At 70.8% G+C, this 57671-nt stretch carries 52 protein-coding genes; 18 read left to right on the top strand and 34 right to left on the bottom strand.

Annotation, left to right across the window (positions count from 1 at the left end; genetic code table 11):
• Positions 1-170: 170 nt before the first annotated feature.
• The 4 genes from Mth01_RS11405 (at position 171) to Mth01_RS11390 (ending at position 4275) form a co-directional block, all read left to right on the top strand.
• Positions 171-1082 carry an ABC transporter ATP-binding protein gene (locus Mth01_RS11405; RefSeq protein WP_204015649.1) on the top strand — a complete coding sequence of 304 codons (912 nt, stop codon included), beginning with the start codon at positions 171-173 and terminating at the stop codon, positions 1080-1082.
• A 71-nt stretch (positions 1083-1153) separates the two neighbouring features.
• On the top strand, positions 1154-1870 hold the full coding sequence (locus tag Mth01_RS11400; protein ID WP_204015793.1) for an ABC transporter permease: 717 nt from the start codon (positions 1154-1156) through the stop codon (positions 1868-1870).
• A gap of 78 nt (positions 1871-1948) precedes the next feature.
• Positions 1949-2857 carry an EamA family transporter gene (locus Mth01_RS11395; RefSeq protein WP_204015647.1) on the top strand — a complete coding sequence of 303 codons (909 nt, stop codon included), beginning with the start codon at positions 1949-1951 and terminating at the stop codon, positions 2855-2857.
• 413 nt (positions 2858-3270) lie between these two features.
• Positions 3271-4275 carry a COX15/CtaA family protein gene (locus tag Mth01_RS11390; RefSeq protein ID WP_239089580.1) on the top strand — a complete coding sequence of 335 codons (1005 nt, stop codon included), beginning with the start codon at positions 3271-3273 and terminating at the stop codon, positions 4273-4275.
• A gap of 39 nt (positions 4276-4314) precedes the next feature.
• Here the strand turns inward: Mth01_RS11390 and Mth01_RS11385 are convergent, their stop codons facing one another.
• Positions 4315-5580, bottom strand: a complete 1266-nt coding sequence (locus Mth01_RS11385; RefSeq protein WP_204015645.1) for a PrsW family intramembrane metalloprotease — start codon at positions 5578-5580, stop codon at positions 4315-4317.
• 136 nt (positions 5581-5716) lie between these two features.
• Between Mth01_RS11385 and Mth01_RS11380 the strand changes: the two genes are divergently transcribed.
• Positions 5717-7288 (top strand): N,N-dimethylformamidase beta subunit family domain-containing protein, encoded by a 1572-nt coding sequence (locus Mth01_RS11380; protein WP_204015643.1) that lies wholly within the window; start codon positions 5717-5719, stop codon positions 7286-7288.
• A gap of 21 nt (positions 7289-7309) precedes the next feature.
• Here Mth01_RS11380 and Mth01_RS11375 read toward each other — a convergent pair whose 3' ends face one another.
• A complete protein-coding gene (locus Mth01_RS11375; RefSeq protein WP_407695933.1) occupies positions 7310-8275 on the bottom strand; it encodes a heme o synthase in 966 nt (321 codons plus the stop codon).
• A 286-nt stretch (positions 8276-8561) separates the two neighbouring features.
• On the opposite strand from Mth01_RS11375, the gene tkt reads away from it, so the two are divergent.
• From tkt to pgl, 6 genes are read left to right on the top strand one after another with little or no spacing between them, the layout of a single operon-like run.
• Complete coding sequence (tkt, locus tag Mth01_RS11370) at positions 8562-10664, top strand: transketolase (RefSeq protein WP_204015641.1); 2103 nt, start codon at positions 8562-8564, stop codon at positions 10662-10664.
• 9 nt (positions 10665-10673) lie between these two features.
• Positions 10674-11777 (top strand): transaldolase, encoded by a 1104-nt coding sequence (gene tal / locus Mth01_RS11365; RefSeq protein ID WP_204015639.1) that lies wholly within the window; start codon positions 10674-10676, stop codon positions 11775-11777.
• A 6-nt stretch (positions 11778-11783) separates the two neighbouring features.
• Positions 11784-13409, top strand: a complete 1626-nt coding sequence (locus tag Mth01_RS11360) for a glucose-6-phosphate isomerase (protein ID WP_204015637.1) — start codon at positions 11784-11786, stop codon at positions 13407-13409.
• Positions 13406-15079 (top strand): glucose-6-phosphate dehydrogenase, encoded by a 1674-nt coding sequence (gene zwf / locus Mth01_RS11355; RefSeq protein WP_204015635.1) that lies wholly within the window; start codon positions 13406-13408, stop codon positions 15077-15079. Before Mth01_RS11360 ends, zwf begins: the two co-directional genes overlap by 4 nt.
• On the top strand, positions 15076-15993 hold the full coding sequence (locus Mth01_RS11350; RefSeq protein ID WP_239089579.1) for a glucose-6-phosphate dehydrogenase assembly protein OpcA: 918 nt from the start codon (positions 15076-15078) through the stop codon (positions 15991-15993). Before zwf ends, Mth01_RS11350 begins: the two co-directional genes overlap by 4 nt.
• A gap of 12 nt (positions 15994-16005) precedes the next feature.
• On the top strand, positions 16006-16782 hold the full coding sequence (gene pgl, locus Mth01_RS11345) for a 6-phosphogluconolactonase (protein ID WP_204015633.1): 777 nt from the start codon (positions 16006-16008) through the stop codon (positions 16780-16782).
• Positions 16783-16836: 54 nt separating this feature from the next.
• Here pgl and Mth01_RS11340 read toward each other — a convergent pair whose 3' ends face one another.
• The 3 genes from Mth01_RS11340 to Mth01_RS11330 form a co-directional block, all read right to left on the bottom strand.
• On the bottom strand, positions 16837-17091 hold the full coding sequence (locus tag Mth01_RS11340; protein WP_204015631.1) for a hypothetical protein: 255 nt from the start codon (positions 17089-17091) through the stop codon (positions 16837-16839).
• A gap of 223 nt (positions 17092-17314) precedes the next feature.
• Positions 17315-18133, bottom strand: coding sequence for a hypothetical protein (locus tag Mth01_RS11335; protein WP_204015629.1), 819 nt, complete (start codon positions 18131-18133; stop codon positions 17315-17317).
• 896 nt (positions 18134-19029) lie between these two features.
• Positions 19030-19665 carry a class I SAM-dependent methyltransferase gene (locus tag Mth01_RS11330; RefSeq protein ID WP_407695932.1) on the bottom strand — a complete coding sequence of 212 codons (636 nt, stop codon included), beginning with the start codon at positions 19663-19665 and terminating at the stop codon, positions 19030-19032.
• 99 nt (positions 19666-19764) lie between these two features.
• Between Mth01_RS11330 and Mth01_RS11325 the strand changes: the two genes are divergently transcribed.
• The 3 genes from Mth01_RS11325 to Mth01_RS11315 all read left to right on the top strand — a co-directional run bounded on the left by Mth01_RS11325 (position 19765) and on the right by Mth01_RS11315 (position 23326).
• Positions 19765-20109 carry an antibiotic biosynthesis monooxygenase family protein gene (locus tag Mth01_RS11325; protein WP_204015627.1) on the top strand — a complete coding sequence of 115 codons (345 nt, stop codon included), beginning with the start codon at positions 19765-19767 and terminating at the stop codon, positions 20107-20109.
• Positions 20110-20251: 142 nt separating this feature from the next.
• The gene (locus Mth01_RS11320; RefSeq protein ID WP_239089578.1) at positions 20252-21649 is read left to right on the top strand and encodes an NAD(P)/FAD-dependent oxidoreductase; all 1398 of its coding nucleotides are present in this window, start codon (positions 20252-20254) and stop codon (positions 21647-21649) included.
• A 15-nt stretch (positions 21650-21664) separates the two neighbouring features.
• A complete protein-coding gene (locus Mth01_RS11315) occupies positions 21665-23326 on the top strand; it encodes an amidohydrolase (protein WP_239089577.1) in 1662 nt (553 codons plus the stop codon).
• 100 nt (positions 23327-23426) lie between these two features.
• Here Mth01_RS11315 and Mth01_RS11310 read toward each other — a convergent pair whose 3' ends face one another.
• From Mth01_RS11310 to uvrA, 11 genes are all read right to left on the bottom strand, one after another.
• The gene (locus Mth01_RS11310; RefSeq protein ID WP_204015623.1) at positions 23427-23774 is read right to left on the bottom strand and encodes an RNA polymerase-binding protein RbpA; all 348 of its coding nucleotides are present in this window, start codon (positions 23772-23774) and stop codon (positions 23427-23429) included.
• Positions 23775-23861: 87 nt separating this feature from the next.
• A complete protein-coding gene (gene secG / locus Mth01_RS11305) occupies positions 23862-24092 on the bottom strand; it encodes a preprotein translocase subunit SecG (RefSeq protein ID WP_204015621.1) in 231 nt (76 codons plus the stop codon).
• 122 nt (positions 24093-24214) lie between these two features.
• Positions 24215-24994, bottom strand: coding sequence for a triose-phosphate isomerase (tpiA, locus tag Mth01_RS11300; protein WP_204015619.1), 780 nt, complete (start codon positions 24992-24994; stop codon positions 24215-24217).
• Positions 24995-25000: 6 nt separating this feature from the next.
• Entirely contained in the window at positions 25001-26188 is a 1188-nt protein-coding gene (locus Mth01_RS11295) for a phosphoglycerate kinase (protein WP_204015617.1), read from the bottom strand.
• The gene (gene gap / locus Mth01_RS11290; RefSeq protein WP_204015615.1) at positions 26185-27192 is read right to left on the bottom strand and encodes a type I glyceraldehyde-3-phosphate dehydrogenase; all 1008 of its coding nucleotides are present in this window, start codon (positions 27190-27192) and stop codon (positions 26185-26187) included. Before gap ends, Mth01_RS11295 begins: the two co-directional genes overlap by 4 nt.
• 109 nt (positions 27193-27301) lie before the next feature.
• The gene (gene whiA / locus Mth01_RS11285; protein ID WP_204015613.1) at positions 27302-28282 is read right to left on the bottom strand and encodes a DNA-binding protein WhiA; all 981 of its coding nucleotides are present in this window, start codon (positions 28280-28282) and stop codon (positions 27302-27304) included.
• Positions 28283-28344: 62 nt separating this feature from the next.
• Entirely contained in the window at positions 28345-29283 is a 939-nt protein-coding gene (locus Mth01_RS11280) for a gluconeogenesis factor YvcK family protein (RefSeq protein ID WP_239089576.1), read from the bottom strand.
• A 40-nt stretch (positions 29284-29323) separates the two neighbouring features.
• The gene (gene rapZ / locus Mth01_RS11275) at positions 29324-30193 is read right to left on the bottom strand and encodes an RNase adapter RapZ (protein ID WP_204015611.1); all 870 of its coding nucleotides are present in this window, start codon (positions 30191-30193) and stop codon (positions 29324-29326) included.
• Positions 30194-30289: 96 nt separating this feature from the next.
• On the bottom strand, positions 30290-32266 hold the full coding sequence (uvrC, locus tag Mth01_RS11270) for an excinuclease ABC subunit UvrC (protein WP_239089575.1): 1977 nt from the start codon (positions 32264-32266) through the stop codon (positions 30290-30292).
• Positions 32267-32336: 70 nt separating this feature from the next.
• Positions 32337-32771 (bottom strand): Rieske (2Fe-2S) protein, encoded by a 435-nt coding sequence (locus Mth01_RS11265; RefSeq protein ID WP_239089574.1) that lies wholly within the window; start codon positions 32769-32771, stop codon positions 32337-32339.
• A 107-nt stretch (positions 32772-32878) separates the two neighbouring features.
• Positions 32879-35719, bottom strand: a complete 2841-nt coding sequence (uvrA, locus tag Mth01_RS11260; RefSeq protein ID WP_204015606.1) for an excinuclease ABC subunit UvrA — start codon at positions 35717-35719, stop codon at positions 32879-32881.
• Between the two features lie 172 nt (positions 35720-35891).
• Here uvrA and Mth01_RS11255 point away from each other — a divergent pair, with 172 nt between their 5' ends.
• Positions 35892-36533 carry an MBL fold metallo-hydrolase gene (locus Mth01_RS11255; protein ID WP_204015605.1) on the top strand — a complete coding sequence of 214 codons (642 nt, stop codon included), beginning with the start codon at positions 35892-35894 and terminating at the stop codon, positions 36531-36533.
• A 42-nt stretch (positions 36534-36575) separates the two neighbouring features.
• Here Mth01_RS11255 and Mth01_RS11250 read toward each other — a convergent pair whose 3' ends face one another.
• From Mth01_RS11250 to Mth01_RS11190, 13 genes are all read right to left on the bottom strand, one after another.
• Positions 36576-36872: a hypothetical protein gene (locus Mth01_RS11250; protein WP_204015603.1), complete on the bottom strand. Its 297-nt coding sequence runs from the start codon at positions 36870-36872 to the stop codon at positions 36576-36578.
• 114 nt (positions 36873-36986) lie between these two features.
• Positions 36987-37859, bottom strand: coding sequence for a CDP-diacylglycerol--serine O-phosphatidyltransferase (gene pssA, locus Mth01_RS11245; RefSeq protein WP_239089573.1), 873 nt, complete (start codon positions 37857-37859; stop codon positions 36987-36989).
• On the bottom strand, positions 37846-38493 hold the full coding sequence (locus tag Mth01_RS11240) for a phosphatidylserine decarboxylase (protein ID WP_239089572.1): 648 nt from the start codon (positions 38491-38493) through the stop codon (positions 37846-37848). Before Mth01_RS11240 ends, pssA begins: the two co-directional genes overlap by 14 nt.
• A gap of 144 nt (positions 38494-38637) precedes the next feature.
• Positions 38638-39615, bottom strand: coding sequence for a TerC family protein (locus Mth01_RS11235; protein WP_204015599.1), 978 nt, complete (start codon positions 39613-39615; stop codon positions 38638-38640).
• A 174-nt stretch (positions 39616-39789) separates the two neighbouring features.
• On the bottom strand, positions 39790-40962 hold the full coding sequence (locus Mth01_RS11230; RefSeq protein ID WP_204015597.1) for a glycosyltransferase: 1173 nt from the start codon (positions 40960-40962) through the stop codon (positions 39790-39792).
• On the bottom strand, positions 40959-42653 hold the full coding sequence (gene murJ / locus Mth01_RS11225; protein ID WP_204015595.1) for a murein biosynthesis integral membrane protein MurJ: 1695 nt from the start codon (positions 42651-42653) through the stop codon (positions 40959-40961). Before murJ ends, Mth01_RS11230 begins: the two co-directional genes overlap by 4 nt.
• Entirely contained in the window at positions 42653-43585 is a 933-nt protein-coding gene (locus Mth01_RS11220; RefSeq protein WP_204015778.1) for a hypothetical protein, read from the bottom strand. The genes murJ and Mth01_RS11220 overlap by 1 nt, the downstream gene beginning before the upstream one ends.
• A 120-nt stretch (positions 43586-43705) precedes the next feature.
• On the bottom strand, positions 43706-44710 hold the full coding sequence (locus Mth01_RS11215) for a copper transporter (protein WP_204015593.1): 1005 nt from the start codon (positions 44708-44710) through the stop codon (positions 43706-43708).
• Positions 44707-45903 (bottom strand): putative cytokinetic ring protein SteA, encoded by a 1197-nt coding sequence (gene steA, locus Mth01_RS11210; protein ID WP_204015776.1) that lies wholly within the window; start codon positions 45901-45903, stop codon positions 44707-44709. Before steA ends, Mth01_RS11215 begins: the two co-directional genes overlap by 4 nt.
• An 83-nt stretch (positions 45904-45986) precedes the next feature.
• The gene (gene recN, locus Mth01_RS11205; protein ID WP_239089571.1) at positions 45987-47747 is read right to left on the bottom strand and encodes a DNA repair protein RecN; all 1761 of its coding nucleotides are present in this window, start codon (positions 47745-47747) and stop codon (positions 45987-45989) included.
• Between the two features lie 132 nt (positions 47748-47879).
• Entirely contained in the window at positions 47880-48806 is a 927-nt protein-coding gene (locus tag Mth01_RS11200; RefSeq protein WP_239089570.1) for an NAD kinase, read from the bottom strand.
• A 7-nt stretch (positions 48807-48813) separates the two neighbouring features.
• A complete protein-coding gene (locus Mth01_RS11195) occupies positions 48814-49626 on the bottom strand; it encodes a TlyA family RNA methyltransferase (protein WP_239089569.1) in 813 nt (270 codons plus the stop codon).
• A complete protein-coding gene (locus tag Mth01_RS11190) occupies positions 49623-49826 on the bottom strand; it encodes a hypothetical protein (RefSeq protein WP_204015589.1) in 204 nt (67 codons plus the stop codon). Before Mth01_RS11190 ends, Mth01_RS11195 begins: the two co-directional genes overlap by 4 nt.
• 253 nt (positions 49827-50079) lie before the next feature.
• On the opposite strand from Mth01_RS11190, the gene Mth01_RS11185 reads away from it, so the two are divergent.
• Positions 50080-50427, top strand: a complete 348-nt coding sequence (locus Mth01_RS11185; RefSeq protein WP_204015587.1) for an SCP2 sterol-binding domain-containing protein — start codon at positions 50080-50082, stop codon at positions 50425-50427.
• A 3-nt stretch (positions 50428-50430) separates the two neighbouring features.
• Here the strand turns inward: Mth01_RS11185 and Mth01_RS11180 are convergent, their stop codons facing one another.
• Both Mth01_RS11180 and Mth01_RS11175 read right to left on the bottom strand, forming a co-directional pair.
• Positions 50431-51486, bottom strand: coding sequence for an HAD-IIA family hydrolase (locus Mth01_RS11180; protein WP_239089568.1), 1056 nt, complete (start codon positions 51484-51486; stop codon positions 50431-50433).
• Positions 51487-51494: 8 nt separating this feature from the next.
• Complete coding sequence (locus Mth01_RS11175) at positions 51495-51920, bottom strand: tetratricopeptide repeat protein (RefSeq protein WP_204015585.1); 426 nt, start codon at positions 51918-51920, stop codon at positions 51495-51497.
• A gap of 91 nt (positions 51921-52011) precedes the next feature.
• Here Mth01_RS11175 and Mth01_RS11170 point away from each other — a divergent pair, with 91 nt between their 5' ends.
• On the top strand, positions 52012-53238 hold the full coding sequence (locus tag Mth01_RS11170) for a DUF1015 family protein (protein ID WP_239089567.1): 1227 nt from the start codon (positions 52012-52014) through the stop codon (positions 53236-53238).
• A gap of 25 nt (positions 53239-53263) precedes the next feature.
• Here Mth01_RS11170 and Mth01_RS11165 read toward each other — a convergent pair whose 3' ends face one another.
• Entirely contained in the window at positions 53264-53569 is a 306-nt protein-coding gene (locus Mth01_RS11165; RefSeq protein WP_204015581.1) for a single-stranded DNA-binding protein, read from the bottom strand.
• 89 nt (positions 53570-53658) lie between these two features.
• On the opposite strand from Mth01_RS11165, the gene Mth01_RS11160 reads away from it, so the two are divergent.
• Positions 53659-54588, top strand: coding sequence for an MBL fold metallo-hydrolase (locus tag Mth01_RS11160; protein WP_239089566.1), 930 nt, complete (start codon positions 53659-53661; stop codon positions 54586-54588).
• 126 nt (positions 54589-54714) lie between these two features.
• Here Mth01_RS11160 and Mth01_RS11155 read toward each other — a convergent pair whose 3' ends face one another.
• Positions 54715-55752 (bottom strand): tetratricopeptide repeat protein, encoded by a 1038-nt coding sequence (locus Mth01_RS11155; RefSeq protein ID WP_204015576.1) that lies wholly within the window; start codon positions 55750-55752, stop codon positions 54715-54717.
• Between the two features lie 800 nt (positions 55753-56552).
• Positions 56553-57065, bottom strand: a complete 513-nt coding sequence (locus Mth01_RS11150) for a hypothetical protein (protein WP_204015574.1) — start codon at positions 57063-57065, stop codon at positions 56553-56555.
• Positions 57066-57671 lie beyond the last annotated feature (606 nt).

Here is a 57671-nt window from a genome sequence, read left to right as displayed (position 1 = left end):
CGTATTTCACAACATCAGTGTGCCGTAATTCCTTCCCGCACGACAAACCCTACGCCACGCCGAGCCGAGTGCAATTTCTCACGCAGGAAAGCCTTACCTAACTGCGGTTGCCTCGCCGTGACGCGGCTCCGGATGCGGAGGCCCGCCACCCGATCCCTAGACTCGAGATCGTGAGCACACCGCACGCAGTGGAGATCCGGGAGCTGGTCAAACGGTACGGACGCAAGACCGCCGTCGACGGACTGAAGCTGACCTGCCGCACCGGCGAGGTCACCGCGATCCTCGGGCCGAACGGCGCGGGCAAGACCTCCACGATCGAGATCTGCGAGGGCTTCCGGCGTCCGGACGGAGGGACCGTCCGGGTGCTCGGCCTCGATCCGGCCGACCCCGCGCTGAAACCGCGCCTCGGGGTCATGCTCCAGGCCGGCGGCGTCCCGCCCGCCGTGCGGGCCGGTGAGTGGCTGCGGGTGGTCGCACGCTTCTACGCCCACCCGCTCGATCCGGACGCCCTGCTCGCCCTGCTGGGTCTGACCGAGCACGCGCGTACGCCGTACCGGCGGCTGTCGGGCGGGCAGCAGCAGCGCCTGTCGCTCGCGGCGGCCGTCATCGGACGGCCGGAGCTGGTCTTCCTGGACGAGCCGACGGCGGGTCTCGACCCGCAGGCGCGGCACGCCTGCTGGGACGTGGTCACCGGACTGCGGGACGCGGGCGTGTCCGTGGTGCTGACCACCCACCAGATGGACGAGGCCGAGAAACTGTCCGACCATGTGGTCGTCATCGACCATGGACGGGTGGTCGCCGAGGGCACCCCGCGGGAGCTCACCGGCGCCGAGCGCCAGCTCCGCTTCCGCGCCCGGCCCGGCCTGGACGTCGATCAGCTGCTCGGCGCGCTGCCGCCCGGCAGCGCCGCCAAGGAGTCACCGTCCGGCCACTACATCATCGAGGGACAGGTCGGCCCGCAGATGCTGGCGACCGTCACTGCGTGGTGCGCCGCCGAGAGCGTCACGACGGAGGACCTGCGCATCGAGCGGCGTACGCTGGAGGACGTGTTCTTGGAGCTGACCGGCCGGGAGCTGCGGTGACCGGTGCCACCCCTGTTTCCGTCCACGCGATCGACTTCTCCCCCAGGCCTGGGGCGGCGCCGCTGCCCCGGATGGTCCTCGCCCAGGCCGGCGCGGAGATCAGGGCGATGCTGCGCAACGGCGAGCAGCTCGTGCTCACGTTGATCATTCCCGTCCTGCTGCTGGTCGCCTTCTCGCTGGCGCCGCTGATCGACATCGGCGGCGGGTCCCGGGTCGCCTTCATCGCTCCCGGCGTGCTCGCGCTCGCGGTCATGTCCACCGCGTTCACCGGCCAGGCCATCGGCACCGGCTTCGAGCGGCGGTACGGCGTGTTGAAACGGCTCGGCGCCACCCCGCTGTCGCGGGCCGGGCTGCTGCTGGCCAAGACGGCGGCGGTCGTGGCCGTCGAGATACTCCAGGTCATCGTCATCGGCATGGTGGCGATCACGCTCGGCTGGTCGCCGCAGGGCGACCCGCTGTGGGTGGTGCTGCTGATCCTCTTCGGCACGGCGGCCTTCAGCGGGCTCGGCCTGCTCATGGCGGGCACCCTGCGCGCCGAGGCGACGCTGGCCGCGGGCAACCTCGTCTACCTGGTGCTGCTGGGGCTCGGCGGTGTGCTGTTCCCGATCGAGAAGTTCCCCGCCGGCGTGCAGCACGTGGTCGGGCTGCTGCCGATCACCGCGCTGTCCGACGGGCTGCGCGGGGTGCTGACGAACGGTGCGGGCCTGCCTGCCACACAGCTTCTCGTGCTGGCCGGCTGGGCGGCCGTCACGCTGGGCCTGGCCGCCCGGACGTTCCGCTGGGAATGACCGGAACCGTGGAAATGGCGTGGTCCATGGGAATGACGGGGGCCATGGGAATGACGTGGGAATGACGGGGCCGACCGCGTGACCTCCGAGTCTCTGCCCGGTCCGGCCGAGCCGTACCGGGCGCGGTTCCGGCCAGGTGTGGTGCTGCGGGCGGCGTCCGGGGCCGTGCCGCCCTCCGGGCTGGTGCTGCTCGCCGTTCTGTCCGTCCAGCTCGGGGCGGGGCTGGCCAAGAACCTGTTCGCCCAGTTGCCGCCGAGCGCCGTGGTCTTCCTGCGGATCGCGATCGGCACGGCCATCCTCGTCCCGTTCGCCCGGCCCCGGCTGAGAGGGCTCGGCCGGCGGGATCTGGCCGTCGGCGCGGCCTTCGGGCTGAGCCTCGCGCTGATGAACCTGTCGTTCTACGAGGCGCTGGCCCGGCTGCCGCTCGGAATCGCCGTCGCGATCGAGTTCATCGGACCGCTCGGCGTCGCGGTCGCCGCGTCCCGGCGGCGGCTCGACCTGCTGTGGGTCGCGCTGGCCGGCGCCGGGGTGATCCTGCTCGCCCCCTGGGGTTCGGCGGGCGGCGCGAACTGGGTGGGCATCGGCTTCGCCGCGCTGGCCGGACTCTGCTGGGCCGCCTACATAGTGCTGTCGGCGGCGACCGGGGCCCGGTTCCCCGGCGCGAGCGGGCTGTCCTTCGCCATGATCGTGGCGAGTGCCGTGATCGCGCCCGTCGGCGTGGCGTCGGGCGGGACCGATCTGCTGCGGCCGGAGATCCTGCTCGTCGGCGTGGGCGTCGGCCTGCTCTCGTCGGTCATTCCGTACTCGCTGGAGCTGGAGGCGCTGCGCCGCATGCCCACGCGGGTCTTCGGCATCCTGATGAGCCTCGAACCCGCCGTCGCCGCGCTGGTCGGGCTCTTCGTTCTCGGGGAGTTCCTCCAGATCCGCGAGTGGGCCGCGATCGGCTGCGTCGTCATCGCCTCCATCGGCGCCACCCGCTCCGGCTGAAGGTTCGCCTATTCCTCCGGTTGGTCGGCCCAGATGCCGCGGACGTGAGGCCGAGATGCTCGACCTGATCCGCCGCGTCCGCGAACTGGGCGTGGCGATCGCCTTGATCGAGCACGACATGGGGCTGGTGATGGACGTGTCGCAGCGAGTGGTCGTGCTCACGTAGTAGAACGAGACCGGCCCGCCGGTCAGGCCGGGGATGCCGTAGATCCCCGAGGGTCCCCCGGTGACGTCGAGGTTGGTCGTGTGGAATGTCACATTGCTTCGGGGGGAAGGCCGGGTCAAGGCGTGATATCGGACCGTTAGCGGCCTGCGAGACAGTAACGTGTCATATTTTACTGACCTCCGCAATACCTACGTTCCCGTCGTGGGGCGGAGGCGGGACCGCCCCCTGCGCCGCCTACCATTTGAGCGTGACCAGCCTTCCCACCCAGATCCGTGATCGCGTGGCCGGTTTCCACCGGTCGTACTGGCTGCCCAGTGCCCTCTCGATGCGGCGCTGGGCGTTCGCGAGCATCGTCGTCAACGCGGGTATCACGGTCACGGGCGCGGGAGTGCGCGTGACCGAGTCGGGACTTGGCTGCCCGACCTGGCCGAGGTGCACGCCGGACAGTTTCGTCCCGGCCCAGCACGACGACCACTCGCCGTTCAACATGGCGATCGAGTTCGGCAACCGACTGATCACCTTCCTGGTCCTCGCCGTGGGGATCGCCTGCGTCGTCGCCGCGATCCGGCTGCTCAGGTCGGGCGACGGCCGGGCCCGGGGCCGCCGCGACCTGGTACGGCTCGCCTGGCTGCAGCCGATCGGCGTGCTCGCCCAGGCGCTGTGGGGTGGCATCGTGGTGACGACCATGCTCAACCCGTACACGGTGAGCGTCCACTTCCTGCTGTCCATCGCCATGATCTGGGCGGCGTACGCGCTGTTCGCCCGAGCCGGGGAGGGCGACGAGCCGCCGCGCGCACTCGTCCACCGGCACATCCGCACGCTCGGCTACGTCCTGGTGGCCGCGGTCGGCGTGCTGCTCGTCGCCGGCGTCGTGGTCACCGGCACCGGTCCGCACTCGGGCGACGCCGCCGCCTCGCGGTTCGACTTCGACATCCGGGACGTGACCCAGCTGCACGCCGACATCGTCTGGATCGTCGTCGGTCTCACGTTCGCGCTGCTGTTCGCGCTCCACCTGACCGAGTCCCCGGCCCGGGCCCGGCGTGCCGTACTGGTGCTGTTCGCCGTCGAACTCGCCCAGGGCGCGATCGGTTACACGCAGTACTTCCTGGCCATCCCGGCCGGGCTCGTCCTGCTGCACGTGCTCGGCTCGACCCTGGTGTGGATCTGCGCGCTGCGTGTGGTGTTCGCGATGCGCAGCCGCGATCCGGTCCCGGCCGACGCCGAACCCCTCGCCGCCCCCGCCTCGGCCTAGCGTGAACACGGAGGTGCCGGCCTCGGCGCAGCGCGCCGGTCAACCGGGGTGCGGCGGCTCCTGCTCATGGGGGTGCGGCGGCCGGCCGGGGGGAGGCGGCTGAGGACCGGCCCATCTGTTCGGCGCTCCGTAGCCCGAGGCGTACCCGGGCGGCGGCACCCCCCTCGCCGCGCTGTCCCGGTGCCGGTCCGGAAGCGGGAAGGACATGCGGGCGTAGGCCATCAGTTCCACCAGCGACCGCTGTGCGGTCCGGAACGCAGGCTCCTCCACCCCGCCCCGGGCGGCGCGGGCGTGCAGCAGCCCCAGCTCGGTGGCGGCGAGCTGGTAGTCGGCCATCGCCCGGACTCCGGCGCGGCCGCCGTGCGCCTTGGCCCACACCCGGGCCTGCCGCCGGCCTCTGAGGGACGAGAGCATGAAGATGTCCGCCTGGTTGATCAGGCCGTGGGCCTCGTACGGCGGCAGATAGCGATTGATCAGCCCGACGATCCGCCTCCGGTCCCGGATGATCACGATCAGTTCGATGATCAGCAGGATCATCAGCAGCAGGTAGGCGACCGCCAGCCCGCCCAGCCCGCCGAACAGGGCGAAGCCGTTCCAGATGCCATGCATGATCATGGCGCCGACCCAGCCGAATATGATCATCACTACGCCGCTCGCGTTCCGCCGCTGAGCGGCCGCGTACGCGACCGACATGCCGATCAGGGACGTGAACAGCGGATGCGCGAACGGGGAGAGCACGCCGCGCAGCACGACGGTCGCGGCCAGCACCTCCGGCCCGTTCTCGCTCAGGGCCGAGATGTAGTAGCTGACGTTCTCCGACATCGCGAACCCGAGGCCGACCATGCCGGCGTAGATGATCCCGTCGGTCGGCCCGTCCAGTTCCTGCCTGCGGAACCACAGCAGCCCGAGCAGCACCAGCCCCTTCATCGTCTCCTCGACAGGGGGCGCCCCGAACGTCGCGACGAGGTCGTGCGCGCTGCGGCCCAGCCAGCGCTCCAGCAGCAGGAGGTTGAGCGAGTTGAGGATGCCCGCCACGAGGACGGCGACGCCCGCCCCCCAGGCGAAGGCGAAGACCAGGTTGGCGCGCGGCTCGGGCTCCATCCGGTCCAGGGCGAGCACCCCCGCGAGCAGCAGCGGCACCGGCGCCACGGCCAGCACGAGCGCGATGGAGAACTGGACGGGGTCGCCGTCCAGGACGTCGAAGGATAACGACACCAGCGCGCACAGCCCCGCGACGACCAGACCACTGATCAGGCCGATCGACGGCCGCTCCTTCAGCACCGCACGCGGATCAAGGCTCGCCATGCCGCGAATGTAACCGACTGCCCACGTCCTGTCCTCCCCCGCCCGGAGTCCTTCACCGTAGAACGCACGTCCACGCGGTACGGCATCCGCCCGATAGGATCGGATCGGCGCCACCCACCCGGAAACATGGACGGCCATGAACGATACACCCGGCGGCGATCTGGGTCGACGCCGCTTCCTGTACGCCGCGGGCGCGGCCGCGGCGGCCGCCATCGGGACCGCCGGATGCGGCGCCTCGGGGCGGACGGCGTCCGAGACCGGCCCGTCACCCGCGAGCCCGTCACCCGGTGGCCCGTCTCCCGCCGTGGCCGCCCGCCCGTCCCCCACACCCGAGCGGCTGCTTCCCGGCGACACCGACTGGCGGATCCGGCGGTACGGCCCGGACGACGCGGTGGAGGGCTACTGCGACAGGGCGAGCGTGCTGCCCGGCGAGCCGGTCGGGCTGTGCGTCTCCACCACGGCCGACCGTTTCCGCGTCACCGCGTACCGGATGGGCTGGTACGGCGGCGCCCTGGCGCGCCGGGTGTGGCGGTCGGCCTGGATCAGCGGCCGGCGGCAGCGACCCGGTGACCTGGTGGCCACGACCCGCACCGTGCACGCCGACTGGCGGCGTTCGCTCACGGTGCCGACGGACGGCTGGCCGGAGGGGGTCTATCTCCTGCGCCTCGACGCCGACCGGGGGCACCAGCGGTACGTGCCGCTGGTCGTCCGCTCGGCATCGGGAGCCGGGAAGACGGTGCTCGTGCACGCGACCGGAACGTGGCAGGCATACAACAGGTGGGGCGGCCACAGCCTCTACTTCGGCGGCGACGGCCGCTACGAGAGTCGCTCTCTGGCGGTGAGCTTCGACCGGCCCTACGACCGTACGGGGATGGAGAAGTTCCTCGTCCACGAGCGGGCGGTGGTGGCGCTGGCCGAACGGCTCGGGCTGCCTCTCGCCTACACGACCAGCGGCGACCTCGACGCCGGAGGCGGCGTGCTGAAGGACGCCGCGGCGGTGTTCTTCCTCGGGCACGACGAGTACTGGACGCCGGGCATGCGCGCCCGCGCGACCGACGCCCGGGACGCGGGCGTCAACCTGGCCTTCCTCGGGGCCAACACCTGCTATCGGCGGATCCGGCTGGAACGGGGCGGCCGGCTGGTGGTGTGCTACAAGACCGACGTCGCCAGGGACCCGATGTACGGCGGGCGCCCGGCACTGGCGACCGCCGACTACCGGTCGGGCCCGGCCGCCGACCCCGAGTCCTCGCTGACCGGCGTCTTCTACGACGGCTATCCCGTGGACGCGCCGTACGTGGTGACCCGGCCCGGTCACTGGATCTTCGCGGGCACCGGGGTCCGGCGGGGCGAGCAGTTTCCCCACCTGGTCGGCGTGGAGTACGACAGGGTGGTCCCGGCCGTCCCGACACCCCGGCCGCTGGAGATCATCTCCCACTCGCCGGTGACGTGCGCGGGGCGGGCGAGCTTCGCCGACTCGGCGTACTACACCGTGCCCGGCGGGGCGGGCGTCTTCGCCTCGGGGACCATGCGGTGGGCGGAGGCGCTGATGGCGCGAACCCGGGATCTCCCCCGTGCGCACGGCATCGACGTCCGGACCCGGCGGTTCGTCACGAAGGCGACGGTCAACCTGCTGCGGGCCTTCGCCGAAGGCCCGGCGGGCAGGCTCCAACCGCCGCCGCGCGACAACGTCCGCGCCACATACGGCTGACGCCGCCGTGGCAGGCGATGCTCAGGCGATCAGGGAGTCGACCGCGACGGCGAGGAAGAGGATCGCGAGATAGACGTTCGACCAGTGGAAGAAGCGCATTGGCCGCAGGTCGAGGCCGGTCTTCCCGGCGTTGAGCCGGGCCAGCATGGCGTACACCTCGAACAGGCACACCGCGCCGAGGACGGCGGCGACGGCCGGGTAGAGAAGCGAGGTGCCGGCGACCGGCCACAGCAGCAGCGAGCACAGCACGGTCGCCCAGGTGTAGACGATGATCTGCCGCAGCACCCGCCGCTCGGTGGCGATGACCGGCAGCATGGGCACCTCGACGGACGCGTAGTCCTCGCGGTAACGCATGGCGAGGGTCCAGGTGTGCGGCGGCGTCCAGAAGAAGACCACGCCGAACAGCACCACGGGTGCCCACGACACGCCGCCGGTGATCCCGGCCCAGCCGATCATCACGGGCATGCAGCCGGCGATCCCGCCCCACACGATGTTCTGCGCGGTCCGCCGCTTCAGCACCATCGAGTAGACCAGGACATAGAACAGGATCGCGGCCAGCGAGAGGGCCGCCGCGAGCACATTGACCGACAGCGCGAGGCCGAGGGTGGACAGCGTGCCCAAAATCACGCCGAAGAGCAGTGCGCCCTTGGGCGAGACCTCGTGCTTGGGCAGCGGCCGACGGCGGGTGCGCCGCATCGTCTGGTCGATGTCCCGATCGATGTAGCAGTTCAGGACGTTCGCACTGCCCGCCGAGAGGGTGCCGAAGAGCATGGTCGCGATGGCCGTCCACGCATCGGGCAGGCCTCGTGCCGCGAGGAACATCGTCGGCAGGGTCGTGATCAGCAGCAGTTCGATGATCCGCGGCTTGGTGAGCGCCACGTAGGCCTTCACGAGCGCCCCGACGGAGCGGGGAGCCGCGGCCGAAGCGGCGGCCCCTCGGGCGGTCCCGAGAGTGGTCATCGTCTGCTTGTTCGTGAGCACCGTCAAGGCGCTTCCAGCAAGGGCGGGGTCAACGCGTAACCTCTGATTGCGACAGGGATCTCCGGGTGTTCCGTCCGGGTTTCACTCCCGGCAGGCACACGGTGGGCACTTGCGCAATCACTGTAGTCGCAGGTTCCGGTGGTCCATCAATCGGGGCCGGACGCTCCGGTTCATCACGGTCCGTGTCCGCATGGCGAACGGCCTACCAAACGGTACAACCGGGAAACCGTTAGGGTCCAGGGTGGGCGGGAATTGCCAAATCGGCGCGAAGAATTCAGAGGGGATCGAGTAGTTGAGCAGCGCAAGCCTTGAGTGGAGTGACCTCGATCGGCAGGCGGTCGACGTGGTGCGGGCCCTGGCGATGGACGCGGTCGAGAAGGCGGGCTCGGGTCACCCGGGCACCGCGATGAGCCTCGCTCCCGCCGCCTACCTTCTCTTCCAGCGCGTCCTGTGCCACGATCCTTCGGATCCGAAGTGGGCGGGGCGCGACAGGTTCGTGCTGTCCTGCGGGCACACCAGCCTGACGCTCTACATCCAGCTCTACCTTTCCGGGTACGGCCTCACCCTTGACGACATCAAGGGCCTGCGCCAGTGGGACAGCCTCACCCCGGGCCATCCGGAGTACGGCCACACGGCGGGTGTGGAGACGACCACGGGCCCGCTGGGCCAGGGTCTGGGCAACGCCGTGGGGATGGCCATGGCCGCCCGCCGCGAGCGCGGCCTGTTCGACCCCGACGCCGAGCCGGGGACCTCCCCGTTCGACCACATGATCTGGTGCTTCGCCTCCGAGGGCGACATCGAGGAGGGCATCAGCCACGAGGTCAGCGCGATCGCGGGCCACCAGAAGCTCGGCAACCTCGTCGTCGTCTTCGACTCCAACCAGATCTCGATCGAGGACGACACCCAGATCGCGCTGTCGGAGGACATCGCCAAGCGGTACGAGGCGTACGGCTGGCAGGTCCTGGAGGTCGACTGGACCGCTTCTGGAAAGTACGTCGAGGACGTCGAGGCGCTGCACGCGGCGATGGAGGCGGCCCGCGCCGAGACCGAGCGGCCGACCTTCATCAAGCTGCGCACGATCATCGGCTGGCCCGCGCCGAACAAGCAGAACACCGGCAAGATCCACGGCTCGGCGCTCGGCCCCGACGAGGTCGCCGCGACCAAGCAGGTCCTCGGCATGGACCCGTCCAAGCACTTCGACGTCCCCGACGAGGTCCTCGCGCACGCCCGCGAGGTCGTGGCGCGCAACCGGGAGGCGCGTGCCGAGTGGGACAAGCGGTTCGCGAGCTGGCGGGCGGCCGACCCCGAGCGTGCCGAGCTGTTCGACCGGATCTCACGGCACAAGCTCCCCGAGGGCTGGCACAAGGCGCTGCCCTCCTACGAGATCGGGTCGTCGGTCGCCACCCGCAAGGCCTCCGGCGAGGTGCTGAGCGCGCTCGCGCCGGTCCTGCCCGAGCTGTGGGGCGGCTCGGCCGACCTGGCCGACTCCAACAACACCACGATGAAGGGCGAGCCGTCCTTCATCCCGGAGGAGTTCCAGACCGGGGAGTTCCCCGGCAACCGGTACGGCAGGACGCTGCACTTCGGCATCCGCGAGCACGGCATGGGCGCCATCCTGAACGGCATCGCCCTGCACAACGGCACCCGCCCGTACGGCGGCACGTTCCTGGTGTTCAGCGACTACATGCGCCCGTCGGTGCGGCTGGCCGCGCTGATGAAGCTCCCGGTGACCTACGTGTGGACGCACGACTCGATCGGTCTCGGCGAGGACGGCCCGACCCACCAGCCGATCGAGCACCTGTGGTCGCTGCGCGCCATCCCGGGCCTGGACGTGGTCCGCCCGGCCGACGCCAACGAGACCTCGGCCGCGTGGAAGGCGATCCTGGAGCACACCGACCGTCCCGCCGGGCTGTGCCTCAGCCGGCAGAACCTGCCGGTCCTGGACGGCACCGGCGACCCCGACTGCGTGGCGCGCGGCGGTTACGTGCTGCAGGAGGCGTCCAACTGCCAGCCGGCCGTGGTGATCATCGGGACCGGCAGCGAGGTCCAGCTCGCGGTGGAGGCACGTAAGACCCTGGAGGCGCAGGGCATCCCGACCCGGGTGGTGTCGATGCCGTGCGTCGAGTGGTTCAGGGCGCAGGAGCCCGCCTACCGGCAGACCGTGCTGCCGCACTCGGTCCGCGCCCGGGTGGCCGTGGAGGCGGGAGTCGCGCTGGGCTGGCGGGAGTTCGTCGGCGAAGCGGGGGAAGTGCTGAGCCTGGAGCACTTCGGTGCCTCCGCCCCGTACAAGACCGTCTACGAGCAGTTCGGCCTCACCGCCGACCGCGTCGTCGCCGCCGCCAAGGCCAGCCTGGCCAGGATCGGCGCCGACAAGGGCGAGACGACCGGAAACTGAGGGATCAAGATGAGTGAGAATCTGAAGCGCCTTGTCGAGGCCGGAGTCTCCATCTGGCTCGACGACATCAGCCGGGACCGGCTGCGTGGCGGCGGCCTGGCCGCCCTGGTCAAGGACAAGAACGTGAGCGGCGTCACGTCCAACCCGACGATCTTCGCCAACGCCCTCAGCAAGGGCGACGCGTACGACACGCAGCTCCGCGACCTCGCGGTGCGCGGCGTCTCGGTCGAGGAGGCCGTGCGGGCCATCACGACCTTCGACATCCGCTGGGCGGCCGACGTGCTGCGGCCGGTCTACGACGCGACCCACGGGGTGGACGGCCGGGTCTCCATCGAGGTCGATCCCCGGCTGGCCCGTAAGACCGAGCCGACCATCGCCGAGGCACGCGCGCTGTGGTGGCTGGTCGACCGGCCCAACGTGCACATCAAGATCCCGGCGACCGTCGAGGGCCTTCCCGCGATCACGCAGGCCATCTCCGAGGGCATCAGCGTCAACGTCACGCTGATCTTCTCTCTGGGGCGGTACCGCCAGGTCATGGACGCCTGGCTGAGCGGCCTGGAGAAGGCCGCGGCGGCCGGGGTGAACCTCGCCTCCATCGAGTCGGTGGCGTCGTTCTTCGTCAGCCGCCTCGACACCGAGATCGACGGCCGGCTGGAGAAGATCGGCACCCCGGAGGCACTCGGGCTGCGGGGCAAGGCCGGCGTCGCCAACGCCCGCCTCGCCTACGCCGCGTTCGAGGAGGTCATGAACTCGCCGCGCTGGCAGGCCCTGCGCGCCGCCGGCGCCCGCCCGCAGCGGCCGCTGTGGGCCTCCACCGGAGTGAAGAACCCGGACTACCCCGACACCCTCTACGTCGAGCAGCTCGTGACCGGCGGGGTGGTCAACACCATGCCGGAGAAGACGCTGGAGGCGGCCGCCGACCACGGCAGGATCTCGGGTGACACCGTCCGCCCCTTCTACCAGCAGGCGTGGGACGTCATGGCGTCGCTCAAGAACGCCGGCATCGACTACGACGACGTGGTGCGAGTCCTGGAGGAGGAGGGCGTCGAGAAGTTCGAGACGTCGTGGAACGAGCTGCTCGAGACCGTCAAGGCCGAGCTCGGGAAGGCCTGAGGCGACATGACAGTTGAGGTGAACCTCGGCGACGGGGGGAAGGCGGTCGAGGCGGTCAGGAACGAGCTGGTCGCCGACGGGGCGCCGGCCGCGCTGGCCGCGGGCGACCCCGGGCTGTGGGGGCCGAAGGCCCGCTCCGAGGCGGAGATCCGGCTCGGCTGGCTCAACCTGCCGCTCACGAGCCGGGAGCTGCTGCCCGAGATCACCAAGCTCGTCGAGAAGGCTCAGGCCGAAGGCCTCGACCACGTGGTGCTGGCCGGGATGGGCGGGTCCTCGCTCGCCCCCGAGGTCATCTGCGCCACCCAGGACGTGCCGCTGACCGTCCTCGACACGACCGATCCGCACCAGGTGCGGCGCGCGCTGGCCGCCCCGATCGAGCGGACGCTCGTGGTGGTGTCCAGCAAGAGCGGCGGCACGATCGAGACCGACAGCCACCGCCGGATCTACGAGAAGGCGTTCCGCGACGCCGGGCTCGACCCCGCCGAGCACATGGTCATCGTGACCGACCCCGGCTCCCCGCTGGAGCAGGCCGCTATCGAGGCCGGCTACCAGGTCGTCCTGGCCGACCCGAACGTGGGCGGCCGCTACAGCGCGCTCAGCGCGTTCGGCCTGGTGCCGAGCGCGCTGGCCGGCGCCGATGTGCGCAGCCTTCTCGACGAGGCGGCCGCCGTACAGCCGCTGCTGGAAGGAGCCGAGGGCAACCCCGGCCTGGACCTCGGCGTGCTGCTCGGCGCCCACGCGCTGCACGGCCGCGACAAGCTGGTCCTGCGTGACGCGGCGTCGGACATCATCGGGCTGCCCGACTGGATCGAGCAGCTCATCGCCGAGTCGACCGGCAAGGAGGGCAAGGGCATCCTGCCGGTGGTCGGTGCCGATGCGGCCGAGGCCGACGACCAGTACGTGGTGTCGATCGGGCCGGACGGCGCCGCCGCGGTGGACGGCCCGCTGGGCGCGCAGTTCCTCGTCTGGGAGTACGCGACGGCGGTCGCCGGCCGGGTCCTCGGGATCAACCCGTTCGACCAGCCGAACGTGGCCGAGTCGAAGGAGAACACCACCGCGATCCTGGAGGAGTCCGGCGACGGGCCGCTGCCCGCCGGGACGCCGATCCTGACCGACGGGCCCGTCGAGGTGTACGGCGAGGTGCCGGGGGACCCGAAGAACCTGGCCGACGTGCTGACCTGGCTGCTGCGCGCGATCTCGGAGCGGGGCTACCTGGCGATCATGGCGTATCTCGACCGGGAGGCGGCGTTCGACGCCGCCCCCGTCGGCGAGTCCTCCTTCGAGGAGATGACCGAGACCTGGGCGGGCGCCGACGTGGCCACGCTCCGGGCACTGCTCGACTACCGGACCGACCACGCGGTCACGTTCGGATGGGGACCGCGGTTCCTGCACTCGACCGGGCAGTACCACAAGGGCGGCCCCGCCGCCGGGGTGTTCCTGCAGATCACCGGGGCCGTCACCGACGACGTCGAGGTGCCGGGCAGGCCGTACACGCTGGGCAGGCTGCAGCTCGCGCAGGCGCTGGGCGACCTGCGGGCCCTGGCCTCCCGGGGCAGGCCGGCGGTCCGCCTGCACCTCACCGACCGGGTCGCGGGCGTACGGCACCTGCTCTCGGTGGCGGAGGAGCTATGACCGAGCCGCGGACACGGGCGGAGGAGACGGCACCGGCCACCGCAGCGACCGGGACGGTCGCCGAAACGGTGACGCAGGCGGCGGCACAGGCCGCGGCACAGGCCGCGACGCAGGCGACCTCCGAGCAGGTGGCCGCCGCCAACCCCCTCAGCCTGCCCAACCCGCTGCGCGATCCCCGGGACAGGCGGCTGCCGCGGGTGGCCGAGCCGTGCGTGCTCGTGCTGTTCGGCGTCACGGGCGACCTGGCCAAGCGGAAGCTGCTGCCGGCGATCTACGACCTGGGCAACCGGGGGCTGCTGCCCCCGGGCTTCTCCCTGGTCGGGTTCGCCCGGCGCGACTGGGCGCACGAGGACTTCGCGCAGGTCACCTACGAGGCGGTCAAGGAGCACGCGCGCACGCCGTTCCGCGAGGAGGTCTGGAAGCAGATCAGCGAGGGCATCCACTTCTGCCCCGGCACCTTCGACGACGACGGCGCGTTCGACGTGCTGGCGATGATGCTCAAGGAGATCGACGAGACCCGGGGCACCGGCGGCAACTACGCCTTCTACCTGTCGGTGCCGCCGAAGTACTTCCCCGTGGTGATCGAGCAGCTCAAGCGGACGAACCTCGCGCAGGGCCCGAGCGGGTCCTGGCGGCGGGTCGTGGTGGAGAAGCCCTTCGGGCACGACCTGAACAGCGCCCGCGAGCTGAACGCGCTGACCAACGCGGTGTTCCCGGAGGAGTCGGTCTTCCGGATCGACCACTACCTGGGCAAGGAGACGGTCCAGAACATCCTGGCCCTGCGGTTCGCCAACACGCTGTACGAGCCGATCTGGAACCGCCGCTACGTCGACCACATCCAGATCACGATGGCCGAGGACATCGGCATCGGCGGCCGGGCCGGCTACTACGACGGCATCGGCGCGGCCCGTGACGTGATCCAGAACCACCTGCTCCAGCTTCTGGCGCTGGTCGCCATGGAGGACCCGACCTTCTTCGACGCCGACTCGCTGCGCCGGGAGAAGGAGAAGGTGCTCAGCGCGGTCCAGCTCCCGGCCGATCTGGCCGCCGGCACCGCGCGCGGCCAGTACACCCGGGGCTGGCAGGGCGGCGAGCCCGTCGTCGGCTACCTGGAGGAGGACGGCATCCCGGCGGACTCGATCACCGAGACCTATGCCGCGGTCCGCCTCGAGGTCGCCAACCGCCGCTGGGCGGGGGTGCCGTTCTATCTGCGTACGGGCAAGCGGCTCAGCGGCCGGATGACGGAGGTCGCGGTCGTCTTCCAGCGGGCGCCGCACCTGCCGTTCAGCAAGACCGACACCGAGATCCTCGGGCAGAACGCACTGGTCATCCGGGTCCAGCCGGACGAGGGCATCACCGTGCGCTTCGGCTCCAAGGTGCCGGGCACGGCCATGGAGGTCAGGGACGTCCTCATGGACTTCGCCTACGGCGAGTCGTTCATGGAGTCGTCTCCGGAGGCGTACGAGCGGCTGCTCCTCGACGTGCTCATCGGCGACCCGCCGCTGTTCCCGCACCAGCGGGAGGTGGAGCTCTCCTGGATGATCATGGATCCGATCGAGGAGTTCTGGGCCTCCCAGGGCAGGCCCGAGGGCTACCCGGCGGGCACCTGGGGTCCCGCCTCGGCCGACGAGATGCTGGCCAGGGACGGGCGAGCCTGGAGGCGACTGTGACGACGTTCAACCTGACCGAGACCACCGCGTCGAAGATCTCCTCGACGCTCACCCGGCTGCGGCACCAGATGGGCGCGCCGGCGGTCGGCATGGTGCTGACGCTGGTCGCCGTCGTCGACGAGGCCGGGCAGTACGACGCGGTACGCGCGGCGACCGAGGCCGCCCGCGAGCACCCCTCGCGGATCCTGGTGATCATCAATCGCAGTCCGAACGAGCACAACCGGCTCGACGCGGAGATCCGGGTCGGCGAGTCGGCGCCGGGCGAGGTCGTACTGCTGCGCCTGTACGGCGAGCTGACCGAACACGCCCACTCGGTGATCACCCCGCTGCTGCTCCCCGACACGCCCGTCGTGGCGTGGTGGCCGTGCCAGGGCCCGGACGTGCCGGCCAAGGACCCCGTCGGCCGGCTCGCCGGCCGGCGGATCACCGACGCGCAGGCGGCGCGGGACACGGTCGCGGCGATCAGCGGCCGGGCCGACGTGTACGTCCCCGGGGACACCGACATGGCCTGGACCCGGCTGACGCCGTGGCGCAGCCTGCTGGCCGCGGCCTTCGACCAGCCGATCGGGAAGGTCGAGCGGGGCGTGGTGGAAGGGGCGGCGGGCAACCCCAGCGCGCCGCTGCTGGCGGCCTGGCTGTCCGATCGCCTGGCGGCGCCGATCGAGGTGGCCGACTCCTCCGGGCCCGGCCTCACCGGGGTGCGCCTGGCCGTCGCGGGCGGCGGCGAGCTCGTGGTGACCAGGACGGACGCCCGGCTGGCCACGCTGTCGCGGCCCGGCCATCCGGATCGGCGGGTCGCGCTGGCCCGGCGGCCCACCTCGGAACTGCTCGCCGAAGAGCTGCGGCGGCTCGACCCCGACGAGGTCTACGCCTCGGCCATTCAGCGCCTGGCGCAACTGTCGAAGTCTCGGTAGAAGGACAGGCCCGTGAGCGTTCCCACAGTCATCGTCCACCGCGACGCCGAGGTGCTGGCCCAGGCCGTGGCCGCCCGCCTGATCACCCGGCTGGCCGACACCCAGGCAGCGCGCGGGACGGCCCACCTGGTGCTGACCGGCGGCAGCGTCGGCATCGCGACCCTCGCCGCGGTGGCCGGGACCGCCGCCCGCGACGCGATCGACTGGCGGGCGCTCGACATCTGGTGGGGCGACGAGCGCTTCCTCCCCGACGGCGACCCCGAACGGAACGAGACCGGGGCGCGTGCCGCCCTGCTCGACCGCGTCGACGTGGATCCGGACCGGGTCCACGTCATGCCGGGCCCTGACTCCGGCATGACCGCCGAGGAGGCCGCGGAGGCCTACGCGGCCGAGCTCGCCAAGGCGACCAGGCCGGAGGACCACGGCCAGGTGCCGTCCTTCGACGTGCTGCTGCTCGGCATGGGGCCGGACACCCACGTCGCGTCGCTCTTCCCCGGCCAGCCGGCCGTCTACGAGGAAGAGCGGTCGGTCGTGGCGGTGCACGGCTCCCCCAAGCCGCCGCCGACCCGGCTGTCGCTGACGTTCCCGGCGATCCGGACCGCCCGGGAGGTCTGGATCGTCGCGGCGGGCGAGGAGAAGGCCCAGGCCGTGCACATGGCGCTGTCGGAGGCCGGGCCGTTCCAGGTGCCGGCCGCCGGGGCACGCGGGCGCCAGCGCACGCTCTTCCTGCTCGACCGCGCCGCCGCCGCCAAGATCCCCCCCTCTCTCAGCCGCATCGCCTCCCCCTGACTCGCGGCCAGGCCAGGTTGCCGCCGTCACAGCGTCAGGGTTACGTAAAGATGATCATGACAGAAGCCCGGTCTCCGGGTCGTAAAGGGAGTCGGTGGAAAGCTCCACCCCACCAACTCTCGAGCGGATCTTCACGGCGAGCCCGAGAAGGTCGTCCACCAGCATGGCGTCCTCGGTCTGCCGGAACTGCGCAAGCAACCGCCCATGCCACTCCTGAGGGGTGGAAATGTTGGTGACGGTCCTGCTCTCACGGGTGAGTGTGCCGATCTCAGCCGCCCGTCGCTGGGCTTCGGAATTTTCGATGTTCAAGATCGGCAGCCTCCATCCTTTCTAGCTGTTTCAGTTTCTCGATATCGACGAACCCGGTCCCCATCGGCGTCGTGACCACATGCACCTGCCATCCGGCCTCCCGAGCCAGCCCCACCAGGGTATGAACGTCGGCAGCCGCCGGCGCGGCACACGCGACCACGTACAGAACACCACGCGTACAAGCGGAGGCCTCCATACCGCGTGATCCTAATCCCGGCCGTTGTCACTGCCCGGCGGCCTGGTCGAGAGCCGACCGCGCCTGGTCCGCTCGGTGGCGGGCGGACAGCGACACCTCGCTCGCGACGATCTCTTCTCGTTCGGCGACTTCCACCCGGTGCTCGGCGGCGGTGAGCCTCTCCCTGGCCTCGGCCAGCTCAGCGGTCAGCTCGGCGACCTTCCCCGCCCGGCGGTCTCGGTCCCGTACGGCTTCCGCCAGCTCGGCCGCCCGGGCGGCATGGCTCTGCTCCGCCTCGGCGACGGTGCGTTCCGCCTCGGCGAGGACCGTCCTCAGCTCACCGACGCGGCGCTCGCGCTCCGCCCTTTCGCGTTCGCGCACCGCCGCCCGTCGCTTGTCCTCCTGCCGCCGTTTCTCTGCCTCGGGCCGCGGCGCAGGGGCGTTCCGCCGCGGGGTGGTCCGTACCACCGGCGCGGGGGCGAATCCGCTGTAGCTGAGAGGGCGGACCAGCCTCCCCCGACGGACCTCGCCCGCCGCTTCCTCGTCGACCACGGCGGCGTCGAGAGTCCGCTCGATCTCGGCTACGGCCGCCGGCGGCAGCGGGCGCCCGTCCGCCTCGGCGTCCTGCCTGATCACGCGGATGAGGCCGGCCGTGATCCGCGTCCTACGTCGGCCGAGGGCGGCCAGCGCGTCCGCGTCCTGCCGCCGCCAGGCCTCCCGCAGCCGTTCGCCCACCTCAAGGAGGCCCGCCAGGTCGTCCGGATGCCGCCGGGCCAGCTGGTTGACCGCCCAGGCCGCCGTGGTCGGCCTGCGCAGCCTGCCGATCTCCCGCGCCAGCCGGGTCTCCCCCGCGACCTTGGCCTCCATTGCGAGAGCATCGCGTGCCGCCGTGAACTCACCCAGCGCCAGGCCGTACAGCCGCTCCGCCGCCTCTTCGAGATCTACAACCGAGCTTGTACCCCGCCATGAGAGTCGGCATATGGGCAGATGGCCTCAGCGGAACCGTTCACCGCGACACCGGTGTCCGCGATCCCGCCTCCAGGATCCGATGGCCATGCTCGCGCTCGATGGCGGGAGCGGGCTCTCCTGCGCGCACCGCGAGTGACATCCGAAACGCGAGGCCCGCGGCTCGGCTGCTGTGGCCGTGACCGGGTATGCGAACCGCCCGCGGAACACGCCTCCACACGAGGGTGTGCCGCTGCTTCTGCCTGCTCCTCCTCCTGCATCCGGGCCCACTCCTCCTCGCTCAGCAGGGACGGAGCAGAGGGCGGAGCCTGGGAAGGCGGCGCATTCGGATCGGACATCCCCTGGAGCATGTCCAGTTCCGCCGGCTTGATCGGCCTCAGCTCCGCCAAACGCAGCGCCATCCGCCTCGGCCGTCCCGGCGTCACGAGTTCCTCGTTCTCCACGGACTGCTCCACGGAATTCCCTCCCAGCCAACCCTCATTCGAACATCTATCTGAATAGTCTCATGCTCGACATCGAAATGGCAAGATTTTTCGCTGACTAATTCAATGAAAATACGAGAAGTAAATGCCAATCGCCCGAGATGTCCATGAAGTTCAAATATGGAGAAACCCGCGGTCGGGACTGGACACAAAGCGGTGACCGCATGACCATGGCGGCGGAGAGTGTGGGACACGACGCAGTGGTGCTGGGCGTCGGGTACGCGAGCCCGCCGACGGCGAAGCGGATCGCACGTCGCCCGAGCGCGCGGCCGGGCCACGTCCTCTGGCTTGTGCCCCGCTACGGAACTCGGCGCATCAGCAGGCGGCCCTGGCGGAATCGTTCCACATCCCGGGGCTCGCGCAGCATTCGGCCGACTTCGGCGAACCGAGACTCGCGGGCGACCACCGCGAGGTCGTCGATCGGCCATCGGTAGGCCGTCGGTAGGCCGTCGTCACCCTGTGGTCGAAGGCGGCCACCTCTCCACCCTCTGACTCGAAGAAGCCGAGCAGGAGGTGGCCGCCCGGGGCCAGCACGCGGCGGAACTCGGCGAAGTAGGACGCCAGTTCCTCCGGAGGGGTATGGATGATCGAGTACCAGCAGACGATGCCGGCCAGTTCGCCGTCGGCCAGGTCCAGGGCGTCCATCGAGCCGACCTCGAAGCGCAGGTCCGGGTAGGCGCCGCGGGCAAGATCGATCATCACCGGCGACAGGTCGACCCCGAAGACGTCCAGTCCCAGACCCCGCAGGTGCGCCGTCACACGACCCGGGCCACAGCCGAGCTCGGCGACGGTCCCGCCCCCGGCCTGCCGTACGAAGTCGGCGAACGCGGCGAGCATGGCGCGATCCAGCGGCACATGGTCGAGCTCGTCCCGGACTAATTCGGCGTATTGGACGGCGACGGCGTCGTAGGCCTCCGCTGTCGCACTCAGGTGGGAGGATCTTCCGGTCATGAGAAGCGACGATAGACCCTCAGTCCCGCGCCGTCGCGGCTCGCGACGAGTGCGTGAGATCATGCGGCGAGTGTCGATCCAGTGTCTCTGGAGGTGCTCATGACCGACCTGGCCCCGGCCGCGCCGCCTGAGCCGCCCTACTACGCCGTGGTGTTCACCTCGGTCCGTACCGACGGTGACAACGGCTACGGAGAGCGTGCCGCGGAGATGGTCCGGCTCGCCGCCGAGCAGCCGGGGTTCCTCGGCGTCGACTCGGCGCGCGGGTCCGACGGGCTGGGGATCACGGTGTCGTACTGGCGCGACGAAGAGTCGATCCGGGCCTGGCGTGACCACGTCGCGCATGCCGTGACCCGTGCCGAGGGCCGCGCACGCTGGTACCAGTCGTTCGCCGTGCACGTGGCCAAGGTCGAACGGGCCTACGACTTCCAGCGCCAGGCGGACTAGGGAGCAAGGGAGCACTCGAAGCCGACCGTCCCGTCGGAGCTTATTCGACCAGGACTACCGTTATCCGCATGTCTGTCCAGATCTACCGATGGCTTCGGTTGCGACTTGGTGTAGCTGACGCGGATACAGCAGGATGTGCGGCATGAGCGCTCCGCTGACGCCGGACTTCGCCAACGGCGAGGTGTCCTTCTGGTATCGGTCCCTCGGCGTCCCCGAGCCCGGCGAGCCGCTCGACGGCGACCTCAAGGCCGATGTGGCCATCGTCGGCGCCGGATACACGGGCCTGTGGACCGCCTACTACCTGAAGAAGGCCGAGCCTCACCTGCGGGTCGTCGTCCTGGAGAAGGAGTTCGCCGGGTTCGGCGCCTCCGGCCGCAACGGCGGCTGGCTGACCGGGGCGCTCGCCGGGTCGCCGGAGCGGTACGCGAAGACGCACAGCCCGGACGCCGCCAAGCGGCTCCAGCGTGCCATGTTCGAGACGATCGACGAGGTCATCCGGGTCGCCGCCGCCGAGGGCATCGAGGCCGACGTCGTCAAGGGCGGCCTGCTCACGGTCGCGAGAAGCACCGCCCAGGACGTCCGGCTCCGCGAGGAACTGAACTACCAGCGGCAGTGGGGGTGGACCGAGGCGGACGTCCGCCTGCTCACCAGGGGTGAGATGGAGTCCCGGCTGCGGGTGTCGGGCGCGACCGGGGCCACCTGGAGCCCGCACTGCGCGCGGATCCAGCCCGCGAAGCTCGCCCGCGGCCTGGCCCGGGCCGTACGGAACCTCGGGGTGGAGGTCTACGAGCGGACCCCGGTCACCGAGATCTCCCGCGGCAGGGCGGTCACCCCGTACGGCACGGTGACCGCCCCCTACGTGCTGCGCTGCACCGAGGGGTTCACCGCGGCCATCCCCGGCCACCACCGCGACTGGCTGCCGATGAACAGCTCGATGATCGTCACCGAGCCGCTGCCGGAGGACGTGTGGGCGGAGATCGGGTGGAACGGCCGCGAACTGCTCGGGGACATGGCGCACTACTACATGTACGCCCAGCGGACGGCCGACGACCGGATCGCCTTCGGCGGCCGCGGCAAGCCGTACCTCTACGGGTCGAGGATCGACGACCGCGGGCACACCCCGACCTGGACGATCGACGCGCTGTGGGGCCTGCTCACCTCGTTCTTCCCGGCCGTGGCCGGGTTCCGGGTGGCGCACGCGTGGTCGGGTGTGCTCGGCGTGCCGCGCGACTGGTGTTCGACCGTGCACCTGGACCGGGAGACCGGTCTGGGCTGGGCGGGCGGCTACACCGGGCACGGCGTGACCACCACCAACCTGGCCGGCCGTACGCTCCGGGACCTCGTGCTCCGGCGTGAGAGCGAGTTGAGCGTGCTGCCGTGGGTGGACCGGCGGGTCCGCGCATGGGAGCCCGAGCCACTACGCTGGCTGGGCGTGCACTCGATGTACCGCCTCTACCGCATGGCCGACGCCCGCGAGAGCCGGGGGGCGGAACGGACCTCCGCACTCGCCAAGATCGCCGACCTCATCACCGGTCACTGAGCGGAAGACGGCACTGTGAGCTCAGACATCCTGTTCCGCGGCGGCCGCGCCTTCACTCCGCACGCCGTCAACTCCCGTGACTCCGGCGGCTCCGGCTCCGGTTCCGGCGGCTTCGCCGAGGCGGTCCTCGTCCGCGACGGCGTCATCGCCGCCGTGGGCGCCGAGGCCGATCTCGTACGGCTCTCGCCCGGGGCCGAGCCGGTCGACCTGGACGGTGGCCTGCTCACTCCGGGCTTCACCGACGCGCACATGCACCCGGTGCAGGCCGGGCTGGAGCGGGCCAGGTGTGATCTGGCCCAGGTGTACGGCCTCGACGCCTACCTCAGCGCTATATCCGACTATGCCGCGAAAAATCCATCCAAGGAGTGGATCGACGGCGGCGGGTGGGACATGTCGGCCTTCCCGGGCGGCCTCCCCCATCGGTCCCAGCTCGACTTCCTCGACCGCCCGGCGTACCTGATCCAGCGCGACCACCACGCCGCCTGGGTCAACACCCGGGCGCTGGAGCTGGCCGGGATCACCCGGGACACCCTCGACCCCGCGGACGGCCGCATCGAGCGGGATCCCGACGGCACGCCCAGCGGGGTGCTGCACGAGGGCGCGATGGACCTGGTCGGCCTGCTCACCCCGCGTCCGACCCCCGGCGACCTGGTGGCGGCCCTGCTCGACGCGCAGGCACACCTGTTCTCCCTGGGCGTCACCGGGTGGCAGGACGCGATCGTGGGGTCGTACGCCGGCTCGGACGACCAGCTTCCCGCGTATCTGTCCGCCGCCTCGTCCGGCCGCCTCACCGCTCGGGTGGTCGGCGCGCTGTGGTGGGACCGCGCGCGGGGGGCCGAGCAGGTTCCCGGCCTGGTCGAGCGGCGGGCCAGGGCCGAGGGCCTGGACCGGTTCCGGGCCACCGCCGTGAAGATCATGCAGGACGGCATCGCGGAGAACTTCACCGCCGCCGTCATCGAGCCCTACTGCCGCTGCGGCGGTCCCGAACTGGGCCGTGGCCTCTCCTACGTGGACCCCGCGCTGCTCAAGGTGTACGTCAAGGAGCTCGACGCTCTGGGGTTCCAGGTCCACTTCCACGCCATCGGCGAACGTGCCGTACGAGAGGCCCTGGACGCCCTGACCGGGACCGACCCGGGCAACCGCCACCACATCGCCCACCTGCAGATCATCACGCCGCAGGACGTGCCGCGCTTCGCCGAGCTCGGCGTGACCGCGAACCTGCAGCCGCTGTGGGCCACCCACCACGCGCAGATGGACGAGCTGTGCATTCCGTACCTCGGCACGGAGCGCTCGTCCTGGCAGTATCCCTTCGCCGATCTCGTACGGCACGGCACCCGCCTCGCGGCGGGCTCCGACTGGCCGGTGTCGTCGGCCGACCCGCTGCAGGGCATGCACGTCGCGGTCAACCGCACCGAGCCGGGAGGGTCGGTTCACGCGTCCTATCCCACCGCGCAGACTCCGTTCCTGCCCGGCCAGAGCATCGACCTCAGGACGGTCATGACCGCTTACACGGCGGGATCGGCCCGGCTGAACGGCTCACCGGCCGGGACGATCGAGGAGGGCAGGCCCGCCGACCTCGTGGTGCTCGACCGGGATCCGTTCACGCTCGACCCCAAGGAGATCTGGACGACTCGGGTGCGGATGACCTTCGTCGACGGGCGGCTCGTCCACGGCTGAGCCCTGCCCTCGATGCCTCGGGGCCTCGATCCGGACACGCCGAAGGCCCTCTCCGCATCGGCGGGGAGGGCCTTCGTTGGACCGAAAACCGGATGACCGGTCAGTAGATCGGGCGCGAGGAGGAGCGCAGCCGCTCCAGGGCCTCGGCGAGGATCTGCGCGCCGTCCTTGTCGCTGCGGCGCTCCTTCACGTACGCGAGGTGCGTCTTGTACGGCTCGTTCCTCGGCGGAGCCGGCGGATTCGCACTGTCCTGGCCCGCCGGAAGACCGCAACGCGGGCAGTCCCACAGCTCGGGAACCGCAGCGTCGCTGGCGAAACTCGGGCGCGTCTCGTGCATGTTCGCGCACCAGAACGAGACCCGTACCCGGGGGGCCGCCTCGCCGCGCTCGGCCTCTCCCATCGGGCCCGCGCCGACTCGGCTGCCACGGATCGCGTTGCCACTACCCACCGAAGAACTCCTTGCCTTGTTCCCCCCGCCCACGGGGGTGGTGAATCTCACTCATGCGCTGCCGCCGTACAGCGGGGGGCATCAGACCTAAGGCTTGAGCATCAGGCCCAGCGCGATGATGCAGACGAACCAGATGATGCCGGTGATGACGGTGAGCCGGTCCAGGTTGCGCTCCACCACGGAGGACCCGCCGAAGGACGACGAGAAACCGCCGCCGAACATGTCCGACAGACCGCCGCCCTTGCCTTTGTGAAGCAGGACGAGCAGCACCATCAGAGCGCTCGACAGGATGAGAGCGATGGAGATTCCGAGTTCCACTAGACCTGTTCCTATGTCCGGGCGTGCGCACGGTCCGTGTGCACGATCATCGGGCGTGATGGTTCAATCTTGCCTTATGAGGGTACGACCTGCTGTCAAGTCGCACCCCCATAATCACTCACCTAGCCGGAGATTTCACCAAAGCGGCAAATCTTTACGAACTCCCCTTGATCGAGGCTGGCCCCGCCGACGAGGGCGCCATCGATGTCGGGTTGCGCCATGATACCGGCGATGTTGTCCGACTTCACCGAGCCGCCGTAGAGGACACGCACCTCACCGGCCACGTCGCCGCCGTACAGGTCGGCGAGGCGGGTGCGGATGGCCCCGCACACCTCCTGGGCGTCCGCCGGGGTGGCGACCTCACCGGTGCCGATCGCCCAGACCGGCTCGTACGCCACGACGATCGACCTGGCCTGCTCGGCGGGGACACCGTCGAGCGCCCCGGCCAACTGGGCGAGCGTGTGCTCGACGTGGCGGCCCTCCTGCCGGATCGGCAGGCCCTCGCCGACGCACAGGATCGGCGTCAGCGAATGCCGGTAGGCCGCCTTGACCTTGGCGTTGCAGAGCGCCTCGTCCTCGGCGTGGTACTGCCGCCGCTCCGAGTGGCCGACCAGGGTGAACGTGCAGCCGAGCTTGGCGAGCATCGCGCCGGAGATCTCCCCGGTGTAGGCCCCGGAGTCGTGCCGCGACACGTCCTGCGCGCCGTACACGATGCGCAGCCTGTCGCCGTCGACCAGCGTCTGCACGCTGCGCAGGTCGGTGAACGGCGGGAGCACCGCGACGTCGACGGCGTCGTAGTCGCGGTCGGTGAGCGAGAACGCCAGCTTCTGAACCAGGTTGATGGCCTCGAGGTGGTTGAGGTTCATCTTCCAGTTGCCGGCGATGAGCGGCTTGCGGGCCATCTTGTCTTACTCCTCCAGCGCCGCGAGTCCGGGCAGCGTCTTGCCCTCGAGGTATTCGAGGCTGGCGCCGCCACCGGTAGAGATGTGCGAGAAACCGTCTTCGGGCAGGCCGAGGCGTCGCACGGCCGCGGCCGAGTCGCCGCCGCCGACCACGGTGAACGCCTCCGAGCCGACCAGCGCCTCCGCCACGGCCCGGGTGCCGCCCGAGAACGCGTCGAACTCGAACACGCCCATCGGGCCGTTCCAGAACACCGTGCGGGCGTCGGCCAGCTTGGCGGCGAACAGCTCACGCGTGCGCGGACCGATGTCCAGGCCCTGCCGGTCGGCCGGGATCGCGGTCGCGTCGACGACGTCACGCGGTGCGTCGGCGGCGAAGTGGGTGGCGGCCAGCACGTCCACCGGGAGCAGCAGCTCCACCCCGCGGGCCGCGGCCTCGTCCAGGAAGCCGCGCACCGTGTCGAGCTGGTCCTCCTGCAGCAGCGAGCCGCCGACCTCGTGGCCCTGCGCCTTGAGGAAGGTGTAGGCCATGCCGCCGCCCACCAGCAGCCGGTCGACCTTGGCCAGCAGGTTGGCGATCACGCCGAGCTTGTCGGAGACCTTCGCGCCGCCCAGGACCACGACGTACGGCCTGGCCGGGTCCTCGGTCAGCCGCCTGAGCACCTCGACCTCGGCGAGGATCAGGTCACCGGCGGCGTGCGGCAGCCGCTTGGGCACGTCGTAGACGCTGGCATGCTTGCGGTGGACCGCGCCGAAGCCGTCGCCGACGTACAGCTCGGCCAGCGCGGCGAGGCGGTCGGCGAACTCGCCCCTGGCCGCGTCGTCCTTGGACTCCTCGCCCGGCTCGAAGCGCAGGTTCTCCAGCAGGGCGACCTGACCGTCCTGCAGGGCCTCCACCGTGCTCCTGGCCGACTCGCCGACCACGTCGGCGGCGAACGCGACGTCCTCGCCGAGCAGCTCGGCCAGGCGCCGGGAGACCGGCGCCAGCGAGTACTTCGGGGTGGGCGTGCCCTTCGGACGGCCGAGGTGGGCGCCCACGATCACGCGGGCGCCGCGCTCCAGCAGCTTCCTGATCGTGGGCACCGACGCGCGGATCCGGCCGTCGTCGGTGATCGTCTCCCCGTCCAGGGGGACGTTGAGGTCGGCGCGCACGAACACGCGCCGGCCCTTCACGTCGAGCTCGTCGATTCCGATCATCGCAGGGAGGCGCCCACGTACTCGATCAGGTCGACGAGGCGGTTGGAGTAGCCCCACTCGTTGTCGTACCAGCCGACGGTCTTGACCTGGTTGCCGATCACCTTGGTCAGGCCCGCGTCGAAGATGCATGACGCCGGGTCGGTCACGATGTCGGAGGAGACGATCGGGTCCTCGGTGTAGGTGAGGACGCCCTTCAGCGCGCCCTCGGCGGCGGCCTTCAGCGCGGCGTTGACCTCCTCGACGTTGGTCTCGCGCTTGACCTCGACCGTCAGGTCGGTGGCCGAGCCGGTGGGGATCGGCACGCGCAGCGCGAAGCCGTCCAGCCTGCCCTTCAGCTCCGGCAGGACCAGGCCGATGGCCTTGGCGGCGCCGGTCGAGGTGGGGACGATGTTCAGCGCGGCGGCCCGGGCGCGACGCAGGTCCTTGTGCGGGCCGTCCTGCAGGTTCTGGTCCTGGGTGTAGGCGTGGATTGTGGTCATCAGGCCCTTCTCGATGCCGAAGGTGTCGTTGATGACCTTGGCCATCGGGGCCAGGCAGTTCGTCGTGCAGGACGCGTTGGAGATGATCGTGTGCGCGGCGGGGTCGTACCTGTCGTGGTTGACGCCCATGACGATGGTCACGTCTTCGTTCTTCGCGGGCGCGGAGATGATGACCTTCTTCGCCCCGTTGTCGGCGTGCACCTTCGCCTTGGTGGCGTCGGTGAACAGGCCGGTCGACTCCACGACGACGTCGACGCCCAGGTCGCCCCAGGGCAGCTTCGCCGGGTCGCGCTCGGCGAAGGCCTTGATCGCCTTGCCGTCGACGGTGATCTCGTCGGCGGACGCCTTCACCTCGTACGGCAGGCGGCCCAGGATGCTGTCGTACTTCAGCAGGTGGGCGAGCGTGGCGTTGTCGGTAAGGTCATTGACCGCGACGATCTCGATGTCCTTGCCGCTGGCCGCCACAGCGCGCCAGAAATTGCGGCCGATACGGCCGAAGCCGTTGACGCCTACGCGGATGCTCACGGAACAGATCTCCTCGTACGTCTTGCGCCGGCGAGTCCGGCGACGAACTCTTGAACCTCAATCACAGACCCTATCGCGCCCCAAATTGGTGTAGACCACGGGGCCTCCATCACTGGGTCAGCATGTCGGCGGTGAGGTTCGCCTCGGTGTTGGCGATGCCGAGATCCTGCGCTCTCTTGTCCGCCATGGCGAGCAGGCGGCGGATCCGGCCGGCGATCGCGTCCTTGGTCAGCGGCGGGTCGGCGATCTGGCCCAGCTCCTCCAGGGACGCCTGTTTGTGCTCCACCCGTAGCCGCCCGGCGATCACCAGATGCTCGGGCGCCTCGTCGCCGAGGATCTCCAGGGCCCGCTGCACACGCGCCCCGGCGGCGACCGCGGCGCGGGCCGATCTGCGCAGATTGGCGTCGTCGAAGTTGGCCAGGCGGTTGGCGGTGGCCCGCACCTCGCGGCGCATCCGCCGCTCCTCCCAGGCCAGCACGCTGTCATGGGCGCCCATGCGGGTGAGCAGCGCGCTGATCGCGTCGCCGTCGCGGACCACGACCCGGTCGACGCCCCGCACCTCCCGGGCCTTGGCGTGGATTTTCAGCCGCCGGGCCGAGCCGACCAGCGCCAGCGCCGCCTCGGGACCGGGGCAGGTCACCTCCAGGGACATCGAGCGGCCGGGCTCGGTGAGCGAGCCGTGCGCGAGGAAGGCCCCGCGCCAGGCCGCCTCGGCGTCGCAGGTGGCCCCGGAGACCACCTGCCGAGGCAGCCCCCGTACGGGTCTGCCGTGGTTGTCGATGAGGCCGGTCTGCCTGGCCAGCGCGTCGCCGTCCCGGTAGACGCGCACCAGGTAGCGCGAACCCTTGCGCAGCCCGGCCGGGGCCAGCACGAGCACCTCGGCCTTGTGGCCGAACACCTCGCCGATGTCCTTGATCAGCCGTCGTGCGGTGACGTTGGTGTCGAGCTCCGCTTCGATCACGATCCGCCCGCCGACGAGGTGCAGGCCGCTCGCGAATCGCAGCAGCGTCGAGACCTCGGCCTTGCGGCAACAGGGCTTGAGCACCGTAAGACGGCTCAGCTCATCCTTCACCACACCCGTCATGGCCATCTGCGCGTGCCTCCCCCAAAACAGACTCTGCCGTCAGTCTCTCGCAGGTTCGGAGGAGGCAATCACCGCTTTCCATGGAAAATCTCGTCCAGGACCGCGGCAAGACGTGGTCCATCGTGCCGCGCAGATCCGTCAGAAGCCCCCACATCGGCCAAAACCAAGCGGCCCCCCATCGACGCCGCCGCCTTCTCGAGCGCCAGCTGATCACCCACCACGCCACAGTCGGCGATGACCGCGTCGACGGACAGATCGGGGGCGTGCTCCCGGAGCACCTCCAGGTGCTTCTCAGGGGAGAAGCCGTCGGTCTCCCCCGGCTGCGGGGCCAGATTCAGGATCACCAGCCGTTTCGCCCGCGTCGTGTGCAGCGCGCGGGCCAGCGCCGGCACCTTGAGGTGCGGCAGCACGCTGGTGAACCACGAACCCGGCCCGAAGACCACCCAGTCGGCCTCCTCGATCGCCGTTACGGCCTGCGGGCAGGCGGGGGGGTCGGAAGGCAGCAGCGAGATCGACCGGACCCGGCCCGGGGTGAGCGCGCACGCCACCTGCCCCCGGATGGTCGTGATCCGCCCGTCCAGCTCGACCTCGGCCTGGATGTCGAGCGGCACCGAGGCCATCGGCAGCACTCTGCCGTGCGCGCCCAGCAGCCGCCCCACCCACTCCAGACCCTTCACCGGGTCGCCGAGCAACTCCCAGAGGGCGACGATGAGGAGGTTGCCGACGGCGTGGCCGTGCAGCTCCCCCTCACTGCGGAACCGGTGCTGGACGACCTCGCTCCAGGTTTTCCCCCACTCGTCGTCACCGCACAGCGCGGCGAGGGCCATCCGCAGGTCGCCGGGCGGCAACACGCCCAGTTCACGCCTGAGACGGCCGCTGGAGCCCCCGTCGTCGGCGACGGTCACCACGGCGGTGAGATCGTCGGTCACGGTCCTGAGCGCGGACAGGGAGGCGTAGAGGCCGTGGCCGCCGCCGAGGGCGACGACCTTGGGGTGCAGGGGGATCACTTAACCGAATCGTTCCGAATCGCTGCGGCCGGGCCGGGCATCACTCGCGGCCCACGTCCCGATGACTGACCTGCACGTCCATGCCGCGATCGCGCAGCCGGGCGGCGAGCTGCTCGGTCATGGCGACGCTGCGGTGCTTGCCGCCGGTGCATCCGACGGCCAGCGTGGCGTAGCCCTTGCCCTCGCGGGCGTAGCCGGCGGCCACGATCCCGAAGACCTCCTCGTAGCCGTCGAGGAACTCCTTGGCTCCCGGCTGGCCGAGCACGTAGTCCCGGACCGGGGTGTCGAGTCCGTTCATCGGCCGCAGCTCCGGCACCCAATGGGGATTGGGCAGGAACCGGCAGTCGACGACGAGGTCGGCGTCCACCGGCAGGCCGTACTTGTAGCCGAACGAGACGACGTTGACCTTCAGGCCCGGCCGGTCCTCTCCACCGAAGAACGAGACGATCTTCTTGCGCAGCTCGTGGACGTTGAGCAGGGAGGTGTCGATCACCAGGTCGGCGTTGGCCCGCACCTCGCGCAGGATGCCGCGCTCGCGGTCGATCCCGTCGACGAGCCGCCCGTCGCCCTGGAGGGGATGCGGGCGGCGCACGTTCTCGAACCTGCGGACCAGTTCCTCGTCGCTGGCCTCCAGGAACACCGTGCGTACGGCGACGCCCCGGGCGTCCAGCTCCTTGATCGCGGCGTTGAGGTCGGTGGTGAAGGCGAGGCTGCGCACATCGACGACCGCCGCCACCCGATCGGTGGCCATGTTGGCCTTGCCGGCCTCCTCCGCCACGGAGAACAGCAGGCCCGGCGGCAGGTTGTCGATGACGAACCAACCGAGATCCTCCAGCGCCTTCGCGGCGGTGCTCCGCCCGGCGCCGGACATGCCGGTCACCACCACGACCGCCGAATCAGTCGTGCCCATGCTCCCTCACCACCCTCCCACCAGGAGAAATTCAGCGCCTCTACCGGAGCTTGCCACCATACCCGGCGGCGCCGTCGTCGGCACGCCGCGGCCCTGTCACGCCCTGTCATCGCCAGCCGGCCCGTCATCACCGGCCGGCCGGTCGCCGCGCAGCGCCGCGACGATCGCCTCGGCGGTGGCCGGACCGATGCCCGGCACCTGGCAGATCTCCTGCGGCCCCGCGTCCCGTAACCGCTTCACCGACCCGAAGTGGCGCAGCAGCGCCTGCCGGCGCGCCGGGCCCAGGCCGGGGACGCCGTCCAGCGCGCTCTCCTTCAGGCCCTTGGACCGTTTGGACCGGTGGTAGGCGATGGCGAACCGGTGCGCCTCGTCGCGGACCCGCTGCAGCAGGTAGAGGCCCTCACTGGTCCGGGGCAGGATCACCGGCTGGTCGTCGCCCGGGAGCCACACCTCCTCCAGCCGCTTGGCCAGGCCGCAGACGGCCACGTCGTCGACGCCGAGCTCGTCGAGCGCGCGCTGCGCGGCCGCCGCCTGCGCCGGGCCGCCGTCCACCACGACCAGGTTCGGCGGATAGGCGAACTTGCGCGGGCGGCCGGTCTCCGGGTCGATCGGCATCCCCGCGCCCGGCTCGCGGCCGTCCTGGTCGACGCCGCCCTCGCCATCCGCCGCGTCCAGCTCGCCGGTGACCGCCCGCTCCTCCAGGTACCGCTTGAACCGGCGGCGGATGACCTCATGGATCGAGGCGACGTCGCCGTCGGCGCTCCTGATCGAGAACCGCCGATATTCGCTCTTGCGCGCCAGGCCGTCCTCGAAGACCACCATGGAGGCCACCACGTCGGAACCCTGCATGTGCGACACGTCGTAGCACTCGACGCGCAGCGGGGCCTGGTCGAGGCCGAGCGCGTCGGCGATCTCCTGCAGGGCCAGGCTGCGCGTGGTGAGATCGCTCGCGCGCCGCAGCCTGTGCTGGGCCAGCGCCTCCTTGGCGTTGCGCTCGACGGTCTCCATCAGGCTCTTCTTGTCGCCCCGCTGGGGGACGCGCAGGTCGACGCGGGCGCCGCGCTGCTCGCTCAGCAGCTCGACCACCGCCTCGCCGTCCGGCGGCGCCGCCGGGACGAGGATCTCCTTGGGGATGGCGGCCTCGCCGTAGATCTGCAGCAGGAACAGCTCGACGAGCTGACCCGTCGTGGCATCCTCGACCTTGTCGACCACCCAGCCACGCCGGCCGCGGATTCGTCCGCCACGCACGTAGAAGACCTGGACGGCGGCCTCCAGCGCGTCCTCCGCCAGGGCGATCACATCGCAGTCGATGCTCTCGCCGAGGACGACCGCCTGCTTCTCCAGGGCCCGCTGGAGAGCCTGGACGTCGTCGCGGAGCCGGGCGGCCCGCTCGAACTCCTCGGCCGCGGCGGCCTCGCGCATCTCACGCTCCAGCCGCTTGATGAACCGGCCGCTGTTGCCGGCCATGAAGTCGCAGAAGTCCTCGGCGATCGCCCGGTGCTCCTCGGGCGTGACCCGCCCGACGCAGGGGGCCGAGCACTTGTCGATGTAGCCCAGCAGGCAGGGCCGTCCGATCTGACCTGCTCGCTTGAACACCCCGGCCGAGCAGGTGCGCACCGGGAACACCCGCAGCAGCAGGTCGACGGTCTCCCTGATCGCCCAGGCGTGCGAGTAGGGGCCGAAATACCGCGTGCCCTTGCGCTTGGCGCCCCGCAGCACCTGCACGCGCGGGAAATCCTCCCCCATCGTCACGGCGAGGTACGGATACGACTTGTCGTCCCGGTACTTCACGTTGAACCTGGGGTCGTACTCCTTGATCCAGGAGTACTCCAGTTGGAGTGCCTCGACCTCGGTGCCGACCACCGTCCAGTCCACCGAGGCCGCGGTCGTCAGCATCGTCTGGGTGCGCGGGTGCAGGCCGGCGAAGTCGGTGAAGTAGGAGCCCAGCCGCTGCCGCAGGCTCTTCGCCTTGCCGACGTAGATCACCCGGCCGCCCGGGTCGCGGAAACGATAGACGCCGGGCGATTCGGGGATCGAGCCGGGCGCCGGTCGGTAGGTTGCCGGATCCGCCACACCGCAAAGCCTACTTGTCCCGACCGACAACGCCGCCGGGCCGCGATCGGCCGGCCCGGCGGCCTTCATGTCAGGTGAGGCTGATGGTGCCGTCGGTCACGTTGATCTTCTGCTCGGGCAGGGGCGTCTCGGCGGGACCCTCCCTGACCGATCCGTCCTTGATGTCGAACTTGCTGCCGTGGCAGGGACAGTTGATCGTGCCGTTCGCGACGGTGCCGACCAGGCAGTGCTTGTGGGTGCAGACCGCGCTGAACGCCTTGAACTCCCCCTGGACGGGCTGGGTGATGACGACCTTCTGCTCCCGGAAGATCTTCCCCCCGCCCTCGGGGATGTCCGCGACCTGGGCGACCGGCCCGGTGGCGGTGGGCTCCGACGCGACGGAGCCGCCCGTGTCGCCGTTGCCCCCGCACGCGGTGAGCGCCACGGCGAGCCCGGCTCCCCCGGCCCCGAAGATCACTGCACGGCGCGTCGCGGTCGCATCCGCCATGTTCTCTTTCCTGTTCATCGTCCCTCCCCAGGGGGTGTCCCGTGGATCTCTGCCGAGCGAGGACCCACGAGACACGTCCCTCCGCTGCACCCTATGCCGCCGCTGCCGCGGTGGGGGAATCCGCGTCAAACGTCAAGGATCTTGCGGAGGAACATCCCGGTGTGGCTCTCCTCGACTCGGGCCACCTCTTCGGGGGTCCCGGTGGCGACGACCCGGCCTCCTCGGGAGCCGCCCTCCGGCCCCATGTCGATGATCCAGTCAGCCGTCTTGATCACGTCGAGGTTGTGCTCGATGACGATGACCGTGTTGCCGTTGTCCACGAGGCGGTTGAGCACGCCGAGCAGCCGGCGGATGTCCTCGAAGTGCAGGCCGGTCGTCGGCTCGTCCAGCACGTAGACCGTGCGGCCGGTGGACCGCCGCTGCAGTTCGGAGGCGAGCTTGACCCGCTGGGCCTCACCGCCCGACAGCGTGGTGGCGGGCTGGCCGAGCCGTACGTAACCGAGGCCGACGTCGTTCAGCGTCTGCAGGTGGCGGCGGATCGCCGGGATCGCGTCGAAGAACTCCAGCGCCTCCTCGATCGGCATGTCGAGCACCTCGGCGATCGTCTTGCCCTTGTAGTGGACCTCCAGGGTCTCCCGGTTGTACCGCGCGCCGTGGCAGACCTCGCAGGGCACGTAGACGTCCGGCAGGAAGTTCATCTCGATCTTGATGGTGCCGTCGCCGGAGCAGGCCTCGCACCGGCCGCCCTTGACGTTGAAGCTGAACCGTCCGGGCAGGTAGCCGCGGACCTTCGCCTCGGTCGTCGAGGCGAACAGCTTGCGCACGTGGTCGAAGACGCCCGTGTAGGTCGCCGGGTTGGACCGGGGCGTACGGCCGATCGGCGACTGGTCGACGTGCACGACCTTGTCGAGCAGGTCAGTGCCGGTCACCCGCGAGTGCCGTCCGGGCACGGTGCGTGCGCCGTTCAGCTCCTTCGCCAGCGCGCTGTAGAGGATGTCGTTGACCAGCGTGGACTTGCCCGAGCCCGAAACCCCGGTCACGGCCGTGAAGACGCCCAGCGGGAACTCCACGTCGACGCCGGTCAGGTTGTGCTCGCGGGCGCCCTTGACGACGAGCTGCCGCTTCCTGTCGCGCTTGCGCCTTTCGGCCGGCACGGCGATCGCCTTGCGTCCGGAAAGGTAGGCCCCGGTGAGCGACTGTTCGCAGGCCAGCAACTCCTGCACGGTGCCGGACACGACGACCTGGCCGCCGTGCTCGCCAGCGCCGGGGCCGATGTCCACCACCCAGTCGGCGGCGGCGATCGTGTCCTCGTCGTGCTCGACCACGATCAGCGTGTTGCCCATGTCGCGCAGCCGGATCAGCGTCTCCAGCAGCCGGTGGTTGTCCCGCTGGTGCAGGCCGATCGACGGCTCGTCCAGGACGTACAGCACGCCGACGAGACCGGAGCCGATCTGGGTGGCGAGCCGGATCCGCTGCGCCTCACCGCCCGCCAGCGTCCCGGCGGCGCGGTCCAGCGTGAGGTAGTCGAGGCCGACGTCCAGCAGGAAGCCGAGCCGGGCGTTGATCTCCTTGACCACCCGTTCGGCGATGTGCCGGTCACGCTCGGACAGCGACAGCCCCGACAGGAACGCGGCGCACTCGCCGATCGACATCCCGGCGACCTCGGCGATCGAGGCGTCGCCGACGGTGACCGCCAGCGACACCGGCTTGAGACGGCGTCCCCGGCAGGCGGGGCAGGGGATCTCCCGCATGAAGCCCTCGAACCGCTCCCTGCCGGAGTCGCTCTCCGACTCGGCGTGCCTGCGTTGCACCCAGGGGATGACGCCCTCGAACGCCGTGTAGTAGGACCGCTGCCGGCCGAACCGGTTGGTGTAGCGGATGTGGACCTGCTCGTCGTGCCCCTGCAGGATCGCCTTCTGCGCCTTCTTGGGCAGGCGCTCCCACGGCGTGTCCAGGTCGAAGCCCAGCATGTTGCCGAGCCCCTCCAGCAGCCGGACGAAGTAGTCGCTGGTGTGGCCGTTCGACCAGGGACCGACGGCGCCGTCGCCGAGCGTCCGCTCGGGGTCGGGGACCACCAGCTCGGGGTCGACCTCCATGCGGGTGCCGAGACCGGTGCACTCGGGACAGGCGCCGAACGGCGAGTTGAACGAGAACGACCGGGGCTCCAGCTCCTCGAACGACAGGTCGTCGTAGGGGCAGTAGAGGTGTTCGGAGTAGAACCGCTCCCGGTTGGGGTCGTCCTCGGGCAGGTCGACGAAGTCGAGGGTGATCGTGCCACCGGACAGGCGCAGCGCGGTCTCCACCGAGTCGGTCAGCCGCCGCCGCGCGCCGTCCTTGACCGCGAGCCGGTCGACGATCACCTCGATGTCGTGCTTCTCGTACTTCTTGAGCGTCGGCGGCTCCTCCAGCCTGATCACCGTGCCGTCGACCCTGGCCCGCGCGTAGCCCTTGGTCTGCAGCTCGCGGAACAGCTCGCCGTACTCTCCCTTGCGACCCCGCACGACCGGCGCGAGCACCTGGAAGCGGGTGCCCTCGGGCAGCTCCAGCACCCGGTCGACGATCTGCTGCGGGGTCTGCCTGGCGATCGGCCGGGCGCACCGCGGACAGTGCGGCCTGCCGATCCGCGCCCAGAGCAGACGGAGGTAGTCGTAGACCTCGGTGATGGTGCCGACGGTCGAACGGGGGTTGCGGCTGGTCGACTTCTGGTCGATCGACACGGCCGGGGACAGTCCCTCGATGAAGTCCACGTCGGGCTTGTCCATCTGGCCCAGGAACTGGCGGGCATAGGCGGACAGCGACTCGACATAGCGGCGCTGACCCTCGGCGAAGATCGTGTCGAAGGCCAGGCTGGACTTTCCGGATCCGGACAGTCCGGTGAAGACGATCAGAGCGTCCCGCGGCAGGTCCAGCGAGACGTCCTTCAAGTTGTGCTCACGTGCGCCACGCACGATCAGGCGGTCAGCCACGGCGGTCCCGAAAGGTCGAAGAAGTCAACAGAGGTGCCCGGGGAGGCTATCCGGAGCCACCGACATTTTCCGGCGACCTCTCAATCCAGGGTATGCATCCCGGCAAACCCGCGTCCCCCGTTCCGCCATGGGGTGGCTAGCGTGGCCGTACGGAAGCACGAAGGGAAGACAGATGAGCTACACGGGCGACGTCGTCAAGAACGGGCCGGCGGACGTGCGGGAACTGCCCGCGCTGGTCATTTCGAAGATCGAGGTGGGCGACTTCGGCAACAACGCCTACCTGCTGCGGTGCGCGGAGACGGGCGACGGACTGCTCATCGACGCCGCCGCCCAACCCGGCCGGCTGCTCGATCTCATCGGAGACCACCCCATCAGCTCGATCGTGACCACCCATCGGCACATGGACCACTGGCTGGCGCTGGAGGACGTGGCCCGGGCGACCGGCGCCCAGATCGTCGCGCACCCGCTCGACGCGCCCGAACTGCCGGTACGGGTCACCCAGGAGGTCGAGCACGGGGACAGGGTGACCGTCGGCGTGATCACCCTGGAGGTCGTCCACCTGCGCGGCCACACGCCCGGCTCGATCGCGCTGCACTACCCGGGGCACCTGTTCACCGGCGACTCGCTCTTCCCCGGCGGCGTCGGCAACACCGAGAAGGATCCGGCGAGGTTCGAGCGGCTCTACACCGACGTGGTGGAGCGGCTGTTCGACCGGCTACCGGACGAGACGTGGGTCTACCCCGGCCATGGCAAGGACACGACGCTCGGGGCCGAGCGCCCGCACCTGGCGGAGTGGAAGGCACGCGGCTGGTGAGCCGTATCCATCTGTGAGCCGTACCGGTCGCCGAGCCGCCGCTCAGACGCCCTCCAGGCCCGGATGGGGGCGTGGATCGCCGGTCGTGAAGACCCTGACGATCCGGTCCGCGGCGGCGGCCGGCTCGTCCGCGCTCTCCACCACGTCACCCCAGGACCAGCGGTAGAACCAGCCGTCCGACATCGCCACGCAGTCGACCGTCTCGCTGAAGATCGCCGCGTCGGGGTCGCGGACCTTCAGCGACGGCGGATCGGGCCGCAGGGAGGCCTCCAGCCCCCGCAGCTCCAGCTCACGTGCCAGCTTGCCGAGGAAATACGTCAGGGTGTGCTCGCGAGGCATGGCGACCAGGGCTCCATTGGCTAGACGATCAATCTGGATGTGGTTGCCAGGACCCGTGGAAAAGGGGCCCTCATGGCTGATTGGCCGGGGCCCCTGTCCGTGTGACGGCTTCAGTCAGCCCGCGCTCTCCGAGCGTCGTTCCCTGCGCTGCTGCTGTTTGAACATCAGGACTCGCAGCGGGATGGCCGAGACGATGGCGATCTGCATGGTCGCGCCCACGGTGATCAGCCGATCACCGCCGTCCAGCCCGGCAGCCCAGATCGTCAGGCACGCCACGTTGATCAACATCCAGCCGAGGACGACCGCGGCGAGATTGCCCTTCGGCTTGGGATACTCGATCCGGCTCACCATCAGCCAGGCCACCGCGACGATGCCCGCGATCGTGAAGTAGTTGGGCTGGAACAGCAGCACGATCGAGACCACGGTCATCGCGCCCATCGGGATCGGCAACCCCATGAAGTCGCCGCTCTTCGTCTTGACGCAGGCGAACCGGGCCAGCCGTACGACCCCGGCGAGCAGGACCGAGGCCGCCGCCGACAGCACGAGCCACAGCGGGAGGCTGCCGGAGAAGCCCGCCCAGATCACCACCATGAACGCGGGCGCGAAACCGAAGCTGATCACGTCGGCGAGGTTGTCCAGCTCGGCGCCCATGGCGGAGGCGCGGAACTTCCGGGCGACGAGGCCGTCGAACAGGTCGCAGGTCGCCCCGATCAGCAGCAGGACCACGGCGGTGCCGAAGAACCGGGGATCGGGCTCGAACTTGCCGCTGGACTGCATCAGGTCGCTGATCGCCGACCAGGCGAGCACGCACACGGCGAGGAAGCCGCTGAGCGCGTTGCCGAGCGAGAGAGAGTCGGCGGCCGACAGGCGGAACGCCTTGCCTACGGGACCTCGCGGTTCATCGGCCGGCACTCCATCGACCGGCACTTCGTCGGCCAGGCCCTCCACCGGCCAGTTCGCGCCGGCGCCGAGATCAGGCGTGGTCAAGGCGCGTCACCCCCGCCGTCGTCTTCTGGCCCACCGTGACGGCGGGCGCCACTCCCTCGGGGAGGTAGACGTCCACCCGGGAGCCGAAGCGGATCAGCCCGATTCGCTCGCCCTGGGCCACCTTGGCGCCGGCGGTGAGGTACGGCACGATGCGGCGGGCGACGGCACCGGCGATCTGCACGACCTCGAGATCGCCGAGCGCGGTGTCGAAATGCCAGACCACCCGCTCGTTCTTGTCGCTGTCCTTGTCGAAGGCGGGCACGAACCCGCCGTGGACATGCTCGACCGCGGTGACGGCGCCGGCGGCGGGAGCCCGGTTGACGTGGACGTTCAGGGGGCTCATGAAGATCGCGACCCTGGTGCGGCCGTCCGGCCAGGGGTCGATGCTCTGCACGACGCCGTCGGCGGGCGAGATGAGCCGCCCCACGCCCGGAACGCGCTCAGGATCGCGGAAGAACCACAGCATCCCGCCGGTGAGCGCGGCGAGCGGGACGGCCGCCAGGGCCCATCTGGGAGACCTGCGGGTGAGCAGAGTGGTGACGGCCGCAGCCGCGATGGTCGGCGCCAGCCAGGGGGACACCCCTCGCGCTAGCCGGACTCGACCCCGGGAGCCGGGCAACGATTCGTTGGACACAGGGAACCTTTGAACTCTTTCACGATATGGACCGGTCTGCGAGTTAACGAGCGATAGTACCGATCCGACCGTCATCGCATGGCACAACGAGACAAGCAAACATCGTCGGTGCCCGTTTCGCTAGGGGGTGTCCATACTCACTCCCTACCCCTGAGGCGCTTCCGCCGGGGTGACCGCCTTGTCGTTCCTCGCTTTGATCAGGCTGGCGACCGCCGTCACGGACATCACGACCCCGATAACTCCCAACGACACCCAGATCGGAACCTCCGGGGCCCAGGAGACCTTGCTATCGTGCAACGCCTGCAGGATCAGCTTGATTCCGATGAAGCCGAGGATGACCGCGAGCCCGTAGCTGAGATAGACCAGCCGCTGCAGCAGCCCGCCCAGCAGGAAGTAGAGCTGGCGCAGCCCCATCAGGGCGAAGGCGTTGGCGGAGAAGACGATGAACGGATCCTTGGTCAGGCCGAAGATCGCCGGAATCGAGTCGAGCGCGAACAGCAGGTCGGTGCTGCCGATCGCGATCATGACGATGAGCATCGGGGTGACCATCCGCCTGCCGTCCACCCGCACGGTGACGCGGGCGCCGACGAAGCCCGGCGTGGTCGGGAAGACCCGGCGCGCCCAGCGCAGGAGGGCGTTCTCCTTGAACTCGTCCTCGTCCTTGTGGTGGTCGCGGACGAGGGTGTACGCCGTCCAGACGAGGAAGATCCCGAAGACGTAGAACAGCCAGCTGAACTTGGCGAGCGCCACGGCGCCGATCGCGATGAAGATCCCGCGCATGACGAGCGCGAGCAGGATGCCGACCAGCAGCACCTTGTGCTGGTACGGCCGCGGCACCGCGAACCGCGCCATGATCAGATAGAAGACGAACAGATTGTCGATGCTGAGGCTGTATTCGAGGATGTAGCCGCCGAAGAACTCACCGCTGACCTTGGCCCCGCCCCAGATCGCTAAGCCGATGCCGAACAGCACGGCCAGGCTGGCGTAGAAACCCACCCAGATCCCGGCCTGTCGCACCGAGAACTCCCGCGGCTCGCCGCGGTCGACGATCCACAGGTCGACGGCGACCACGACCAGCAGGCCGACGACGACGGCCACCCAGGCCCACATCGGGACATCCATGATCATAAACCTCCGGCACGCGCGCTGAACACACTGCCGGAGGTCTCTCCCGCCCGCAGCACGCGGACCGACAGCCCCGGGCGCAACGCCGTGATGACGGAACTGTCACGAAGGGATACTCCCCCCCAACGCCGTTCAGTATAGGGATCAGGGTCAGTCCGACCTAATCCGCGCCTACTCGGCATGACCGGTCGCCCCCTGACCTGGGGTGTAGGCGTCCAGAACGGCGCGGAGCGCCTCGGCCTCACCGGGCAGTTCCCGGCCACGGCGAGCGGAGGCACGGGCCAGCCGGGCGGTCGCCTCGGGGTCGCCGAGGAGCCCGGAGATCCCCTCACGCAGTGCGACGGGATCGCCCGGAGCCACCAGGACCGCGGCATTACGCACCATGTCCGGAATGCCGCCCACCCGGGTGGCGACGATCGGCCTGCCCGCCCGCAGCGCCTCCTGGACGCTGAGCGGCTGGCCCTCCCACCGGCTCGGCACGATCACCGCCGCCGCCACCTGGAGCAGATCGGCCGGAGCGGCCCAGCCGTACAGGAGCGCGGGCAGGCCCTCGGCGTCGATCCGGGCCTGGAGTTCCGGCCGGAGCGGCCCGTCCCCCGCGATCACGAACAGCGGGTCGCCGGGGTACGGCCCGGCCGCCGCGTCCAGTAGCGTCTCCAGCCCCTTCTGCTGCGCCAGCCGGGCGACGGTGAGAAGGATGGGCCGGTCGGCCACAGGCCGGCCGAGCAGGCCCGCGAGCTCCGCCCCGACCTCCTCGGCGGTCCTGCCCGGCTCGGCCAGCGGCGGCGCCGGCACGACGGCGGCCTCGACGGATCGGGCGCCCCGAGCCTCCCGAACTCCCCGATCCCCCCGAGCCCCCCGAGTGCGCAGGGCTCGCATCCGGTCGCCGAGGTCGGGTGAGACCACGAGCAGGTGGTCGGCCCGCCGCGCGACGATCGTCTCCAGGGCCCGGTAGACCGCGCCGACGGCGCCGCCCGCAGTGACGGCGTTGTGCAGGGTGACCACAAGCCGGGGACGGCGCCTGAGCCCGGTTCCGGCGAGCGAGGCGAGGGCGCCCGCACGCAGCCCGTGCGCGTGTACGGTGTCGGCGTTCCGCATGAGTGCGCGCAGCCGGGCGACCGAGCCGAGATCGTGCCGGGGATGCGGCCGGTCGGCGATCGGCACCTCGGCGAACCGCACGCCCGAGGCGGTGAAACCGAACGCCTCATCGGTGCTGCGCGGCCCGGCCACGATCACGTCGTGGCCGTGTCCGCCGAGTCCCCGGGCCAGCATCCGCACGTGCGCGCCCACGCCGCCCGCGCTCGTCCCGAGCACGAGCAGGATCCGCCTTCCGGGCTCTGTCATGGCTCCTCCCCCGCCGACGGCGCGTCGGCCCGGTCTCCTTTGACGCGCAGTCCCTTGAATCGCGCGAGCACTGCGGCGAGATCCCCGCGGTCCACCGCCGCCACGGCCAGGGCGCCCGTGACGAGGGCCCCGGCACCCCCGGCGATGCCCGCCAGGACCGCGGCGGCCGGCCCGTTCCACGCACCGAAACCCACCATCACGGAACCCGCCGCCAGGTGACCCGCCAGGAAGCCGCAGCCGCCGCCCACGGCGGCCGCCAGGGCCGCCCGGGGCACTCCGGCCAGGGCCTCCCGGCCGCTCGCCCGTAGGACCGATCCCGCGAGCAGAGCCCCGCCCACGGTCATGCCGACCACCTGGCCGAGAGCGAGGCCGCCCAGCTTCCAGTCGGCGGGGAAGGCGACGATGAGCACCGCCTGGGCGGCCAGGACGACGAGCCAGCCGGTCACCATGCCCCGGGCCGCCGCCCTGCCCTCTCCGGAGGCGTACAGGACCCGGCTCAGATGCGCCGTCAGCCCGTACCCTACGAGCCCGGGCGCGAACAGCGCGACCGCCCGGCCCAGTTCTGCGGCTGGAACGTCGTGGTGTGCCCCGCTGAGGAAGACGAACGCGATCGGCCAGGCGGCGGCTGCGAGGGCCCCCGCGGCCAGCCCGGAGATCAGCACGACCGCACGGGTGGTCTGGGCCGACAGTGCGGCGAACCCCGCTACGTCCCCGTTCTCGGCCCTGGCGGACAGGGCCGGGAACGCGCTGGTGGCGATCGGCACCGCGAGCACGGCGTACGGCACCTGGTAGACGGCCCAGGCGAAGCCGTAGGCGATCAGCCCTCCGCCGCCGATCTCACGGGTGGCGAGGGGGATCACCACGACGGTCGCGGCCTGCTGGGCGACCAGCGCGCTGAGCCCGGCCAGCGCCAGCCGCCGCACCTGTACGGCCACGCCGTCCGGGAAGCGGAGGGTGGGCCGCCACCGCAACCCCAGCCGCGTGGCGGGACCGATGACGGTGACGACCAGGGCCAGCACGCCCGCTGACGTGCCGATCGACAGCGCGTACTCCGCGACGCCCGGCACGGTGGCCGGGTCGCTGTGGCCGCCGCTGAGCGGCACAAAGGCCAGGTAGGCGACGATGACCACGACGCTCGACACCAGCGGCGCGAGCGCCGGGCCGGTGAACCTGCGGTGGGCCTGCAGCACCCCGTAGAGCACGACGGCCACGCCGTACAACGGGATCTGCGGGGCGAAGACCACCAGCATGCGGGTGGCGACGGCCACCACCTGGTCGGCCGCGCAGCCGGGCACCTCGTCACCGACGAGCAACCGCATGACCGGCCCGGCCGCGAGGGCCGTCAGCGCGCCGATCGGAACCAGCATCAGCACGACCCAGGTCAGCAGGGCTGAGGAGATCCGCCCCACCTCCGCGCGTGCCCCTGCCGTCGTACGGGCCGCGGCTCCGGCGAGCACCGGGACCACCATCCCGGCCAGCGCCCCGCCGACCACGACCTCGAACACGACGTTCGGCACCATGTTGGCCGCGGTGTAGGCCGTGCCCAGGCAGTTGGCGCCCACGGCATAGGCGAGCGCGAGTTGCTTGGCGAAACCGGTGACGCGGGCGAGGATCGTGATGGCGCCGATCAGGACGGCGGCCCCGGCGACGCCCCGCCCCAGCCGCTCAGCCGTACCGGACGGTGTGACCATCAGCTTTCGACGGGACGACGGCCCAGCATGTCCAGCCGGTTCAGCACCCGGTTGCCCGCGATGACCTTGGTGAAGCTGACCTTCTCCGAGGCCAGCGTCAGGGCGGCGACCGCGCCGAGGGCCGTGAGCCGCCCGGCCCTGCCGAGCCGGGCGGTGGCGGCGAGGCCGAGCAGCGCGCCGAGCGCGTTCGCCCCGGCGTCGCCGAGCATGGCCCGCTCGCCCAGGTCCTCCGGCAGCAGCGCCGCGGCCGCGCCCAGCGGGATCGCGGCGAGCACGGCCGCGCCGCGGCGGTGCGACGTCAGCGAGGCGGCCAGCAGCGGAACCCCGGCGAGCATACCTGCTTTCACCGCCCGCCCCGGCCGCAGATCGAACAGGTTGGCCAGGTTGGCGCTGCCCGCGATCAGCGCGCCGTCGGCGAGCGTGTCGAGCGTGCGCACCGCCCGGCGGCCATCGCGGGGGGTGAGCGCCGCCGCCGCGAGACCGGTGGCGCCGACGCCGAGGATCTTCACCGCGCCGCTTGTGACCTCGCCCCGGGCCAGCGCGCTCAGGTGCCCCTTGAAGCCCTTGGACGTCGCCGTCCCGAACACGTCGTCGTACGCGCCGAGGATCCCGCTGCCCGTCCCGGCCAGCAGGGCGGCGGCCCGGACCCGGCCCGGCACCCCCGGGACGAGCGCGACCGCGGCGCCCGCGCCCGCCACCAGGGCCGGCCCCTCGAGCAGGGTGACCGGCTCCCCCCGGTGGTTGGTGCGGGTCCAGTACCGGTCGGCGGCCTTCCCGTCACCCCGGGCCTTCCCGTCACCCTGGGCCTTCGCGTCACCCTGGGCCTTCGCGGTCAGGAGCGGAGGCCTGCGCCTGAAAGCGGCATAGGCGAGTCGGGCGGCCACGGCGCCCAGCGCGGCACCGGCGGCCGCACCCAGCACCGCGCCTGCCATGCCGCTCGCGCGGGCACCCGATGAGGGACGGTTCGCCACGACTTCTTCCTCTTCTCCACATCGCCGGGGATGCACGGTTCACTGGGCTGCACGTTCACTGGGCTGCGTCCGCGGGCCGGGTCAACCGCGCGTGCCCGCCGGGCTCGGCACCGGACCGGGGCTCGGACTGGCGACGGGATCTGGACCGGAACCCGGGACGGGTTCGAACGCCGCGGCTCCGCCGCCGATGCCGTACGCCCCGGATCGGCCGCCGCGCTGCTCCCGCAGAGCGTAGACCACCACGACCCGGCCCGCGGCGAGATCGGCGGTGTCCACGGTCGACACGTTCGACGCGGCCTCCCCGTCGTCGTGCAGGGCCGCGATCACGCCGCCCGCGCCGGAGGCGCTCGTACCACCCGCGAGCACCGTGCCGAGGGCCGCAGAGTCGAGCCCGGCGGCCAGCGACACGACGGCAGCGGTCTCCCTCTCGGCGTCGTCGCCTTCGTACGGCTGGGCCGGCGCGAGCACGATCGCCAGCGTGGCCCGCTGGTCGGGGCTTCCGCTCTTGATCAGGAAGTCGCCCTTCTCTAACGCGTCCAGCACGCCGGCCGCCGCCGGGTTGGGCCGCCCCGCCTCGGCCGGGTCGGCGGTCACGATCGCGCTCGCGAGCAGCGCCGCCGCCTTGTCGTACGGCGAGGCGCCGTCGGGGAACTGGGTGCCGGCGGGGGCGAGCGAGGCGGCGAGGCCGTCCACGACGCCCGCCTGGTCCTTGGCGGTGAACCTGTCGGTCAGGCTGATCCGGCCGGTGAAGACGGCCCCCGCGTCGCTGAGGAGCCGCTGGAACGGATCGCGCAGGGCGGCCGGCGCGCCCGGGGCCTCGACGAGCACGACGTGCTCTCCGGCGAGCGCGCCACCGACGAGTTCGTCGGTGTGCGCGGTGACGAGCGAGTCGCTGCCGTTCTCGCGGGACTGCAGCTCCGAGATCTGTGCGAGGTACTTCTCGTTGTTCTGCCGCAGCGTCGCGGTCAGCTCCTCGGTCGACTTGTAGAACGTGGGCTCCAGCACGGTGCTGCCCAGCACGATGCCGACCGTGAGCGCCAGGAAGATGGCCACGATGGAGACGAGGTGATAACGGAAATCGATCACGAGAAGAGTCCGACCAACCAGAAGACGAAGCCGTTCCAGGCGACACGCAGCGCGTTCAGCCACACCTGCCCGATCGGCGATACCGAGAGCACGACGCCGATGGTGACCAGCGTCGTGGCGACCAGCAACAGCAATGAGGATGTGGAGATGCGGCTCCGGTAGAGCCTGCTGACGCCCTTGGCGTCGACGAGCTTGCTGCCCACCCGCAGCCGGGTGAGGAACGTGCTCGCCATGCCGGATCTCCCCTTGTCGAGGAACTCGTCGAGCGTCCAGTGCGTGCCGACCGCGACGATGAGCGAGGCGCCCTTGTCGTCGGCGAGCAGCATCGCGATGTCCTCACTCGTGCCGGTCGCGGGGAACACGACGGCGTTCAGGCCCAGCCCGTGCACGCGCTCCAGTCCCGGGGCACGACCGTCGGGGTAGGCGTGGACCACCAGTTCGGCGCCGCAGCGCAGCGCCTTCTCCGAGACCGAGTCGAAGTCACCGATGATCATATCGGGTAGGTAGCCCGCGTCGAGCAGCGCGTCGGCGCCCCCGTCGACGCCGACCAGCACGGGGCGGTACTCCCTGATGTACGGCCGGAGCGTGGCGATGTCCTCCCGGTAGTGGTAGCCCCGGACCACGATGAGGACGTGGCGGTTCTCCATGACCGTGCGGACGTCGGGGATGCCCACGCCGTCGATGAGCAGGTCGCGCTCGCGCCGGACATACTCCATGGTGTTGGCGGCGAACGCCTCGATCTGTGCGGCGAGGCCGGCCCTGGCCTCGGTCATCGCGGCGTCGATCGTCTCGGCGGTCTGCTCCTGGCCCTTGCCGACCAGTTCGTCTCCGAGGTAGATCATCCCATCGTGCAGGCGGATGACGTCGCCCTCGGCGATCCGCTCCAGCAGTTCGGGCGAGGTGTTGTCGACCAGCGGGATGTCGGCCTCGACGAGGATCCGCGGCCCCATGTTGGGATAACGGCCGCTGATGCTCGCAGCGACGTTGATCACTGCCGCGGGAGCGCATGCCGCGAGAGCCTCCCCGCTGACCCGGTCGATGTCGACGTGGTCGATGATCGCGATCTCACCGGACTGGAGGCGCTTGGTCAACCTCTTGGTCCGTCTGTCGATTCTCGCCACTGCCGTCACCCCGGGAAGGCCGTTCGCCTTCCTGCGGCGGAGGCCCGGAACGTTCAAGCTCGGGACCTTCATCATCAACCATCCTGCCAGAGGCGGCGGCAGGCATGGCGGCTCACCCCGTAGAGTGTCATTTTCGTCACAGTTCGTTAAGTGTTCTACCGGGCTCGGCCGCCGGCGGCCTTGTCCCGGGTGGCCTTCTCCCAGGCGGCCTTGTCCGCTTCGGCGATGGACAGCAACTCGGCGGCGTGGGCCCGGCCGAGCTCGGAGTCCTCCAGGCCCGCGAGCATCCGGGACAGCTCCCGGGCACGACCATCCTGGTCGAGCGCCACGACACCGCTGCGCACCACCCGGCCGTCGCCCGCCTTCTCCACCAGCAGGTGCTGGTCGGCGAAGGCGGCGACCTGCGGCAGGTGCGTGACCACGATGACCTGGGCGGTCCTGGCCAGCTTGGCGAGCCGCCTGCCGATCTCCACGGCGGCCTTGCCGCCGACACCCGCGTCGACCTCGTCGAAGACGAACGTCGGCACCGGATCGGCGCCGGCGAAGACCACTTCGATGGCGAGCATGACCCGGCTCAGCTCGCCCCCCGACGCGCCCTTGGTGAGCGGCAGCGCGGGCGCCCCCGGGTGGGGGGCCAGGCGGATCTCCACCTCGTCCACGCCGTGCGGGCCGAAAACACCGCTCTCCGTGATCGCCACGCTCACCCCGGCGTGCGGCATGGCCAGCGCGGCCAGCTCCTCGGTCACCGCGGCGCCGAAGCGCTCGGCCGCGTTCCTGCGGATGGCCGTGAGCTCGGCGGCCAGCTCGCCGAGCCGCTCGGTGAGCTCGGCGTGCTCCCGCGTCAGCTCGTCGATCCGCTCGTCGTCCCCGTCGAGCTCGGTGATCCTGGCGGCGGCCTGCCGCGCCCACGCCAGCACCGCGGCCACGTCCTCGCCGTACTTGCGGGTCAGCCCGGTCAGCAGCGACCTGCGCTCCTGTACGGCTGCCAGCCGCGCCGGGTCGGCCTCGACGGACTCGGCGTAGGCGGCCAGCTCTGTCGCGATGTCCGAGAGCAGGTAACCGGCCTCGGCCAGCCGATCGGCGAGGCTCGCGAGCACGGGATCGAAGGCGCGCACCGCCTCCATCGCCGACCGGGCGTGGCCGACCAGCGACACCGCGTCCTGCACACCCTGCTCGCCGGACATCGGGTCGCCGAGGAGCGCGCCATGCGCCGTCGTGGCGGCCGTGCGCAGCGCATCCGCGTGCGCGAGCCGCTCGGCCTCCTCCCTGAGTTCAACGTCCTCCCCGGCTCTGGGCTCGGCCTTCTCGATCTCCGCCAGGCCGAACCGCAGCACGTCGGCCTCCTGGGCTCGTTCTCTGGCCCTGGTGCTCAGCTCGCCGAGCAGCTCCCCGACCTGCCGGTGGCGCTTGTAGGTCTGTTCGTAGGCGCGCAGCGGCTTGACGAGGTCGTCGCCCGCGTAGCGGTCGAGGGCCGCCCGCTGGCGGCCCGGCTGGAGCAGCCGCTGCTGGTCCATCTGCCCGTGCACGGCCACGAGGTCGTCGGCGATGAACGTGAGCGTCCCCACCGGGACAGAACGGCCGCCCAGCCAGGCGCGGGATCGTCCCTCGGACGACACGGTCCTGGAGATGATGAGCGCGCCGTCCTCGACGTCGCCGCCGACTTCGGCGACCTGCTGGGCCACCCGGCCGTCCGGGGCGACGACGAGTGTCCCCTCGACCGTCGCCCGGTCTGCTCCGGGGCGGACCCGCGCGGGGTCGGCCCGGCCGCCGAACAGCAGGCCGAGCCCGGTGACCACCATCGTCTTGCCCGCGCCCGTCTCCCCGGTGACGACGGTGAATCCCGGTGACAGCTCCAGAACGGCCTCGTCGATCACGCCGAGCCCCTGGATGCGGACCTCCTCGACCCTTGGCCGCACTGGTCCCTCCCGATTCGCCGACCGATCTGCGTCGTCTTCCGTGATCTTTGCCATAGTGGAGACCACGGAATACTCCTTAAGTGCCCACGAAATCCTACGCGTAATGCGTCAAGATTTTCGATGAGAGCGCCGTCATGGTGGACGGACGCGGCCCCGCCAGCCCTCCACCGGCAGCTCGAACTTGGCGACCAGGCGGTCGGTGAACGGCGCGCCCGTGGTCTCCACGCCGAGCAGGCGGGCGAGCCGTACGGGAACGGCCGACCGGCGGACCTCCACCCGGGCGGCGGGCGGAACGTCGAAGCGGCGGCGGCCGTCGCACCACAGGACCCCGGGGCCGGTGCCGGGGACGATCTCGACCGCGAGCGTGGACCGCGGAGAGACCACCAGCGGCCGGGCGAACAGCGCGTGCGCGCTGTTGGGCACCAGCAGCAGCGCCTCCACCTCCGGCCAGACCACCGGTCCGCCCGCGGAGAACGCGTACGCCGTCGAACCGGTCGGCGTCGCGCAGATCACGCCGTCGCAGCCCCATCGCGACAGCGGGCGCCCGTCGATCTCGGCGACGACCTCCAGCATGCGGTCCACCTTCTCGACGGACGCCTCGTTGAGGGCCCACGTCTCCGCGATGACCGAGCCGTTCAGGCGGGCCACGACATCGACGGTCATCCGCTCCTCGACGTCGTAGCGCCCCTCGACGACGCGGTCGACGGCCGCGGCGAGATCCTCCACCTCCGCCTCGGCGAGGAAGCCCACGTGCCCGAGATTGACGCCGAGCAGCGGCACGCCTACGGGACGGGCCAGTTCGGCGGCGCGCAGCAGCGTCCCGTCACCACCCAGCACGATGATCATCTCGGCCTCGTCGAGCGCCGCCCGGTTCTCCGGAACCACCTCGGCGCCGGCACAGCCGATCTCCTCGGCCTCCGAGTCGAGCACCCGCACGTTCAGGCCGGCGCCGATCAGCCGGTTGGTCACCAGCCTGGCGCTCTCGACCGCCGCCACCCGGCCGGTATGCGCTGTGACGAGGACCGTCCGCTTGGTGTTCGCCGTCAGCTTGGTGTTCACGCGTCGCTCACCGAGGTCCCTCCGCCACCGCCCGCTCGACCGCCGCCGTCAGATCGGGTACCGGCTCGTGTCCCGATCCCTTCCCAAGCCACAGAAGATATTCGACATTCCCCGACGGCCCGGGCAGCGGACTCGCCGTGACGCCCTTCACGATCAGACCCAGGGCCCGGGCCGCCGCCGCGACGTCGGCGACGGCCTCGGCGCGCAGCACGGGATCGCGGACCACACCTCCTGAGCCGACGCGCTCCCTGCCCACCTCGAACTGCGGCTTGACCAGCAGGGCGAACTCCGCCGTCTCCGCCGCGCAGGCCACCAGGGCGGGCAGGACCAGGCGCAGCGAGATGAACGACAAGTCGCCCACGATCAGGGTCGGGGGCTCTCCCACCATCTCCGGGGACAGATCGCGGACGTTCACCCGCTCCATGACCGACACCCGCTCGTCGGTCCGCAGCGACCAGGCGAGTTGGCCGTACCCGACGTCGACGGCGAGGACGTGTGCCGCGCCCTGCCTGAGCAGCACGTCGGTGAAGCCGCCGGTGGAGGCGCCCGCGTCGAGGCACCGCCTGCCCGTCACCGTGAGCCCCTCGAACGCCTCCAGCGCGCCAAGGAGTTTGTGTGCGCCCCGCGACACGTAGTCCGGCCCCTCGGGGATCTCCGCGACCACGATGGCGGTGGCGGTGTCGACCTGGGTCGCCGGTTTGTCGGCGGGACGACCGGCCACCGAGACCCGGCCGGCCTTGATCAGCCCGGCCGCCTGATCGCGTGACCTCGCGAGCCCGCGCCGTACGAGCTCACTGTCCAGCCGCATCCGCCTGGTCACGGCAGCACGTCCGCGGTGGGATCGGGAGCCTGATCGTCCACCGACGCGAGCACGGTCTCAAGGCCGGTGAGCACCTCTTCGAAGATCGCAACGTGTCCGGCCACCGGCGTGTCGCCGAGCCGGCCGATGGGCGACATCGCCGGATCGATATCGCCCCCTAACGGGGAGCGCTCCGGCCCCGCGTCGCCGATCTCGGTCATCGGTTCCCTCCATCAAGCGGGCCGGTGAGCACGCCGTATCCCGCGTCCGCCATGTCCGCCGCCCTCCGAACTGGTCGCCTCGACGCTATCGGACGCCGGAGACGGTCGCGTCGTCTCCAGCGGGTCTTCGCCGGTGGCGGCTGCCGCGTTTCCCGGATTTCGCACACTGCCCACGTGGAAAGCTACCGTCGTGGTGGCGGACAGTCATGTCCGGGGAAGGCCGTCGAAGGTCCGTGGAGAGAAAGGACAGCACATGGCGACCGTCGAGGAATGCCGGGCGGCGCTGGAGAGACTCGTCGAGCAGTTCGACGAGATCAGCGAGGAGGACCGCGCCAAGCACGTGGTGGAGCGCAGGCTGGCCTGCCGGATCTCCGACCTCGGCGTGACCTTCTATGGCCGGATCCACCGCCAAGGGCTCGACCCCTTCAAGGAGGTCCCGCCGGAGGACGGCCGCCCAGCGGAGGTCAAGCTCACCCTCAGCAGCACGGACCTGATCTCCATGGTGAACGGCGAACTCGACATGGCCCGCGCCCTCCTCGGGGGCCGCGTCAAGATCGACGCCAGCCTCGGCGACCTGCTCCGCCTGCGCAAGCTCCTGTAGCCCTCATGCTGCGAGGGCCGACAGAATCGGCTTGACGACGTCCTCATCGACCCGGCCGTCTCCCGCCATCTCCCACGCGGCGGCGCACGCGGCGCGCAACCCGTCCACCGGATCCTCACCGTCCACCGGACCGGAGAGCCGGAGCCGCCCGTCCTCCCCCCACATGGCGCTCCAGCCGCGGCACTCCCACCCGGCGCGGCTCCGCCGTACCCGGGGCGTGGGGGCGTGCAGGCCGGACAGGTCGGCGCAGATGTGCGTGGGGCGATGACAGGGGCCCGCGGTGAGCAGGTCGAGCGGTCCGGCCACCCCCGTCAGCACGAGCAGGCTGTCCACCCCGGCCCGGTTGGCGCCCTCGATGTCGGTGTCAAGCCGGTCCCCGACGACCAGCGGGCGCCGCGACTCCGTACGGATCATCGACTCGCGGTGCAGCGGCGGCTCCGGCTTGCCGGCCACCACGGGCTCCACTCCCGTCGCCGTGGCGATGACCCGGGCCATCGAACCGTTGCCGGGCAGCTGACCGCGCCCGGTGGGCATCGTCGTGTCGCCGTTGGCCGCCACGAACCACGCGCCCTGCCGTACGGCGAGCGCACCCTCCGACAGCAGGCCGTAGGACAGGCCCTCCCACATGCCCTGAACCACGGCGGCGGGAGCGTCGCCCGCCGTGGTCACCGGGCGCAGCCCGTGTGCCCGTACGGCCATGCGCAGGCCCATACCGCCCACCACCAGCACGGCCGACCCCGGAGGCACCCGCTCGGCCACCAGCCGGGCGGCGGCCTGGGCAGAGGTCACGACGTCCTCCTGCCCGGCGGGGACCCCGAGATGACGCAGGTGCTGGGCGATCGCACCCGGCGTCCTGGACGCGTTGTTGGTCACGAAGGCGAGCCGCACCCCCCGGTCCCGGGCCGCCGTCAGCGCCTCGGGGGCACCGCTGACGGCGTTCCTGCCGAGGTAGACAACCCCGTCGAGATCGAGCAGGAGCGTGTCGTAGGCGTCAAGGAGCAGCGGCACCCGCGGCCGCTCCGCCTCGTCGTCGCCCGCGCCGGTCATGGAGCCGGTCATAGGGCCGATCATGCGCGCCTCGCCCGCAGCGTCGCGCGCACCTGCTTCAACGCCGAGACGTAGTGGCGCAGGTCGGGCCGCATCGCCACGGCGACGGCGAGCGGTTCCTGGGCGCCCTCCACGTCGCCGGTACGCCACCGGGCCATGCCGAGGCCGTAGTAGGCGTAGTCTTCCGCCGGGTTCGCGTCGACGATCCACTGGAAGGTGCAGGCGGCCTCGCTGTAGTGGCGGGAGTTGAACTGGGCTCGGGCGAGGGCTTCGCGGATGCTGCGCGACTCCGGCTCCGCCTGCGCGGCTCGCTGCAGCAACGCGGCGGCCGCCGCCGGGCTGCCCTCCCCCAGCAGCTTCACTCCCCGCGTGAACCACTCGTAGACGTCTCCGGAGGGGGCGCCGTGATCGGAGAAGTCCGACGCCCCGTTTCTTCCCTGAGTCATTGGGTATGGCCTCCTGCGTCTCATGTCGTCGAATCGATATCCGGGCACCGCGGCAGTCGGGGAGTCCGGGCCTTGTGGCAACATGCCCGATATGGAGAGTTCTGAACGGGCGGGACTGGTGCTACGTCCGTTCCGCGGTGTGCGCTTCACGGTGGACGATCTGGCCGCGGTCACCTCCCCGCCGTACGATCTCGTCTCCCCGGACGACGCCCGGGATCTACTCAGCCGTCATCCGAACAACGTGGTGCGGCTGATCCTTCCCGGAGTGAGCCATTACGGGGAGGCACGCGACGAGCTTCTCGAGTGGCTCGAAACCGGCGTGCTGACCGTGGACGACCTGCCCGGATTGTACGTGTACGAGCAGAACGGTGTCGGCTTCCTGCAGCGGGGCCTGATCGGGGCGGTGTGCGTCGGATCGAGAGCAGTGCTGCCGCACGAGCACGTGATGCCCGGACCGGTCGCCGACCGTCTGGCGCTGATGCGGGCCACCGAGGCGAACCTGGAGCCGATCTTCCTGGTGTACGAGGGCGGCGGCACGGCCTCCCGCCTGGTCGACGACGTGGCGACCCAGCGCTTCCCCCTGGTCGACCTGCGCACCCGCGACGGCGTGCACCACCGGCTGTGGGCGGTCACCGACCCTGACGAGGTCGCCGCGGTCGCCGAGGACCTGCGCGACCGGCAGGCGCTCATCGCCGACGGGCACCACCGCTACGCCACCTACGAGGCGTTGCGGAGCGACCACCCCGGGCCCGGCCCCTGGGACTACGGGCTCGCCTTCCTGGTGGACTCGACCGCCTACCCACCGGACCTGAAGCCGATCCACCGGGTCATCCCCGGCCTGCCGCTCGAGGAAGCCGTGACCCGGGCCAAGGGCGCCGGGCAGGTCCATGAGTTCACCTCTCTCGAAGACGCCCTCGCCGGTCTCGCCACGGCGTCCGGCCCGGCGTTCGTGCTCGCCGGGGAGGGGCCGCCGCATCTGCTCACGGACCCGGACCCCCTGCAGATCGGCCACGCGATGCCCGCCGAGCGCTCGGCACGGTGGAAGTCGCTCGACACCTCCGTCCTCACGATGTTCCTGCTGCCGAAAGTCTGGGGCATCGACGACAGCGAGCAAACAGTGCTGGTCGTGCACCACGACGCGGAGGCCGCCGTACGGCTCGCGCGCGCCACGGGCGGGACGGCCGTGGTGCTCAACCCGCTGGCGACCGACGACGTGCTGGCGGTGGCGGCCCAGGGTGAACGGGTGCCGCGCAAGTCCACCTCGTTCGGCCCCAAACCGCGCACCGGCCTGGTCCTGCGTACGTTCGCGACGGAGTGATCACCGTGCCTGACCCGTCGCCGGCTCACTCCTCCTCGACGCGGCGAGCCGTACTGACCTCGACCTCGTAGCGGTTGCCGCCCCGCCACCAGCGACGGCGCAACGCGCCCTCGACCTCGACGACGTCATCGAGTCGCCATCCGTCGAGCATGTCGCGCACGCTGTCGTCGAACGTGGCGCATTCGACCGCGTCGGAGCGCTGACAACCGGGATGGCCCGCCGGCCGGCGGACGGCCAGACGCCACTGCGTGAGCACGTTGCCACTCGGCAGGTCCCGATGGACCGGCTCCATCGACAGCCTGCCGACCAGCACCACCTCGTTGCGATGCATGCGATCCCCTTCCTTTCCGGGATCACTGTCGCTGGTTAGGCTGGGTCCCCGAAGCGTCGAATGCCGTTCTGTGGATTATGAGGTGGGGAGTGGACAACGTAAGACCGCTCGGCGGCGACGTGTACGAGATCGACACTCGCATGGCCGGCTATTCGGGCATAACAGCCGGATACCTGATCCTGGGCGATCGTCCATGCCTCGTCGAAACCGGCACGTCTACCTCCGCGCCCGTCGTCAGGGACGCGCTGACCTCCCTCGGTGTCGGGACCGGCGACCTGGCCACCGTCGTGGTGACGCACATCCACCTCGACCATGCGGGCGGGGTGGGCGACATCGCCGGGTACTACCCCTCCGCCGAGATCGTGGTGCACGAGAAGGGCGCGCGGCACCTCGCCGACCCCTCACGGCTGATGGCCAGCGCCAAGATGGTGTGGGGGGACAAGCTCGACGTGCTGTTCGGCACGCTCGCGCCCACCGACGCCGCGCGAATCCGGGCGTTGGGTGACACCGGCAGCATCGACCTGGGAAACGGCCGGACGCTGTCGAGCCACTACTCCCCCGGACATGCCAAACACCACGTCGGGCTGCTCGACTCCCTCACCGGCGACCTGTACGTCGGTGACGCCGCGGGCGTCTACCTGCCGGAGACGGGCGATCTGCGGCCCGCGACTCCGCCGCCGGACTTCGACCTGGGCGTCGCGCTCGACTCGATCGCCCTGTTCGAGGCGCTGGGACCCCAACGCCTGCTGTTCAGCCACTACGGGCCCGTGGAGGCGGTCCCCGAGACCCTGGAGCGCTCAGCGGAGGAGCTCCGGGTGTGGGTGGACCTCACCCGGCAGGCCCGGGCGGAAGGTCTCGACCTCAACCACGCCGTCGCCATGGTCCGTGACCGGACCCGCGAGCGTTACACGGCGCTGCGGGCCGACGACGCGACCGCCGAACAGTTCGAACTGCTCAGCGGAGCGCCGTCGAATGTCGCGGGCATCCTGCACTGGCTGGACCGCACACCGGACGCGTGATCCCGGGAAGCCTCGCCGATGACGGAACGGACATTCTTTCCGGATTCTTTCCCGAGTCCGACGCCGGCAGGGCGGCCGCCGATACGGTGAACCGTTGCGAGCGGCGCCCTGCCGTACGTCATGTGGTTACTCGCCGGACTTGTCCCGGTCCGCGGAGTCATCGAGCACATCACCCAGATCGGGCTTCTTCTCGTCGGCCTCCCGGTCCTTGATGTCGTCCGGGTCCTTGATGTCGCCGAAGTCGGGCTCGATGAACGCGGGGCCGAAAGCGGACACGTCCTGCTGGCGCTCAGCGTCATCGCCTTCAGACGTGGTGGCCACATCTGCGGCAGTCGGTCCGGCAGCCGGTTCGGCTAGGACGTCTGATGCCTCCGTCTCATTCGGGTCAGCACCGAGGTCCTCCGCGTCGAAGTCCCCCTCGGCGAAGTCCCCCTCGGCGAAGTCCCCCTCGGCGAAGTCCTCCTCATCGAAGTCCTCCTCGAGGTCCTCGATGGCGGTGCCGGTCAACTCGGCGTAGCGTTCAGCGGCATCGGTCTCGCCGTCCTCGTCGAAGGCCATCGCCCGCGCGAACCAGTCGATCGCCGCCGCGTCATGTCCGGCCTCCGCCAACGCATCCGCATAGGCGAAGGACAGCCGGGCGGACCAGGGCTTCGGCTGCGGGTCGCGCAGTTCGGGCACCCGCTGGAGTGTGATCACTGCCGCGTCGTACTGACCGAGATCACGGCGAGCCCCGGACTCGACAATCGCGAGTTCGATCGTGCCCGCGCGATCCAGCCGCTCGGCCTCCTGCGAACGGATCAGGTCGAGCGCCCGCTCCGGACGGCCGAGACCACGCTCGCAGTCCGCCATTACCGGAAGGTACGCATCGGTTCCGGTCAGCCTACGCGCCGCACGGAGATCACCGAGCGCCTCGGCATATTGCCCGGCCCGGTAGGCGGCAATGCCGCTGACCTCCCGGACCATGCCGATCCTGGTGGCGAAGCGCCGGGCCACCTTCGCATGCTCGTAGGCCCGCTCGGGGTCGTCCGCGCCCAGCGCACGCGTCACGGCGACAAGGTGGCTGGCCACCAGGTCGGCGAGGTCGCTCGGAAGCGAGCGCAACTCCGCCCGAGCCTCCCGGTCGAGCTCATCCGGCGTGATGTCGGCTTCCAGTTCGGGCAGCACCTCACGGCCTTCCGAGCCGCGTTCACCACGGCTGAAGGGGCGCGGCCGATCCCGGTCCTCCCGACTGAAAGAACGCGGCCGATCCCGGTCCTCCCGACTGAAAGAACGCGAGCGGTCGCCGGAACTCCTGTCGCGATCACGGCCTCCGAAGGGCCGAGCGCCCTCCTCACGGCTTCCCCCTGGCCGACTTTCCCGGCGATCCCGGAAAGATCCCACATCCCGGCCGCTCCGCTGGTCACGATCGCGGGAGCCGTACCTCCCGCGCGAGCCGGCCTGATCACCCGACGGGCGGCTCCCCCGATCACGGTAGGAGTCTCTGTCCTCGTAGGTGCGCCGCGGACGGTCGGAGCGTTCCTGGGCTGTCTCATCGCGCCCGCCGGATTCATAACGACGCTCCCGGAACGGGCGGCCGCCCGTGTCGTCTCGGCCATACCGGTCCCGGAACGGACGGCCACCACGGTCGTCATCGCGGTCGCGGGAGCCGTACCGGCCTCCGAATCCACCGCCACCGCCTCGGCGAGCTGCCGACCGGTCTCGATCCCAGTCACGGTCACGGTAGCCCCGACCATCTCGATCAGCGCCCTCCCGCCGACCGCCGCCTTGCGGCCTGCCACCAGGAGAACCGAACCGTGCATCCTGGCCTTGGCGATCATCACGATCGCGGTACGGCCGGCCGCCCCGGTCATCACGGCCGCCCCGGTCATCACGGCCGCCCCGGTCATCACGGCCGCCCCGGTCATCACGGTCACGACCGTAGCCGCTTCGGGAGGCGTCCCTATCGCCATAGGAGCGGCGGCCACTCATGCCTCCGGCCGCGTCGTCGTCCCGGTTCCATGGCGTACGCTGACGACGATCGTCGTATCCGCCTTCTCTGCGACGTTCACCCTGGTATCGTCCGCCGAAACCACTACGGGCGTCGGGCCGAGAGCCACGAGCACCACGCTCGTCACGATCGCGGTCACGATAATCGCCGCCGCTGCGGGACGAACCGCGCTCACCATAGCCCCTACTGCCCCGTTCGTCACGGTCTCGCGAGCCGTAGCCGCCGCTGGAACGGGACTCCTGGCCGCGCGGGCCACCTCTGTCCTGTCGAAACGGGCGGTCGCCTCTGTCACCGCGCTCGCCTCGGTCGCGTCGATCCCCGTAATCCGGTGAGGATCCCTGCCGTCGATCGCCGTAGCGACCCCCGTCGCCTCTGCTTCCTCCGTTACCGCGAGCGCTTCCGCGGAAGGCACCGCCGGCATCTCCGGACCGGTGCCCATCCCTTTCGCGGTTGTATGGGCGCTTGTTCTCGCCACGGCCCGCGCCGCCACGCCCGTCTTCTCTGTTCACTTCTATCCTCTGTTGCTCGCTCACCGCGTACGGCTCTGCGTCCGAGTTCCTGTTCGCGGTCCTGGGCTCTTCCCGGTGCTCTGCGTAGGGGAGAAGTCCGATACCGGCGGCTTTCCAGGAAGACCAGTTGTGATCGTGGCCCTTGAGGCCACATTCGCGTCGAAGCCAATCGCTCTCTACCTGACGCGAAGAAGGCCACCCGTGGTAGGTGGCCCGGCCCTTCCAGCCTAACGCGCCCACGCCAGTAAGTGAGCCCACTCGACAATCCCCGACATCGTCCCAATCTCCCGATCTCGTGACTCCTCCGCTCCCTGAAGGGAAGGCTTCGCCGCCAGGCCGCTTCCGCGGCGTCGCGAAGGGCAAGCCCTGCCGTCTGGTCGCAGGTTCCGTTGGTGGCTGGGGCCTGGTGGTGGCTGGGGCCTGGTGGTGGCTGGGGCCTGGTGGTCGGTGGGGCCTGGTCATCGGTGGGGCCTGGTGGACAAGGGAACGGGCGGGAACGAGCGAGCGCCCCGGCCGAGCGTGATAGCCGCGGTCGGGTGGATGAGGCCTCCGGCCTCCCCAGGCACGATGGTCTCGGGCACGATGGA

The organism is Sphaerimonospora thailandensis (assembly GCF_016863115.1).
GTDB classification, from domain to species: Bacteria; Actinomycetota; Actinomycetes; order Streptosporangiales; family Streptosporangiaceae; genus Sphaerimonospora; species Sphaerimonospora cavernae.
Note: the sequence above shows the minus strand (reverse complement) of the source record. Positions and strands in the feature narration are given on the sequence as shown.

Coding starts and splice junctions, on each gene's coding strand:
- zwf (WP_204015635.1), top strand. CDS start 13,406: ATGACCGAGCCGCGGACACGGGCGGAGGAGACGGCACCGGCCACCGCA.
- Mth01_RS11165 (WP_204015581.1), bottom strand. CDS start 53,569: ATGCATCGCAACGAGGTGGTGCTGGTCGGCAGGCTGTCGATGGAGCCG.
- Mth01_RS11360 (WP_204015637.1), top strand. CDS start 11,784: ATGACAGTTGAGGTGAACCTCGGCGACGGGGGGAAGGCGGTCGAGGCG.
- Mth01_RS11380 (WP_204015643.1), top strand. CDS start 5,717: ATGAACGATACACCCGGCGGCGATCTGGGTCGACGCCGCTTCCTGTAC.
- Mth01_RS11400 (WP_204015793.1), top strand. CDS start 1,154: ATGGTCCTCGCCCAGGCCGGCGCGGAGATCAGGGCGATGCTGCGCAAC.
- Mth01_RS11385 (WP_204015645.1), bottom strand. CDS start 5,580: ATGGCGAGCCTTGATCCGCGTGCGGTGCTGAAGGAGCGGCCGTCGATC.
- Mth01_RS11265 (WP_239089574.1), bottom strand. CDS start 32,771: ATGAACAGGAAAGAGAACATGGCGGATGCGACCGCGACGCGCCGTGCA.
- Mth01_RS11185 (WP_204015587.1), top strand. CDS start 50,080: ATGGCGACCGTCGAGGAATGCCGGGCGGCGCTGGAGAGACTCGTCGAG.
- Mth01_RS11235 (WP_204015599.1), bottom strand. CDS start 39,615: ATGGATGTCCCGATGTGGGCCTGGGTGGCCGTCGTCGTCGGCCTGCTG.
- steA (WP_204015776.1), bottom strand. CDS start 45,903: ATGAAGGTCCCGAGCTTGAACGTTCCGGGCCTCCGCCGCAGGAAGGCG.
- tal (WP_204015639.1), top strand. CDS start 10,674: ATGAGTGAGAATCTGAAGCGCCTTGTCGAGGCCGGAGTCTCCATCTGG.
- Mth01_RS11180 (WP_239089568.1), bottom strand. CDS start 51,486: ATGACCGGCTCCATGACCGGCGCGGGCGACGACGAGGCGGAGCGGCCG.
- rapZ (WP_204015611.1), bottom strand. CDS start 30,193: ATGGGCACGACTGATTCGGCGGTCGTGGTGGTGACCGGCATGTCCGGC.
- Mth01_RS11230 (WP_204015597.1), bottom strand. CDS start 40,962: ATGACAGAGCCCGGAAGGCGGATCCTGCTCGTGCTCGGGACGAGCGCG.
- Mth01_RS11335 (WP_204015629.1), bottom strand. CDS start 18,133: ATGGAGGCCAAGGTCGCGGGGGAGACCCGGCTGGCGCGGGAGATCGGC.
- Mth01_RS11175 (WP_204015585.1), bottom strand. CDS start 51,920: ATGACTCAGGGAAGAAACGGGGCGTCGGACTTCTCCGATCACGGCGCC.
- Mth01_RS11330 (WP_407695932.1), bottom strand. CDS start 19,665: ATGACCGGAAGATCCTCCCACCTGAGTGCGACAGCGGAGGCCTACGAC.
- Mth01_RS11250 (WP_204015603.1), bottom strand. CDS start 36,872: ATGCCTCGCGAGCACACCCTGACGTATTTCCTCGGCAAGCTGGCACGT.
- murJ (WP_204015595.1), bottom strand. CDS start 42,653: ATGGTCACACCGTCCGGTACGGCTGAGCGGCTGGGGCGGGGCGTCGCC.
- tpiA (WP_204015619.1), bottom strand. CDS start 24,994: ATGGCCCGCAAGCCGCTCATCGCCGGCAACTGGAAGATGAACCTCAAC.
- Mth01_RS11170 (WP_239089567.1), top strand. CDS start 52,012: ATGGAGAGTTCTGAACGGGCGGGACTGGTGCTACGTCCGTTCCGCGGT.
- Mth01_RS11295 (WP_204015617.1), bottom strand. CDS start 26,188: ATGATCGGAATCGACGAGCTCGACGTGAAGGGCCGGCGCGTGTTCGTG.
- whiA (WP_204015613.1), bottom strand. CDS start 28,282: ATGGCCATGACGGGTGTGGTGAAGGATGAGCTGAGCCGTCTTACGGTG.
- Mth01_RS11320 (WP_239089578.1), top strand. CDS start 20,252: ATGAGCGCTCCGCTGACGCCGGACTTCGCCAACGGCGAGGTGTCCTTC.
- Mth01_RS11220 (WP_204015778.1), bottom strand. CDS start 43,585: ATGGCAGGCGCGGTGCTGGGTGCGGCCGCCGGTGCCGCGCTGGGCGCC.
- Mth01_RS11325 (WP_204015627.1), top strand. CDS start 19,765: ATGACCGACCTGGCCCCGGCCGCGCCGCCTGAGCCGCCCTACTACGCC.
- Mth01_RS11255 (WP_204015605.1), top strand. CDS start 35,892: ATGAGCTACACGGGCGACGTCGTCAAGAACGGGCCGGCGGACGTGCGG.
- Mth01_RS11190 (WP_204015589.1), bottom strand. CDS start 49,826: ATGACCGAGATCGGCGACGCGGGGCCGGAGCGCTCCCCGTTAGGGGGC.